The organism is Thauera sp. 63 (assembly GCF_000310165.2).
GTDB classification, from domain to species: Bacteria; Pseudomonadota; Gammaproteobacteria; order Burkholderiales; family Rhodocyclaceae; genus Thauera; species Thauera humireducens.
On sequence record NZ_AMXC01000021.1, the window covers coordinates 1 to 57221 of the forward strand.

Consider the following 57221-nt stretch of genomic DNA (forward strand, 5'->3'; position numbering starts at 1 on the left):
CGAAGGCCCGGCACCGGATGCCGGCTCGCTCCGCGCCGCCATCGCGCTGGTGCGTCGCGGCACGCTGCTGTGGCTGGCCGTCGCCGCCAGCCTTGCGCTGATCCTGCACTTCACGGGGCTGGCCCATGCTTGAGCACGGCGGCCGCCTGCGTCGCGCGGCGCAACGCTACGGCATTCCGCTGGACGACTGGCTCGACCTGTCGACCGGCATCAATCCGCATGCCTACCCTGCGCCGGCTATCCCGGCGTCGGCCTGGCACCGCCTCCCGGAAGAGGACGACGGCCTGGAGACCGCCGCCGCCGCCTATTACGGCAGCACCGCGCTGCTGCCCGTCGCCGGCTCGCAACCTGCAATCCAGTGCCTGCCCTCGGTGTTGCCCGGCGCACGTGTCAGCCTGCTGGCGCCGAGCTATGCGGAACATGCCCATGCCTGGCGCGAGCGCCAGCCTCGCTTCTTCACCGCCCACATCGACGCGGCGGAAGCAGCGGTGGACCACAGCGACATCGTCGTGCTGGTGCAGCCCAACAACCCGACCGGTGCCCATTTCGAGCGCGCCCGGCTGCTCGACTGGCACGCCCGGCTCGCTGCACGCGGAGGCTGGCTGGTGGTGGACGAAGCCTTCATCGACGACACGCCGGCGGCCAGCCTGGTTCCGCTCGCGGGCGCCGACGGGCTGGTGGTGTTGCGCTCGCTGGGCAAGTTCTTCGGCCTCGCCGGCGCGCGGGTCGGCTTCGTCTTCGGCCCCGAGGCCGTGCGCACGCGGCTGGAGGAACGGCTGGGCCCATGGACGATCGGCGGTCCGGCACGGCATGTGGCGCGCGTGGCCCTGAACGACACGGTCTGGCAGGCCGCCATGCGCGAGCAGCTGGCCAGCGAAGGCGAGCGCCTCATGCAGGTGCTGAGCGCTGTCGGACTCGGCGCTGCCACCGGACCCTCGCTGTTCAAATGGGTGCAGCGTGCCGACGCCGCACAGTTGCACGACGCGCTGGCGCGGCGCGGCCTCCTCGTCCGCCTGTTCGAGCAACCCGCTTCGCTGCGCTTCGGCCTGCCGGCGGGCGAAGCCGGCTGGGCACGGCTGGAGCAGGCCCTGGCGGAATGCCTCGGGACACCGCGAGACACGGGCGGGCAAGGCGTGCGACACCCGCCCCCGACAACCGAAATGGACTCCACGCAATGATCCGACCCTCACACCGCACCGGCACCGCCCGCAGCTTCGTTTTTTTCACCCTGTGCGTCGCGGCCGCCCTCTCACAACCAGCGCACGCCGCCATCGACCTCACCGACGACGCCGGCAACGCCGTGCGGCTCGAGACGCCGGCCAAGCGCATCGTCAGCCTCGCGCCGCACATCACCGAGCTGCTCTTCGCCGCCGGCGCGGGCCCGGCGGTCGTCGGCGTGGTGGCCTACAGCGACTACCCGCCCGAGGCGACGGCGCTGCCCCAGGTGGGCGGCTACACGAAGGTGGATCTCGAGGCGGTTGCCGCCCTGCGCCCCGACCTCGTCGTCGCCTGGCGCAGCGGCAACCGCGATACCCACCTCGACCGCCTGCGCGCACTGGGCATCCCGGTATTCATCAACGAGCCGCGCAGCCTGGACGACGTCGCCCGCAGCCTCGAACAGATCGGCCAGCTGGCGGGAACCGAAGGCGTGGCGAACGAGGCTGCGCAGACGTTTCGCGCGCGTCATGCGGCCCTGGCCACGCGCTACCGCAAGCGCCCGGCGGTGCGCACCTTCTACCAGATCTGGGACCGGCCGCTGATGACCGTCAACGACGAACACCTGATCGCCGACGTGATCCGCCTGTGCGGCGGACACAACGTCTTCGGCGGGCTCGGTACGCTGGCACCGACGGTTGGCGTGGAAGCGGTGCTGGCGGCCAACCCGGAGGCCATCGTCGCCAGCGGCATGGGCGTCGCCCGCCCGGAATGGCTGGATCAGTGGAAGCGCTGGCCCGACCTCAGGGCCAATGCCGGCGGCAACCTGTTCTTCATCCCGCCCGACATCCTGCAGCGCCACACGCCGCGCATCCTCGACGGCGCCACCCAGTTGTGCGAGCAACTCGAGACGGTGCGCGTGCGCCGCGGCGATGCGCCCGCACCGGCCGTGCAGTAGGACGACGCCCGCCGCCACACTCCGCAAGCCGGATGCAGCCCGTCGGCGGACGGGCCCGGCACGATTGATCAGTTTTCGTTAATATTCTGCGCACTCGCTCCACACTGCAGGAGATTGCGATGCGCACCCCCTCCCCGCCCTCCAACCCGCACCCCGCCGCGGCCACCGTCTCGCGCAGGCGCTTCCTGCAGATGGGGCTTGCCGGCGCGGCCGGCGTCGGCCTGGCTGCGAACTGGGCCGATCTGTCGGCCTTCGCCGCCGACCTGCACGACTTCATCCGCGGCCCGGCCGTGCCCGACATCGCGCCCCAGCGCCTGTCCGAGCACGTGTGGATGATCTGGTCCAAGGACGGTTTCCCCACCCCCGAAAACCAGGGGATGATGAGCAACATCACCTTCGTCGTGACGCAGAAGGGCGTGGTGATGCTGGACCCCGGCGGCTCGGTGCAGATCGGCGAGATGGCGCTGCGCATGATCCGCGCGGTCACCGACAAGCCGGTGGTGGCGATCTTCAACTCCCACTACCACGGTGACCACTGGCTCGCGAACCATGCCTTCGAGGACGCCTTCGGCAAGGACCTGCCGATCTACGCCCATCCGGTGACGAAGAAGGAGATCGAAGGCGTGCAGGGCAGCATGTGGCACAGCCTGATGGAACGGTGGACCAACCAGGCCACGGCCGGCACGCGCATCGTCGCCCCCAACCACACCGTGGAGCACGGCGCCACCTTCGACTACGGGGACGTCACGCTGCGCATCCACCATTACGGCGTCGCCCACACGCCCGGCGACATCTGCATCGAAGTCGTGCAGGACGCGCTCACCCACGTCGGCGATATCGCCATGGACCGTCGCATCGCCAACATGGACGACGGTTCCTACGTGGGCACCTTCCGCTTCTACGACGCGCTGGAGAAGAACGCTCCGTCGAAGATCTGGGTGCCGGGACACGGCCACGCCAGCGCCGAGGTGCTGAAGTGGAACCGCGCGTTGTTCGAAGGCATTTACGAGAACTGCGTTAAGGCCGTCGAGGACGGACGCGACATGGCGAGCGCACGCGCAGCCGTGCTGAAGGATCCGCGCGTCGCGGGCAAGGCGGCGGACACCGCCGGCTTCGACTCGAACATCGGCAAGTACGTCAGCCTCGCCTATCTCGAAGCCGAGAAGGAAGCCTTCTGAGCGCCGGCGGGACTCAGTCCTCGCGCACCATCTCGTAGCGCGCACGGCTGCGTCGCTGCCGGCGGTTCTCGCTTGCGGCATGCCACCAGGCGCAGTCGAACACCCAGGCCAGGCTCGGCAGCAGCGGTGCCAGATAGCGGTCCGCAGCCGATACGGCTTCGCCTTCCGGCACGCGGCAGCGCAGTCCGAGCGCGCTGAGGCGCTGATGCAGCGAAGGATGGAGGGCGAAGCGCTCGCCGCCGGCCTCTTCCAGTGCGACCGCATGCTCGGACACCGTGCGCGTGAAGCCGGCCTCCACGCCGAGCGCAAGATCGCGATAAGGCCGCAGCCGCGGACGGCGGCGCCGGGCGCCGTGCGCATCGACCTGGGGCCAGAAATCGCGTTCGAGGAAGCGCGCCTTGAGCCCCACCTCGACGAGCGCATCGCCCATCAGGCCGCGGCCAACGAGACTTGCCGCCAGCGCGTCGGCCTCGAACTCCTCGATCCGGGCGAGGCGGAGCATCGCGATGCAGTAGCGCTGCGTCATCCGCTCGAGCGGGATTTCCAGCCAGGGAAAGCGATCTGCGGCGCGGTCGACCGTGCGCATCCACCATGCCCGCAGATGCGCCCCGACGCCGCCCCAGCCCAGTCGCTGCGCGGACAGATGGGCCAGTTCATGCGCCAGGACCGCACCGAACTGCGCCGGCGACAGGCTGTGAGCCAGCGGAAGCCCGATCATCAGGCAAGTCTGCAGCGGCCCGACGCAGCCCCAACGCGGCCGCTGTGCGACGTGGGCGTTCATGTGGTCGGTGACGAACACCTGGCGCACCGGCTCGATCCCGAGGCGCACCGCCGTGTTGTCGAGCAGGGCGAACAGATCCTCGGCCGCGCGGCGTGGCAGGCGAATGCCCTCGGCCCGAGGCGGCGCATTCAGCAATATCCCGGCGAGCCCCCCGCTCGCGAGCCCTGCCAGCACGGCCAGCAGGCTCCACATACCGGCGGAGATGGGTATGCCCGCATTGATTGCGGCCCAGCTGCTGCCCAACGCGTGCAGGGTCAAGGTCGCGCTGGCGAGCGTGAGCACGCAGAGCAGGCCCAGACCGGCCGCGGCACCGAAGGTCAGGCGCCGGGCGAGTTTCGATCGCAGCGCGAAGAGCCTTCGGGGACGGACGGAGCGGGCCATGGTGACGCCTCATCAGCGAATTTGTAACTATACGTCAGTTAATGCAGCAGCCAACACAGGGCGCTGCCCGCGACGCCCCACCCCGAGCGGCATGCCATCGCGCGCTGCATTGCACAAAATGCTCGCTTCCCCCTTCGCAAGCCTCTATAGTGCCGGTTCGCCGCGAATTGACCGATCGATCGCGGCAGTTCCCCCAACGATCCGGCTGGCATCCTGCCGCGGATCTCTCCCGCCAGTCCGGATTGGTGTCGCCACGAAGCGCGACGGCCTGGCGCTGGAAACCACTGAATGAATTCCGAAGTCACTTTCGTCAGCCTCGGGCTGGCCGAACCCATCCTACGTGCCATCGGCGAAGCCGGTTACACCCACCCCACCCCCATCCAGGCGCAGGCCATCCCGCAGGTGCTCGCGGGCGGCGACCTGCTTGCCGCGGCCCAGACCGGCACCGGCAAGACCGCCGGCTTCACGCTGCCGCTGCTGCACATCCTGTCGCAGACTCATGCTCACCCGCATCCGCCGGGCCGTCCGCGCTGCCTGATCCTCACCCCGACGCGCGAGCTCGCCGCCCAGGTCGAGGAGTCGGTACAGACCTACGGCAAGCATCTGCCACTGAACTCGCTGGTGATGTTCGGCGGTGTCAACATCAACCCGCAGATCAGCGCGCTGAAGAAGCGCGTCGACATCCTCGTCGCCACCCCCGGCCGCCTGCTCGACCACGTCGGCCAGCGCACCCTGGACCTGTCCGGCGTCGAGATCCTGGTGCTGGACGAAGCCGACCGCATGCTCGACATGGGCTTCATCCGCGACATCCGCAAGGTGCTCGCCCTGCTGCCGAAGAAGCGCCAGAACCTGCTGTTCTCGGCGACCTTCTCCGACGAGATCCGCGAACTCGCCCACGGCCTGCTGCACAACCCGGGCACGGTCGAAGTGGCGCCGCGCAACACCACCGCCGAACGCGTCGACCAGGCCGTCTACATGGTCGGCCAGAAGCACAAGCGCGAACTGCTCGCCCACCTGATCAAGGAAAAGCAGTGGTTCCAGGCGCTGGTGTTCACCCGCACCAAGCACGGCGCCAACAAGCTGGCCGAGTACCTCAGCAAGCACGACATCCCGGCGGCGGCGATTCACGGCAACAAGAGCCAGGCGGCACGCACGCGCGCGCTGTCCCAGTTCAAGGACGGCTCGCTGCCGGTGCTGGTCGCGACCGACATCGCCGCGCGCGGCCTGGACATCGACCAGTTGCCGCAGGTGGTGAACTTCGAGCTGCCCAACGTGCCCGAAGACTACGTGCACCGCATCGGCCGCACCGGTCGCGCCGGGGCCGCAGGCAACGCGATCTCGCTGGTCGATAGCGAGGAAGCCAAGCTGCTGACCGCCATCGAGCGCCTGATCAAACGCCGCATCGACCGCGTCGTGGCCGAGGACTTCGTGCCCAGCGCCGGCGCCGAGGCCGCGCACGATGCCGACCACCAGCGCGAACCCCTGCCACGTCGCGGCGGCGGTCGCGCAGGCCAGGGCCGACCGAGTGAGCGGCCCGCGAACGGCGGACGCAACGCTGGCACCGGCAAGCCCGGCGGCCGCGCACTCCAACGCCCGCGCGGCGAGGCGGACGGCAATCGCGCCCCCGCGCAGCCCCAGCGCCGTGAGGTGGACGGCAACCGCATGTCGCCGTCCCGCCCCGAAGTCGACGGTAACCGTGGCGCGCAGCAGCGTCGCCCGGAAGCGGACGGCAACCGCCGCCCCGCCGCCAGCCACGCACCCCAGGGCCGTGACCGCCGCCCGGCGCCGCGCGCCGCGCTGTTCTCGGCCAAGCCGGGAGACGGCAACCGCTGACCTGGCCCGGCCCTTGCCCTGCTCAGCCGGGGCAAGGGCGTCATGCCGTACCTTGTCGACAGCCCCGCCCCGCGAACCACGGCGAGGGCGGCAACCGGCATCCAAGACCTCCACGCGCAGCCCCATACGCCTTAGTATGGAAAAAGCTATAATCCGGGCGATACCAGACCGATAAACCGCGCCCGGAGACAGCATGAGCACGCCGGAATCCCTGTACCAGCAAAAACGCATGACCGCCTCGGATGCGGTCGCCATGATCCGCGACGGCGACACCATCGTCGTACCCACCGGCGTTGGCGAACCGCCTGCGCTGTTGCATGCCCTGTCCGGCCGCCGTCACGCGCTGCGCGACGTGGCGGTGAGCCAGATCCTGCCGCTGCGCAAGTTCGCCTACCTCGATCCGGAAACCCGGGCCAACATCCGCCACGACGCCTACTTCTTCGGCGGCGCCACCCGTGCCGGTGGCCAGGCGGGCTGGGTGGATTTCGTCCCCGCCTACTTCTCCGAACTGCCGATGCTGATCGACCGCGGCCTGTCGCCCGCCGACGTCGTGGTGTCGATGGCCTCGTCGATGGACGAGCACGGCTACTTCAGCCTGTCGCTGGCGCCCGACTACACCATGGCCGCGATCCGCCGCGCGCGCGTCGTCCTGCTGGAAGTGAATCCGAACGTGCCTTTCGCCAACGGCGACTGCCACATCCACATCTCGCAGGTCGCCGGCCTGGTGGAAAGCGACGAGCCGCTGTTCGAAGTCGGCCTGCCGCAGATCGGCCCGGTGCAAGAGGCCATCGGCAAGTACGTCGCCGACCTCATCGACGACGGCGCCACGCTGCAGATCGGCTACGGCGGCATTCCGGACGCGGTGGTGATGCAGTTGCAGCACAAGCGCGACCTGGGCATCCACACCGAGATGATCGGCGACGGCATCCTGTCGCTGATCGAATCCGGCGCGGTCACCAACCGCCGCAAGACCTTCATGCCGGGCAAGACCATCGCCACCTTCGCGCTCGGCTCGAACCGCCTGTACCGCACGCTGCATCGCAATCCGGCGATCGAAATGCATCCGGTGGATTTCACCAACGATCCCTGGATCGCTGCGCGCAACGACAAGCTGTGCGCCATCAACGCCACGCTGCAGATCGACCTGATCGGCCAGTGCGGCTCGGAGAGCCTGGGCCACATCCCCTATTCGGGTACCGGCGGACAGGTGGATTTCGTGCGCGCCGCCAACCGCTCGAACGGCGGCAAGGCCTTCATCGTGCTGCCGTCGACGGCCAAGGACGGGACCGTGTCGCGCATCGCGCCGGTGCTGTCGCCGGGCACCCATGTCACCACCAGCAAGAACGACATCAACTACGTCGTCACCGAGTACGGTGTCGCCCAGCTGCGCGGCAAGACCGCCAAGCAGCGCGCCGAAGCACTGATCGGCATCGCCCACCCGGATTTCCGTGGCGAACTGCGCGAGGCGGCGAAGCGCCTGAACCTGGCCTGACGCCGCCGAGGGCATGCACCACCTTGGAGCAGGACGCGGGCCGCGCTAGAATCCGAGCCCCTTGTCCCGCTTCACCCGGCCACCTTCCTGACCGGGACATCTCGTGCCCTCCCTGCTTGACTGGCTGAAGACCTTCTGGCCGGCGCCGCTGCCGGTCAGCCTGCGCGAACGCACCTTGAGCGGGATCGGCGCGCTCCTCGGCCTGCTGGCCACGGAGATCGTGAGCCGCAGCGTCCTGGGCGCGTCCATCCCGTGGTTCGTCGCACCAATGGGTGCCTCGGCCGTGCTGCTGTTCGCCGTGCCCGCCAGCCCGCTCGCACAGCCCTGGTCCATCGTCGGCGGCAACCTGCTGTCGGCGCTGACCGGGGTCGCCTGCGCCCGCTGGATCGACGACCCGGCGCTGGCCGCGGCGCTCGCCGCCGGCCTCGCCATCGTCCTGATGTTCCAGCTCCGCTGCCTGCATCCGCCTGGCGGCGCGGTGGCGCTGACCGCCGTGATCGGGGGCCCGGAAGTTGAGGCGCTGGGCTTCGGGTTCGCGCTCGTGCCCGTCCTGCTCAACTCGCTGTTGCTGCTGTTGATCGCACTGCTGTTCAACGCCGCCATGCGCCGGCGCTACCCGCAGCGGATCGCGGAAAAGCCCGCAGCCCGCACCCACCACACCGCCGACCGGCCACCGAGCGACCGGCTGGGCGTTCGCCCCGACGACCTGCAGGCGGTGCTCGAGGAGCGCGGCGAGATGATCGACATCAGCCGCGCCGACCTCGAGGAGATCCTGCTCGCCGCCGAACGGCGCGCCTGGCGTCGGCGCTTCGGCGATCTGCGCTGCGCCGACGTGATGTCACGCGACGTCGTCACGATCACACCCGACGCCACGCTCGAGGTCGCCTGGTCGCAGCTCGCTCATCATCGCGTCGAGGCGCTGCCCGTGGTGCAGGCGGGCGAACGGCTGGTCGGCATCATCACCCTGCACGACTTCCTCATCGCGCAGGACATGCCGTGGCGGACGGTGGGCGAGGTGATGACGCAGGATGTGTTCTGCGCCAGCCCCGACCGGGCGATCGTCGAACTGGTCCCGGTCTTCTCGGACCGCGGCCTGCATCAGGTACCGATCGTCGAGGCGGACCGGCGCGTCGTCGGCATACTGACACAGTCCGATCTCGTCGCCGCGCTGTTCCAGGCGGGGCTCGACCAGGTGCTCGCGGGCCGCTAGCGCCACGGGCGCGTGCAGCCCGCAGGGGCCTCAGAGGATGACCGTGATCTCCTCGCGTCGCACCAGTTCGGCGCCAAAGTCGAGCGCATCCAGCGCCAGGGCGTCGCGCGCGGTGACGACGCCGAGCGGACGCTTGCTGGCATCCACCACCGGAACGTGGCGCACACCGTTTTCGTACATCAGGTGCAGGGCGTGGCCGAAGGGCCTGTCCTCGGTCAGCGTCTGCGGGTTGTGGGTCATGACGGCGCCGACCGTCGTGGTCTCGGGATCGAGACCTGCGGCCAGCACGCGGAAGGTGGCATCGCGCTCGGTGAAGATGCCGGTCAGCACACCGTGCTCGACGATCAGTGCGGCACTGCGCTCCTGCGCGTTCATGAGACGGGTGACGGCACTGACCGGCATATCGGCCGGTACGCAGACGAAGGGGCGGTCGGCAAGGATCTGGTGGATCGGACGGCTGGGCATGATCTGTCTCCTGATGCTTGTTGTGGAAAGGCACGAAAAGCCAAGCTTCAATCGTGCCAGCTTGAACGCACTTGCCGAAGATCGGAAAGTCGCGCCCAAGCCACTGTTTTATCGCATCTTTCTTTCAGCTCGATGACCATGCCGACGTGCTGCATCGCAGCATCCGGGGCTGCGCACGCACCCCCGCCGTGCATCCGCCCGCGGCGACGCCCCGCGCCGGTGCGTGGCCAGGCTCAGGCCGACGGCGGACGCTGCCCCATCGCCTCGCCCAGGCGCACCGGACGCGCCGCCGCCCAGTCGGACGCGAAACGCATCGTGCCCTTCGGGAACAGCATCACCACGGTGGAACCGAGCAGGAAGCGCCCCATCTCCTCGCCCTGGCACAACGCGACCTCGCCGGCCGCGTAGGCGTGCTTCTCGATGTCGGCCTGGCGCGGCGGATTGACCACGCCATGCCAGGTCGTCGCCATGCTGCCGACGATGGTGGCGCCGACCAGCACCATCACGAAGGGGCCGGCCGCCCCCTCGAACACGCATACCACGCGTTCGTTGCGCGCGAACAGGCCGGGCACGCCGCGCGCAGTGGCCGGATTCACCGAGAACAGTTCGCCGGGCACGTAGATCATCTGCGTCAGGCGGCCATCGCAGGGCATGTGGATGCGGTGGTAGTCGCGCGGGCTGAGGTAGAGGGTGGCGAACTCGCCATCCTCGAACTGCGCCGCCAGACTGCGGTCGCCGCCGATCAGCGTGGTGGTGGTGTAGAAGTGGCCCTTGGCCTGGAAGATCTGGTCGCGTTCGATCGGACCGAACTGGCTGATCGCGCCGTCGACGGGGCACAGGTAGTCGGCCTCGGCGAAGGGCCGTACGCCTTCGCGCAGCGGGCGGGTGAAGAATTCGTTGAAGGTCGGGTAGCTGGCGGGATCGGGATTCGCCGCTTCGTCCATGTTCACGCCATAGCGCTTGATGAACCAGCGGATCACTGCCGTCGTCGCTTTGCCGCCCCGCAGGCCGGCGAGCTTGCCGGCGAACTGGGTGAGCAGGCGCTTGGGAAGCGCGTATTGCAGGGCGACGGCTAGACGTTCGGACACGGCGTGATCCAGGGGAATTGAAGGCAGCGAATTATAGCGCCATCATCCCGACGCCCATGGTGGGAACGGCGCCCTTAGCGGCGCCGGCCCGGTGTCGGACGAGTCGTTCAGGCCAGCAGCAGCGAGGCAGCGATCGCCCACAGCATCAGCGCCACCAGGGCGTCCAGCACGCGCCATGCAATCGGTCGGGCGAACAGCGGCACGAGCAGGCGGGCGCCATAGCCGAGCGCCACGAACCACACGACCGACGCCGTGATCGCGCCCGCGGCGAACAGCGGGCGCAGGTCCTCGGCCTGCTGGCTGCCGACCGAGCCCAGCAGCACCACCGTGTCCAGATAGGCATGCGGGTTGAGCAGGCTGAAGCCGGCCGCCGCGAGCAGCGCCTGGCCGCGCGACATGCGCGCGTGTTCGGCAAAGTCCATCGCCCGGCCGCCACGCAATGCCGACCGCAGCGCACGTGCGCCGTACCACAGCAGGAAGGCCGCGCCGCCATAGCGCGCTGCCGCCATCAGGTCCGGGCTGGCGACGAACAGGCTGCCCAGGCCGGCAATGCCGAGCGTGATCAGCAGCATGTCGCACAGCGCCGACACGCTCACCGTCAGCAGGACATGCTCACCGCGCAGGCCCTGGCGCAGCACGTGGGCGTTCTGCGCCCCGATCGCCATGATCAGGCCCAGCGTCAGCAGGAATCCGTTGAAGTAGACGTGGCTCATGATGCATTCCGTTGTTGTTATGGTCGTCCGCCCGCAATGGCGGCACGACAGGCCGGCATGCTAGGCCCGGCGGCGTCGCGGATTAAGTAGAATCGATTTAATTCGATTCACTCCATTTTTCCTTATGATCGACCACCGCCTGATCGCCTTCGAGGCAGTCCTGCAGGAAGGCAGCTTCGAGCGCGCGGCGCGCCGCCTGGCGCTAACGCAATCGGCCATCTCGCAGCGGGTGAAGCTGCTCGAGGCCGAGCTTGGCCAGGTGCTGCTGGTGCGCAGCAAGCCGGTGCGGCCGACGCCGGCGGGTCGCCGCCTGCTGCCCTATCTGGCGCAGTTGCGCCTGATGGAGGCCGAGGCACGCCGTGCGCTCGCCCCGCGTCAGGCGCACGGCCCGCTGCGGCTGGCGGTCGGGGTCAATGCCGATTCGCTGGCGACCTGGTTCATCGACGCGGTGGCCGAGGTCGTGAGGGAGGAAGGCCTGGTGCTGGACTGCGTGGTCGACGACCAGGACCACACCCATGCGCTGCTGGCCGATGGCGAAGTGCTGGGCTGCGTGTCCACCCGCCCCGACCCGATCCGCGGCTGCACCGTCGAGCGCCTGGGCGTGATGCCCTACCTGTGCGCCGGCTCACCGGCCTTCCGTGCGCGCTGGTTTCCGCACGGTCTCACCCGCGGCGCGCTGGCGAAGGCGCCGGCCATCGTCTTCGGCCGCCACGACGACATGCACGACGCCTTCCTGCGCCGTCACTTCGGGTTGGACGCGGGCCAGTATCCGCACCACGTCGTGCCCTCGTCCGAGGGCTTCATGGCGTTCGCGGTCGCCGGGCTGGGCTACGGCTTCATTCCCGAGATCCAGGCGCGCGAACACCTGGCGCGCGGCGAACTGGTCAACCTGGCGCCGGAGCGCGAAGACGTGGTGCTGTACTGGCACCACTGGCAGGTGCAGTCGCCGGTGATGGCGCGGCTGGCAAAGGCCATCGGCGAGGCCGCAGGCCGGGCGCTCGAAGGCTGAGCACCGCGCCTGCGAGCGGCCCGCGTACGCTCAGGCGACGCCGAACAGCGCAGCGACCGCCGCCGGGTTCGACGGAAACCAGAAATGCACGTAGGACGCGGTGATCGACCCGAGGCGATACACCGCCTCGCCCTCGCTGCCGTCGGTGCCGTGCGCATGCAGCCAGGGCGCGAGTGGCGTCTCGGTCCTGGAGTAGTGGAAGGTGTGGCCGGTCATCCGCCCTTGCGGCAGGTCGACCGCCTGCATGCCCAGTGCGGCGAGCCGCTTCTGCATCACCGCGCGGCCGGGCAACAGGCCGCCGAAGGCGTGCTCGACACCCGCCTTGTCGACGATGCTCTGCAGCAGGCTCATCAGCCCGCCGCACTCGGCCAGCAGCGGCCTGCCCGCGACGACATGCGCGCGAAGGTCGTGCCAGAAGCGCGTGTTCGCGGCCAGCGTTTCGCCATGGAGTTCGGGGTAGCCGCCCGGCAGCCACACCGCGTCGCAAGCTGCAGGCAGGGTGTCACCGGCCAGCGGCGAAAAGAAGGCGAGCTCGGCACCCAGCGCCTGCAGCGTGTCGAGGTTGGCCGGGTAGATGAAGCCGTAGGCCGCATCGCGCGCGACCGCGACCCGCCTGCCGGCCAGCAGCGGCGGAATGACGGGCGCCGGCACGGCCGGAAACTCGACCGCGGGCGGCAGTTCGGCCGCCCCGGTGGCCTGGAGATGGTCGGCCAGACGGTCGAGGCGCTCGCCCAGGTCGGCGATCTCCTCGGCCTGCATCAGGCCCAGGTGGCGCTCGGGCAGCGCGGCGTCGGCATCGCGCATCACCGCGCCGAACCAGCGCATGCCGTCCGGCAGCGCGGCGCGCAACATGTCGGCATGGCGCGCGCTGCCGACGTGGTTGGCGAGAACGCCGGCGAACGGCAGGCCCGGCTGGTAGTGCGCGAGACCGTGGGCCACGGCGCCGAAGGTCTGCGCCATCGCCCGCGCATCGATCACCGCCATCACCGGGATGCCGAAACGGCGCGCGATGTCGGCCCCTGAGGGCGCACCGTCGTACAGGCCCATGACCCCCTCGATCAGGATCAGGTCGGACGCGCGCGCGGCCGCGTGCAGGCGCCAGGCGATGTCCTCCGCCCCGCACATGCCGAGGTCGACGTTATGCACCGGCGCGCCACTCGCCACCGCATGGATCTGCGGATCGAGGAAGTCCGGCCCGCACTTGAAGACCCGCACCCGGCGCCCGAGCCGGGTGTGCAGGCGTGCAAGCGCGGCGGTGATGGTGGTCTTGCCCTGGCCGGACGCCGGCGCGGCGATGAACAGCGCGGGGCAGCGCACCGCACTGATGGGCGGGTCGGACGAAATGTTCGCTTCGGGCACGGCTCAATCCTTGTTGTTCGAATGCACGACCGCACAGCCGGCATGCGGCAGCGGCGAGGACGGTGGTGGTTCGCCGGGCTGGAACCAGGTCAGGCGCGGATACAGACTGACGACGTCGCCCACCACGGTCAGCGCGGGCGGGCGGATACCTTGGCGCCGGACCTCGTCGACCAGCGTGGCGAGATCGCCCTTCGCCACGCGCTGCGCGTGCGTCGTGCCGCGCTCGATGACCGCCGCCGGCGTCGCCGCCGGTAGGCCGTGGGCAACGAGTTGGGCACAGATTTCCGCCAGACGCGAGATGCCCATGTAGATGACGAGCGTCTGGCCGCGGTGGGCGAGCAGCGACCAGTCGAGATCGAGCCCGCCGTCCTTCAGGAAGCCGGTGGTGAACACCACCGACTGCGCATGATCGCGGTGCGTGAGCGGAATGCCGGCATACGCTGCCACGCCCGCCGCCGCGGTCACGCCCGGCACCACCTCGACGGTGATGCCGGCCTCGAGCAGGTCCTCCATCTCCTCGCCGCCACGGCCGAAGATGAAGGGATCGCCGCCCTTAAGCCGCACCACGCGCTTGCCCGCCTGCGCCAGACGCACCAGCAGCGCGTTGATCTCGTCCTGCGGCAGCGCATGGTCGGCCGCCTTCTTGCCGACGTAGATGCGCTCGGCCGCGGCGGGCGCCAGGTCGATGATGGCGGGCGCGACGAGGTTGTCGAACACCACCACGTCCGCGCCCGCCACCAGCCGCGCACCGCGCAGCGTCAGCAATTCAGGATCGCCCGGCCCGGCACCGACCAGATAGACATGGCCGGGCAGCGGCCCGGGACGGAAGACGGACAGATCGGGCAGGCTCATGGACTCACCACTCCATGCCGGGCATCGCCTTGATACCCGCGGCAAAGGCGTGCTTGACCGGCGTCATGTCGGTAACGGTGTCGGCGGCCTCGACCAGTTCGGGCGGGGCGCCGCGGCCGGTGACGACGACGTGCTGCAGCGTCGGCCGCGCCAGCAGGTCGGCAACGACGGTGTCGACTTCAAGATAGCGGTACTTGAGCGCGATGTTGAGCTCGTCCAGCACCACCAGTCCGATCGACGGGTCCTGCAGCAGGCCGCGCGCGACATCCCAGGCCGCTTCGGCGGTGGCGACGTCGCGGGCGCGGTCCTGGGTTTCCCAGGTGAAGCCCTCGCCCATCACATGCCAGCTCACGCCCGGCTGATTGCGGAAGAAGGCCTCCTCGCCGGTGTCCGAGCGGCCCTTGATGAACTGCACCACGCCGACCTTCATGCCGTGGCCGAGCGCGCGCGCCACCAGGCCGAAGCCGGCGCTGGACTTGCCCTTGCCGTTGCCGGTGTTGACCAGCAGCACGCCGCGTTCGGCCTGGGCGGTGGCGATCTTCTCGTCCACCACCGCCTTCTTGCGCGCCATGCGTTCGTTGTGGCGGCTGTCGCGATCCTGTTCGCTCATTGCTGGGTGTGCTCCGCGAGTTGGGCCAGGCCGGTGAGCAGCGCCGGGCCGGGGTTGAAGAAGTGCCGCCCTTCGAGGCCGACGACGGGCACCGACACCAGGCCGAGTTCGGCACTGCAGGTCTCGGCGTTCTCGGGGGTGAGCGAGAACAGCAGCTCGGGCTTGAAGCGTTCGACTGCGGCAACGATACCCGGGATCTCCTCGCCGGGCCGCAGGTGGCGGATGCGCTCGGCCGTCTCCACCACCTCGAAGCCGGCGTGGGCGAAGGCGTCGCCCACCACATGGCCGCGGCCGAAGGAATATGGTTGGGCCGAGCAGGCCGAGATCACCAGCACGCGCTTGCCGCCCCCCTTCACCGCCGCCGCACGGGCGCGCCACTCGCGGGCATAGGCTGCGACCTTCGCCTTGCCGTCGGCCACGCCGGCCGCCTCGGCCAGGCGGGCGAGCATCGCCTCGGTCTGGGCCATCGAATCGAAGCCGTCGACCTGCAGGATGCGCGCCTCGGGCTCCAGCATGTCGAGCTGGGCCGGATCGGAGCCCTTCGAGATGACGACCAGGTCGGGGTTCAGCGCGGCGATGGCGCCGACATCCGGGTCCTTGACCCCGCCGGTGCGCGGCAGGTCGCGCTTGTCGTAGCGCGACACCCCGACGATACAGTCGCCGCGGCCAAGCCAGTCGAGCGCCTGGGTGATGTAGGGCGACTGGCTGACGATGCGCGGACAGTCCGCAGCCGCGGGCAGGGCAAGAACCAGCAACAGGCCACCCAGAAGGTGGCGAAGCGTGTGCTTCATGATGGGGATCTCAATCGGGAAGGAACAGGACGCGCCCTTCGCTCTCGAAGCGGCGCAAGGGATGGCCGAAGGCCTGGCTCAGCAGGTCTGCACGCAGCACGCTGTCGCGATCACCCGCTTTCACCCCGCCGCGGCCGTCGAGCAGGATGATGTGGTCGGCGTAGCGGGCGGCGAGATTGATGTCGTGCAGGACCATGACGACGCCGTGCCGTGTGTCGCCGCCACGGACGATGCTGCGGAAGAGCTCGAGCGTGGCGATCTGGTAATGCAGGTCGAGATGGTTGAGCGGTTCGTCGAGCAGGAAGAGCTGCGGCGACTGTACCAGCAAGGTGGCGATGGCGACGCGCTGGCGCTCGCCGCCGGACAGCGTCAGCACGTCGCGCGTCTCGAACCCCTGCAAACCGACATCGGCCAAGGCCCGGCGGGCGATCGCCTCGTCCTCGGTCGTCTCCCAGCCCCAGCGGCCCAGGTGAGGGTGACGGCCGATCAGCACCGTTTCCAGCACGCTGGCGCCGAAGTGATCGGGCTGTTGTTGCGGCAGCAGGCCGCGGAAGCGCGCCGCCTCCAGCGCCGACCAGGCGGCGTAGGGCAGGCCGCCCAGCCTCACCTGCCCCACCGAGGGCTCGCGCAGGCCGGCCAGGGTGTGCAGCAGGGTGGTCTTTCCCGCACCATTGGGGCCCAGCAGGGCAAGGCATTCGCCCGGTGCCAGGCTCAGGCTGAACTCGCAGCACAGCCAGCGCTCGCCCACCTGCAGGGCGAGGCGCTCGGCCTCCAGCAGCGGCACCGCATCGGTACGCGAAGCGCTCACCGCGGGTGCCTCGCGAGCAGGAACAGGAACACCGGCACGCCGATCAGCGCGGTGAGCACGCCGACCGGCAGTTGCTGCGGCGCGATCACGGTGCGCGCCGCCATGTCGGCCAGCGTCAGCAGGGTGCCGCCGGCCAGCGCGGCAGCGGGGATGAGCACGCGCTGGTCGTTGCCCAGCACCAGCCGCACGAGGTGGGGAATGATGAGGCCGACGAAGCCCACCGAGCCCACCAGCGTCACCGCGGTCGCGGTCAGCAGCGAGGCCAGCACGTACAGGCCCATGCGCAGCTTGCGCACGCTCACACCCAGCGCACGCGCGTTCAGCTCGCCGCGCGCGAGCACGTTCAGGTCGCGCGCGAAGGGCATCACCGCGGCCAGACCCAGCACCAGCACCACCAGCCCAGGCCAGGGCCGCGCCGCGCCACTGGCATCGCCCATCAGCCAGAACAGCATCGACTGCACCCGGGTATCGGGCGCCAGCGCCAGCATCAGCGTCACCGCCGCGCCGCATCCGGCGGCGACGATGACCCCGGTCAGCAGCAGCCGCGTCTGCGTCCAGCTGCCGTCGCCATGCGCCAGGCCGAACACCAGCAGCATCGCGGCGAGCGCGCCACCGAAGGCCAGCGTATCGACCCAGATCGAGGCCGCGCCGAGCGTGAGCGCCACCAGCGCCCCCACCGCCGCACCACCGGAGATGCCCAGGATGTAGGGATCGGCCAGCGGGTTGCGCAGCAGCACCTGCATCAGCGCACCCGCCGTGGCGAGCAGGCCGCCGCAGACGAAGGCGGCGAAGGCGCGGGGCAGGCGCAGCTCGCGCACGATGTCCGCCGCCATGCCCTCACTGCCGGTCAAGGCAGCGAATACTTCGGACAGGCCGATTGGCATGTCACCGGCCACCAGCGCCCATAGCAGTGCAAGCGCCGCCGCCGACAGCAGGCTGAGGGCGAGCAGGATGGGATGGTGGCGGCCGAGCAGCATCAGGGCCCGACCCCCGACGACACGGAGACGGTCGGTGGCAACGAGCATTGCGGCTTAGTGCATCGCGTAACGCACGGCCACGAAGGCGTTGGCCCCCTGGGTGCCGTAGTTCTGGGCAAGCTCGTAGTCCTTGTCGAGAAGGTTGTTGGCGCGCACTTCCACGCTCCAGTCCGGCGCCAGCGCGTAATGCACGTAGGCGTTCAGCAGGCCGTAGCCGCCCATGCGGTTGGCCGCGTTGTTCGGGATTCGATCATACCGCCGCCCCTGCGCGTTCCACTCCATCCCCCAGGTCCACGGCCCGGTAGCGCGCTCGATGCCGAGCGAGCCGCCGATGCGCGCACGACGGCCGAGCTCATCGCCGGTTTCCTCGTCTTCCGTGTCGAGGAAGTCGATGCTGGCCCGCACGCGGTAATCCCACAGCATCGTGCTGGCAGCCAACTCGACGCCCTGGATCGAGGCCTCCGCCACGTTGGCCGGCGCCCAGTCGCCCATCGGATCGGCCGGGTTCACCGGCGCCCACGCGATCAGGTTCTTAATGCGGTTGTTGAAGTAGGTCGCGCTGAGGCTGGTGCCGCCGCGCTCCCACACCAGGCCGGCCTCGCGGTTCAGCGCCTCCTCGGGCTTCAGGTTCGGGTTGCCGCTGAACGGGAAGTAGAGGTCGTTGAACGTGGGCGCCTTGAACGCCGTGCCGATGCTGGCACGCGCGCGCCACTCCGGCGTCAGCCGATAGCCGTAGGCCAGCGCACCGGTGGTCTTGCTGCCGAACTGCGAATCCTCGTCATGGCGGGCGTTGACCTGCAGGTGATGGCGATCGAACTGTCCGCTCCAGCCGAGCAGCACCGAATTGGTGTGCCGCTGTGTCTTGTCATAGTCGGCAGTCGAATCGACTTCCTGCTCGAGATACTCGTAGGCGGCCAGCAGCGAGCCGACGCCCAGGGCGATGTCGTGCTGCCAGGTGAACTGGCGCTGCGCGGTCTCGAACGTGGATTTGGCGTTGCGGTCCGAGTAGTTGTGCGACTCGTCCGCGCCGTAGCCGAAGCGCAAGGTGCTGGTCCAGTCTGCGGTGATCTGGTTGCGCATGTGCAGCCCCAGCGAGTCGGTGCGCTTGTCCAGATACGAGTTGAACACCTTGGCGTTGTCGTACCAGTTGCGCATGTCCGAATGCAGCACGGTCAGGCCGATCTCGTCGGCGTCGCGGAAACCGAGCGACACCGAGCCGCTGAAGTACTCGTTGCGGAAACCGTCGTCGTCGCGATCGCTGCCGCGCGTCGACTTCGGCTTGGCATCGATGCCGTCACTGCGTTCGCTGCCGGCGGACACGTTGTAGCGCAGCCGCTCGACCCCGCCCGCCAGCGTCGCACCCAGCGTGCGCGCACCGTCGGTGCCGACGCCGGCACGCACGCTGGGCTGGAAACCCTCGCGTCCCTTGCGCGTGAACACCTGGATCACGCCGCCGATCGCATCGGAACCGTAGAGCGCGCTCGCCGGGCCGCGCAGGATCTCGATGCGGTCGATCAGCTCGAGCGGCAGGTTCTCGAGCGTGGGCGAGCCGCTGGTCGCCGACCCCACGCGCACGCCATCGATCAGGAGCAGGGTGTGCCCCGAGTTGGCGCCGCGGAGGTACACGCTGCTGCTCGAGCCCGGACCGCCATTGCTCGCCACCTGTACGCCGGGACGGCTGGACAGCAGTTGCACCAGCGTGGCATTGCCGGCACGGGCGATCTCGTCGCGGTCGATCACGTCGACGCTGGCAAGCGCCTCGTCGGCCGTGATGGGCTGGCGGGTGGCGGTGACCACGACGTGGCCAAGCTGGGCATCGTCGGCCTGGGCCGGGACGAACGGGTAAGCGAGCGCGCACGCGGAAACCAGCGCGGAAAGGCGGATCTTCATTGTCGGAACTCCCTGCGCCATGGCGCGCGTCCCCGCACGTCATGGCAACTTCACATGGACGCACCGCGAGCAGGGGAGAACCGAAGAGAGCAAGACAAACCGCGCCCGTCGCCGCCACCCCGCGGCACATCCGCCATTTCGCGTTCCGGCCGGTCTCCGGGCTCGTGCGCTGCCCGGCCAGAGGCCGGACGGACGGGTCGCCTTCCCGGGAGAGATCCTCCCAGTGGCTGCGTGATCCGCCTTGCGCGCACTTACCGTTGCGGGGGCAGCACAGGCATTGCGGCCATCGAGCAGAGGATGGTCCGCGCACCTGTTTCCCGTTTAACCCTAGGCGAGAATCGCCCGTGGGCACCGATAACGCGCCGCCCCTTCCGGGGCAGTGGGGGCGGATGATACCGTACGGGCGAGTATCGTGCACTGCAATAAATGACAGTCCTCTTTCCGGACAGGAGCCATCAGAACAATGACATGCGAGCTGATCCTGGGCGGCGCGCGCTCGGGCAAGAGCCGCGAGGCCGAGCGCCGCGCGACCGAATCCGGGCTGGCGGTGACCGTGATTGCGACCGCCGAGGCGCTCGACGACGAGATGGCGGCACGCATCCGTCGCCATCAGGCGGACCGACCCGCAGGCTGGCGCACGGTGGAGACGCCGGTGGCGCTCGCCGACACGCTGCGGCGCGAGGCAGCCCCCGACCGCTGCCTGCTGGTCGACTGCCTGACGCTGTGGCTGAGCAACCTGCTGGCGGACGCCGAGAGCCTGCCGCCCGGCGCCGATGCCGAAGCCCTGCCGCTGTTCCGCGCGCAGCGCGACGCGCTGCTCGCGACCCTGCCGCGACTGCCCGGCCGCATCGTGCTGGTCGCCAACGAAGTCGGCCTCGGCCTGGTGCCGGAGCACCCGCTCGGCCGCCTGTTCCGCGACGAGGCCGGCCGGCTCAACCAGGCGGTCGCCGCGCTGTGCCCGCGTGTGGTGTTCGTCGCCGCCGGCCTGCCGCTGGTGCTGAAGCAGGACTAAACTCACTCCCCACCCAGCCGCGGCCCCGACGCCGCTCCACCGGAAACCTCGCGTCATGAACCTCGCCATCACCGCGCCCGACCAGGCGATTGCCACCGAGCTGCAACACAAGATCGACCGCAAGACCAAGCCGCTTGGCGCCCTCGGCCGGCTCGAGCCGCTGGCGCTGCAGATCGGCCTCGTGCAGCAGACGCTGACGCCCGAGTTGCGCCAGCCCCACATCGTCGTCTTCGCCGGCGACCACGGCGCGGCGCGGGCGGGCGTGTCGGCCTACCCGCAGGACGTGACCTGGCAGATGGTGGAGAACTTCCTGGCCGGCGGCGCCGCGATCAACGTCTTCAGCCGGCAGATGGGGCTGGGGCTGACCGTCGTCGATGCGGGGGTCAATCACGACTTCGGCAAGCGCGCCGGCCTCATCGACGCCAAGATCGCGCCGGGTACGGCGAACTACATCGAACAGCCGGCGATGAGCGCCGAACAGCGCGACGCCGCCCTGCAGCGCGGACGCGAGATCGCCCATGCGCTGGCAGACAACGGCTGCAACTGTGTCGGCTTCGGCGAGATGGGCATCGGCAACACCGCCTCGGCCTCGCTGCTGACGCACTGCCTGGTCGGTGCCGAGCACGGCGCCGACCTCTACACCGTGACCGGCCGCGGCACCGGACTGGACGACGCCGGCCTCATCCACAAGCGCGCCCTGCTCAAGCAGGCGCTGGAGCGCGGCGGCCGCCCGATCGATCCCCTGGCGGTGCTGGCCGAGTACGGCGGCCTCGAGATCGCCATGATGGCCGGCGCCATGCTCGGCGCCGCCGAGCGCAGGATGCTGGTCCTGATCGACGGCTTCATCGTCACCTCTGCACTGCTGGTCGCGCACGCCATCGACCCGAACGTGCTGCCCTACTGCGTGTTCGCTCATCGCTCGCAGGAACCCGGCCACGGCATCCAGCTCGACCACTTGGGAGTGGAGCCCCTGATGTCGCTGGACCTGCGCCTGGGCGAAGGCACCGGCGCCGTGCTGGCCTGGCCGCTGGTGCAATCGGCGGTGAGCTTCCTCAACGAGATGGCGAGCTTCGAGTCGGCCGGCGTCAGCGACCAGGGCTGACGCACACGGCATGCGCTACCAGCTCGAACTGTTCTTCACCGCGCTCGGCTTCTTCACCCGGCTGCCGGTGCCGGCCTGGGTGCCGTGGTCGCCCGAGCGGCTGAACCACGCGGCGCGCTTCTTCCCGCTGGTCGGCTGGGTGGTGGGCGCAACCGGCGCGGCAAGCTACGCGGCGTTCGCGCTGGTCCTGCCCGCCTCGCTGGCGGTGATCCTGTCGATGGCGGTGACGATCCGCCTCACCGGCGCCTTCCACGAAGACGGCTTCGCCGACACCTGCGACGGCCTCGGCGGCGGCTGGGACAAGGCGCAGGTGCTGGCGATCATGAAGGACTCGCGCATCGGCAGCTACGGCACCATCGGCATGGTACTGATGCTGATGGCGAAGGCGGCCGCGCTGGTCGAGCTCGCTCGTCTCGGCGCGACTGCCCCGCAGGGCACCGTGGCGGGCGTTGCCGCCGCACTGCTGGTTGCACACCCACTGTCACGCCTGGCGGCCACCAGCCTCATCCACCTGCTGCCCTACGTGCGCGAGGACGACAGCGCCAAGTCCAGGCCGCTCGCGCGCCGCCTGACGCCTGGCGAACTCACCGTCGCCGGCGCCTGCGGCCTGCTGCCACTCGCCCTGCTTGCACCTGTGGAGGCGCTGGGCGCATTGGTCGCGGTCATCGCCGTCACGGCCTGGGCCGCCCGCCTGTTCGTGCGCAGCCTGGGCGGCTACACCGGCGACCTGCTCGGCGCGACCCAGCAACTCGCCGAACTCGCAGCCTACCTCGGCCTGCTCGCCGCCGCGCGCATCGCGACGCTGGCCGCCGCATAGGACATCACTTCGTCATGGAACTGCACCTCATCCGCCATCCGCGACCCGCGATCGAGCCGGGGGTCTGCTACGGCCAACACGACATTGGCCTGGCCGAATCCGCCACCGAGGTCGCAGCGCGCCTGCGCCCGCTGCTGCCCGACCGCTTTGAGCTGCACGCCAGCCCGCTGATCCGAGCCCGGCTGCTCGCAGAGGAGTTCGGCACCCCGCACCTGGATGCGCGCCTGAAGGAGATTCACTTCGGCGAATGGGAAGGCCGCACCTTCAGCGCCATCGGCACCGCCATCGACGACTGGGCTGCCGACCCGCTCGGCTTCCGCGCGCCGGGCGGCGAATCCGCGCGCGAGATGACGACCCGCGTGCTGCACTGGCTCAGCGATCTGCAGCTTTCCGCACCGGACGAGCCGGTGGTGATCGTCGCCCACGGCGGCCCGCTGCGCGCCATCGCCGGCCACCTGCTCGGCCTGCCGCCCGAGCGCTGGCTGGGGCTGGACTTCGGCTGCGGGCAGGTGACGCGGCTGGACGTGGAGAACTGGGGCGTGGTGCTGCGGTGGTTCAACCGCTGAGCCGGGGCGCCTGACGGCCGGCCGCTTCGTGGGATAATCCGGCCGTTCCAAGGCTCACGGTCCGCCCATGCTTTCAGCGCTGCCCCAATTCGCCAACGCCCGCGTGCTCGTCGTGGGCGACCTCATGCTGGACCGCTACTGGCACGGCGCGACCGCGCGCATCTCGCCCGAGGCGCCGGTACCGGTGGTGCAGGTGCGCGATGACGAAGTGCGCGCAGGCGGCGCCGGCAACGTCGCACTCAACGCCGCGGTGCTCGGCTGCACGGCCCGCCTCGTCGGCCTCGTCGGCGAGGACGAAGCCGGGCGCCTGCTGGCCGAGCGCCTTGCCGCACGCGGCGTGGATTGCCGGCTCCAGATCGTCGCGGATGCGCCCACCATCACCAAGCTGCGCGTCATCAGCCGCCACCAGCAACTCATCCGCCTCGATTTCGAGGAACGCTTCGCCCTGCATCACGCGGCGCGCGTCACCGCGACCACGCACGATGCACTCGAGGGCGTGCAGGCGATGATCCTGTCGGACTACGCCAAGGGCACGCTGGGCGACCCTCAGGCCCTGATCCACCTGGCGCGCGAACGCGGCGTGCCGGTAATCGTCGACCCCAAGGGCCAGGATTTCGGCCGCTACCGCGGCGCCACGGTGGTCAAGCCCAACCTTGCCGAGTTCGAGGCGATCGTCGGTCCGTGCGCGGACGATGACGAACTGGTGGAACGCGGCAAACGGCTGTGCGCGGATCTCGAACTCGAAGCGCTGCTGATCACCCGCAGCGAGCGCGGCGTGACGCTGATCCAGCGCGGACAGCCCGCCTGGCACCTGCCTGCCCATGCGCGCGAAGTGTTCGACGTCACCGGCGCAGGCGACACGGTCTCGGCCACGCTGGGCTGCAGCCTCGCCGCCGGCCTGTCGCTGCGCGACGCCACCGCACTGGCCAACCTCGCGGCCAGCATCGTGGTCGGCAAGCTCGGTACGGCCACCGTGTCGGTGGATGAACTGCGCGCGGAACTGAACGCCCACGCCCCGCGCCCGCGCGGCCTGATCGAAGCCGCCGAGGCGCGCGACGCCATCGCCACCGCGCGCCGCCTGGGCGAACGCACCGTGGTGGCGGTCGGCCCCTTCGCCCCCTTCGACACACCGCGTCTCGCCTACCTCGAAGCGGCCGCCGCGCGTGGCGACCGGCTGCTGGCGCTGCCGCTTGCCGACGACGCCAGCGCCGGACTGCTGCCCGCACTGCGCATCGTCGACTGGGTGGTAGCGGCCCGGGACGCGGCGGAACTGCACGCCCTGCTGCAGACCCTGCAGCCCGACCTCATCGCCCTGCCGGCTGCCCACGCCGGGAACATCCCGCAGACGACCGCCGAAGTGGTCGTGCTGCCCGGCGGCTGATCCTTCGGGACGGACCGGCCGCCGGCATGCAGCGCCGCGCGCTCAGGCGCGGCCGATGCTGTAGTAGGTCCAGCCCTCGCTGCGCAGGCGCTCGGGGTGGTAGAGGTTGCGGCCATCGACGATGACCTTGGCGCGCAGGCGATTCTGGATCTCGTCGAAATCCGGCGCGCGGAACTGCTGCCATTCCGTACAGATCGCCAGCGCGTCGGCACCATCCAGCGCCGAATACTTGTCGGCGGCGAGGCTGAAGGCCGGCCCCTCGGGATAGATGCGGCGCGTCTCTTCCATCGCCACCGGGTCGAAGGCCTGCACCTTCGCGCCCGCCTGCCACAAGGCTTCGAGCAGCGTGCGGCTTGGCGCCTCGCGCATGTCGTCCGTGTTGGGCTTGAAGGACAGCCCCCACACCGCGATCGTCTTGCCGCGCAGCGCCTCCGGCCCGCCAAAATGCTTCGCCAGCTTGGCGAACAGCACCTGCTTCTGCCGATTGTTGACCGCCTCCACCGCCTTCAGCAGCGGCGCTTCGTAGCCGATCTGCTGCGCGGTACGCTCGAGCGCCTGCACGTCCTTCGGGAAGCAGCTCCCGCCGTAGCCGCAGCCCGGGTAGATGAAGTGGTAACCAATGCGCGGATCGGCGCCGATGCCCTTGCGCACCTCCTCGATGTCCGCCCCGAGGATCTCGGCCATGTTGGCCAGTTCGTTCATGAAGCTGATCTTGGTCGCCAGCATCGCGTTCGCGGCGTACTTGGTCAGCTCGGCGCTGCGCACGTCCATGAACATCGTGCGCTCATGGTTGCGGTTGAAGGGTTCGTAGAGCTCGCGCATCAGTTCGCGCGCGCGCGGCGAGACGGTGCCGATGACGATGCGGTCCGGCTTCAGGAAGTCGCCGACGGCCGCCCCTTCCTTGAGGAATTCCGGGTTGGAGACGACATCGAACGGCGCCTCCGCCTTGCGCTCGGCCAGCACCTGCTCGACGCGCGCGCGCACCCTGTCTGCCGTGCCCACCGGTACCGTCGACTTGTTGATGATGACGCGGTAGCCGTCCATGTTGCGCGCGATGCTCTCGGCCACCGACAGCACGTACTGCAGGTCGGCCGAGCCGTCCTCGTCCGGCGGCGTGCCAACGGCGATGAACTGGATCTCGGCATGCTTGACGGCCAGCGCGGTGTCGGTCGTGAAGCGCAGGCGGCCCTCGGCGACGTTGCGTTCGACGATCGCCTCGAGGCCGGGCTCCCAGATCGGCAGCACGCCGCGGTTGAGGTTGTCGATCTTGCGCTGATCGATGTCGATGCAGACGACGCTGTGCCCCACTTCCGCGAGGCAGGCGCCGGTGACGAGGCCGACATAGCCGGTACCGAAGATGGTGAGTTTCATGATGGGCGACGTAGGAAGAAGAAAACGGTTAGATTCATGACCCGGCGATGTTACCCGCCGATGTCCGGCAAGGGGCTCATTCGGGATCGAAACGGTAGCCAAAGATGCGGATGTCCGGTTCGAAATGGCGCGCCACCATCTCGGCCAGCTCGTCCGTGTAATAGCTGCGATAGTCCTTCTTGCGGTCGGTGGCCTGGCGCTTGTGCAGCAGCGCCGGCGGCTTCACGCCGATGCGACGGCAGGCCTCGTCGAAGTCGGCAGCCAGGTTCTCGTAGCGCCCCATGAAGTCGACCAGCACCTTGCCGTGCAGGTCGATCACGTAGTCGCTCTGCAGTTCGATGCTGGTATCGACGTGGAACTGGTAGGGTCGCTCCGGATCGAGCTTCCAGCGCATGAACTGGTCGAAGGTCTCGATATGGCTCATCAGGTGCGGTCGCTCGCGCCGGATGTGGTGGAAGGAGCTGACCTGCAGGTCCCACGGGTTGCGCACGAAGACGAACTTGAACAGCGTGTCGAAGGTCTCGGCCGGCAGCATCTCCTTGGCAGCGATGATCTTCGAGTGACGCGGAAACTTGATGCCGAGGCGATGACCCGACAGCGCCGACAGGCGCGAGCACAGGAACTGCACCGGGTACCACGGATCGCGCAGCCGCAGCGGACGCAGGGAATCGCGCACCGAGGTGCCGCCGGTCTTGGCAATGTGGACGAACAGGAAGTTGTACTTCAGCGACAAGAGCATTCAGGCATCTCCACAACCCGCAACCGGCGGGCCGAGCATTCACACCAGGCCGAGGGCCTCGAGATAGGCGGCCGCCGACGCATCGCGGTTGTAGGCCGCCACGGCGCCTTTCAACGCATCGGCCGGCAAGGGCGCATCGAGGGTACGCGCCATCGCGTCCCCCAGTGCATCGGCGTCGCCCACGGCCACCAGGGGGCCAAAACGACCGCCGGCCAGCACCTCGCGCGGGCCGCTCGGGCAGTCGGTCGCCACGCTCGGCGTACCCAGCGCCAGCGCCTCGGTCAGCACGTTGGGCGACCCCTCCCACGCCGAACTCAGCGCGAACAGGTCGGCGCGCGCCATCCACGCATACGGGTTGGGCGTGAAGCCCGGCAGCGCAACGTCCGCAGCCACGCCAAGTTCCGCGGCGAGCGCTTCCAGCCGGCCCCGGTGGCGGCCCTCGCCGAGGATCACGAGGCGCGCCGGGCGCTGACGCCGCAGGCGGGCGAAGGCGCGCACCAGAGTCGGGAAGTCCTTCTGCTCGGTGAGCCGGCCCGCGCCGAGGATCAAGGGTTGCGCGCGGTCGCCGAACCACGGGTGGTCGACCACCTGCGCCGCCTGCTCGGCCAGCCGCGGCGTCACCACCGGATTGCGGATCACCTGCAGGCGCTCGCGCGGCAGGCCGGTCAGGCGCATCGTGTCCTCGAGCACGCCCTCCGACACGCACACCACACGATCGACCGAGGTGTAGAGCAGCCGCATCGGCGCCACCCTCAGCCAGCGGGCAATGCCCGAACGCCCCTCGAGCGCAGCCGACAGGTTCGTGCCGAGCCGGCCGACGATGCGCACCGTGCTGCCGGCGAGGCGGCGCGCCATCACCGCCGCCCGGATCGCCCGGTCCTTGGCCGCCAGCAGCGCATCGGGCCGGTTCTCACGCAGGTAGCGCGCCAGCGGCCACACCGCCAGCCCGCTATGGCGCACGCCAAGGTCAATCAGGCGCACCCCGGGCGGCAACGTGCCGAGATGCGCGCTGTCGGCACGGATCGCCAGCAGGTCGACCTGCACGCCGCGTGCGGCGAACCCTTCGATCAGGTTCAGCACCATGCGCTCGACACCGCCCTCGCCAGAGAACGAGATGAACACCGCCAGACGACTCATTGGAACTCCCTGAAACCCAGCGCGGCAAGGTAGGCGCGGGCGCTGGATTCATCCGTGTAACCCTGCACCGCGGCGCGCGACGCCGCGGCGGAGGTCGGCGCGTCGAGTTGTCGCAGCAAGCCCGCCGCGAGCGCATCGACATCGCCCACCGGCACCAGCGGACCATGACGCCCCCCCTCCAGGACCTCGCGCGGCCCGCTCGGGCAGTCGCAGGCCACACTCGGCACGCCCAGCGCCAGCGCCTCGATCAGCACCACGGGCATCCCCTCCCAGCGCGAGGTCAGCGCGAACACGGCCGCACGCGACATCCACGCATAGGGGTTGGGGCAGAAGCCGGGCAGCGCCACGTCGGCCGACACGCCCAGTTCGACCGCCAGCTTCTCCAGCTCCCCGCGGCGGCGGCCTTCACCGAGAATGAGCAGGCGGCAGGGGCGCTGCGCACGCACGCGGGCGAAGGCACGCAACAGGGCGGCGAAATCCTTGCGCTCGGAAAGTTCGCCGACGCCGAGGATCAGCGGCGGCTCGCCGGCGCCCAGCCACGGATGCTCGACGGCCTCTGCCGCCTTGGCGGTCATCGCCGGGGTGATGATCGGGCTCGGGACGACGCGGATATGATCGCGTGCGAGCCCCGCATAGGCCGCGAGATCGTCGGCCACCCCGCGCGAGGGCACCAGCACGGCTTCGGCCGCCGGATACATCCAGCGCATCGACGTACGCTGCAGCCAACGCTCGAAGGCGCCGCGGCTCGCCAGATTGACCGAAACCGTCGTGCCGAGGCGCACCCCGACCCGCGTGGGCACATGCGCCACCCAGCGCGCGAACAAGGCCGCGCGGTTCACGCGGTCCTTGTCCGACAGCATCGCCTGCGGCCGCTCGCGGCGCAGGTAGCGGACCACGCCCGGGATTGCGGTGTTCACGTGACTCACGCCCAGCGGCAGGTGACGGACGCCGTCGGGCAGTTGATCGAACCGGGGTCCATGTCCGTCCACGCCGAGTACATCGACGCGCAGCCCCAGGCGTGCAATCGCCGGCACCAGATTGCGCAGCACGCGATCGACGCCGCTGTGGCCGGAGGTGGCCGCGAAGATGGCGAGATCGGTGCTCACGCGCGCGCCTCCCCACCCGCCAGCAGGCGCTGGAACAACGCGTGGTATCGCCGGGCGCAGGTCTCGACGGTGTATTCGCGCACGGCTTCGCTGCGCCGCTCGACGTCGCCGGGATGGTCCAGCGTCGCCGCCATCGCCGTGGCCAGGGCATCGACATCATCGACCGGCACCAGCGGCGCCACCTCGCCGCCGCGCAGAATCTCGCGCGGTCCGCTCGGGCAATCCGTCGCCACTACCGGCACGCCGATCGCCAGCGCCTCGGTCAGCGCATTCGGCGATCCCTCCCAGCGCGAGGAAAGGACGAACAGACCGGCGCGGGCAAGATAGCGGTAGGGATTCGCATCGAAGCCCGGCAAAGCGAAGTCCTCCGCAACGCCTAGCCGCGCCGCCTGCTCGGACAACTCTCGGCGCAAACGGCCCTCGCCAAGGATCATCAGGCGACACGGACGCCCGGCGCGGACGCGGGCAAACGCGGACAACAAGGTGTCAAAGCCCTTCTGCGTGCGCAACCCACCGACGGCCATTACCACCGGCGGTTGTCCGGGGGCAAACCAGGGATGGTCGAGGGCCTCGTCCGCATGTTGCCGCAGGGCCGGCGTGACGACCGGATTCCGGATCAGGTGCGTGCGTTCAGCCGGCAGGTGTGCAATGGCGGCAATGTCGCGTACGACGCCCTCTGAATTGCCAACCACCGCTGCCGCTGCGCCGTATGCGCCGCGGATCAAGCGGTAGGCGCGCCAGCGCTTGAGTACATTGCGCTGGGCAAGGCGCTCGGACACCGTCGTGCCCGGCCGCATCACGAGCTTGAACGGCACGCCCGACAGACGCCGGGCCAGCACCGCGGTCCGCCCCGCCTTGTCCTTGCCGCACAGCACGAAATCGGGACGGAACTGCTTGAGGTAGCGGCGCATGAAAGGCTGGATCTCGAACACGCCCGAGCGCCCCGACTCAACCAGGCGGACGCGCCGGTCGAGTTGATCCAGATAGGGCTCGTGCCGCGACCGCGTGACGAAATCGACCTCCACGCCCAGATCCGCGAGGCCACCCGCGAGATTCACCAGCATGCGCTCGACGCCGCCATCACCGAACGAGGGCATGAAAATAGTTAGGCGCATCCACGGGCTCCAGACGAAGGGCGAAAGTATACCGGAACCCTCCGCGCTCAGTTCATGCCGGCTCGGGCCACTCGGGCGTGCGGCTATAATCCCGCTTCTTTGTCCCTGCCCGTGGGCGTGATGCCGCCACAGATCATCTACCTTGCCCGAGGTCGCCCACAGCGGCCGCGGGCCAACCTGATCCAGACCCTGCATACCGTCGAGGCTCTCGGCGTGGCCGAAGCCAAGGTGCGCCTGTATGTCCCGCCGGTGCCGCGAGGGTTCGACATGGCAGACTTTCTGGCTGGCATGGGCATTCGCCACCCGATCGACATCCACCCCACCTGGATGCTGCACAGCCGCTGGAAGGGCTGGCCGCTGGCGCTCCTGCAGCGCCAGGCCCTGCGCCGCGCCGACGCGGTCTACACCCGCGTGCCCGATTTCTCGCTGCTGCTGGCCCGCGCCGGGATTGCGCACTTCCTGGAAGTCCACGACACGGCCAGCCTCTCGGCCGAAGGCCTGATCGCACCGCTCCTCGCCGCGCAGGCAAAGGGCCTGCTCAGGGGGCTGACGGTGATCACCGCTGCCGGTCGCGACGCCCTGGTCGATGCGGGTTTCGACCCGTCACGCATTGCGGTCCTGCCCAGCGGCGTGGATCTGGAGGCCTTTTCCCAGGTACCGCCGCCCACCGCCGACGACTTCACCAATCCCAGGCTCATGTACGTCGGTCGGATCAGCGCCGACCGCGGCCTGCCTTTGTTCGAACGAATCGCATCAGCGGGCTTCCCCCTCGTCCTCATCGGCCCGAGGGACGGCGCGGTCGAGTGCAGCGCAGCGAACCTCACGCTCGAGCCCGCCATCCCCCACGCCGCTGTCCCGTCTGCGCTCGCACGGGGCGCCATTGCGCTGATGCCCTACCAGGCAGACCTGCGCCACGCGGCAACGATCAGCCCGATCAAGCTCTTCGAGGCCATGGCCGCCGGGCGACTCGTCATCGCCTCCGACCTGCCACCGATCAGGGAAGTCGTCCGGCACGGCGAAAACGGCCTGCTGGTCACGGCTGACGATCCCGCGGCGTGGATTGCGGCTGTCCGCCGTGCCCAAGGCGACCCGGTCCACGCAGTGGCGATGGCCATGAAGGGCCGCAAAACCGCAGCGGAGTATGGCTGGAGCACGCGCGCCGGAAAGCTGCTCGACTTTCTCGAACGCGACAGCCGCAAGGCAGACGACCGATGACCCCGCTTGGACGTGTCAGCCTGGTCGGCTTGAGCCTTCTGGCTCTTTTCAGCACCTGGAGGACGGCACCCGCCTACCTCGGCATCGCCATGTGCGTGCCAGCGATGCTTGCGTCGATCTGGAACCGGCGCAGCAAGTTCCCCGATGGGGTAACCCTGGTCGTCATTGCACTCGCCCTGTGGCTCACCGGTCGATATGCACTCCAGGCATGGGCCGGCATCGGCACCGCCGGACTCGGCAACCCCGAGGACGACGTTCGGAGCTGGCTCTACATCCTGCTGTTCGCGCCGCTGGCAGCCCTGCCTGTGCAGAACCCCATGCATCGCGTCCGCATGCTCTGGCTTCTCGCCATGACCGGTTTTGCGCTCGGCGTCGGGACATTCCTCTTCGAGCATGGACTGGACGTCCTGTGGTCCGGGCGCCGTCTCGGCTTTCACCTCAACCGCCCTCTCGGGGCCGGTCTCTATGCGGGCTGTTTCGCCCTCGCGCTGTTGTTCACACTACGTCACTGGTGGCGCCGCAAGGAGGGCGGGACGCCCTGGCTGAAGCGAATTGCCGGTATCGGGCTCATCGTGCTGTTCGCTCAAGTGATGATCAGCGCTCAGAACCGCAGCACCTTCCTCGCTGCCATGTCGGTGCTCGTCTTCAGCGCGGGTTTCATTGCCATGCGCCGACTACGCCGCTCCCGAACAAGCGGCGCGAAGATCGCGACCCTTGCTGCAAGCTTTGTCGCCATACTCGTCTTCGGCCTGATGGCATCCAGTCTCGATGTAATCAAGAAGCGCTCGGCGATCGATCAGAACGCAATCTCGGCCATGATGATCGACGGGCTGGAAGAAGCGCCCATATCGTCAGCCACGATTCGCCTCAGACTATGGCAGTTCTCCATCGACCAGTTCGCGGACGCACCGCTGATCGGCCACGGTTTCGGGAGCCTCACGGCCGTAATCGACCGCGAGTTGCGCCCGCTCGGTGGGCTCGCGAAGGGAGAGCGCTATGACCACGTTCACAACGGATTCCTCCAGATGCTTTGGACGCAGGGCTTGGTCGGCTGCGTCCTCTGGAGCACTCTTTTGGGGATCTTGGTGCGCGACGCACTCCGGGCGGCGAAACAGCACCCTGAACGTCGTGCCCTCATCCCTGCGATGTGGGCATTGCTCGCATTCGCTGCAATCTGGTCATTCTTCGATTTCCGCCTGTCCCATCCTGACATGCGCTTCTTCACCATCCTGATGCTGCTGTCCCTGCGCCTGCTGGGCCGCTCGGACGACGCAACGCAAAACGTCTCGGCCGAGAACCGGCACCCATGAACCGTCTCCTCATTGTCCGCACCTCCGCCATCGGCGACGTCGTCTTCGCATCGCCCTTCGCTGCGGCGGTCAAGCGCACGTGGCCGCAAGCGCATGTGGCGTGGCTGGTCGAGCCGGGCATTCACGAGCTACTCGCGGCCGACCCCTGCATCGACGAGCTGATCCTGTGGCCGAAAGGCGAGTGGAAGCAGCTCTGGCAGGCGCGGAGGTTCGGAGAGCTGTTCCGACGCATCCGCGCATTCCACGCCCTGTTGCGGGCAAAGCGCTTCGACACCGCCATCGACATGCAGAGCCTGCTGAAGAGCGGCCTGCTGACCTGGCTCTCCGGCGCGCCGCGCCGCATCGGGCTCGGTTCGCGCGAGGGCAGCCAATGGCTGATGACCGAGCGCGTACCCAAGGGCGGCATCGCGCGCCGCATCGGTTCCGAGTACCGCTACCTGGCCGAACAGCTGGGCCTCGATGCCGGCGAGTTCCTGCCGCGGCTGTGTGTCGGCGACGATACCGAGGCGAAGGTGCAGGCGTTGATGGCGGCACACGGCCTGGCGCCGAAGCGGTTCGCCGTGTTTGCCCCCTTCACCACGCGACCGCAGAAGCACTGGTTCGAGGACGCCTGGCAGGCGCTGGCGCCAAAGGTGCGTGACGAACTGGGGCTCACGCCCGTCATCCTCGGCGGTCCGGCGGACCGCGAGGCCGCGGCGCGCATCGCCGGGAACACGCCCGGGGTGATCTCGCTGGCCGGCGCCACCCGCCTGCCCGAGGCGGCCGCGCTGATCCGCCATGCCGGCCTGCTGGTCGGCGTAGACACCGGACTCACCCACATGGGCACGGCCTTCGCCACCCCCACCGTTGCGCTGTTCGGCTCCACCCGCCCCTACCTCGACACCGGCCGCAGCAACGGCCGCGTGATCTGGCTCGGGCTGCCCTGTTCGCCCTGCCGCCGCCGCCCGACCTGCGACGGCGCCTTCACCTGCCTGCGCGACATCACCGCCGACCGGGTCATGGACGAAGCTCGCACCGTGCTCAGCGTGGAACACGCATCATGAAGGTGCTGCACGTCGAAGCCGGCCGCCACCTCTACGGCGGCGCCAAGCAGGTGCTCTACATCGTCGAGGGCCTGGCGCGGCGCGGCGTGGAGAACCTGCTCGCCTGCCCGACCGGCGCCCACATCGCAAGTGCCGCGGGCGCCCATGCCCGCGTGTTCGAGATGCCGATGAAGGGCGACGTCGACATCGGCCTTGTCTTCCGCCTGCGCCGCCTGATCGCCACCGAGCGCCCCGACCTCGTGCACATCCATAGCCGCCGCGGCGCAGACCTTTGGGGCGGGCTGGCGGCGCGGCTGGCCGGCGTACCCTGCGTGCTGTCGCGCCGTGTGGACAACCCCGAGGCACGCTGGGTGGTGGCGGCAAAATACCGGCTGTACGATCACGTGATCACCATCTCGGACGGGATCCGCGACGTGCTGCTCGCCGAGGGTCTCGCGCCCAACCGGGTGTCCTGCGTGCGCAGCGCGGTCGACCCGGCACCCTACCTGATCGACTACGACAAGGCCGGCTACCGGGCGCAACTCGGGCTGCCCGCCGATACCCTGCTCGTCGGCATCGTCGCACAGCTGATCGCGCGCAAGGGCCATCGCCACCTGCTCGCGGCGCTGAAGGACGTCCTGCCCCACCACCCCCACCTGCAGGTGCTGGTCTTCGGACGCGGCCCGCTCGAGGCGGAACTGCGCCAGGCCATCGTGGACCAGGGCCTCGCCGGCACGGTCCGCCTGATGGGCTTCGTCGACAACCTGCCCGACATCCTCGGCTGCCTCGACCTGCTGGCGCACCCGGCCGACATGGAAGGCCTGGGCGTGTCGCTGCTGCAGGCCTCGGCAGCGCGGGTGCCGATCATCGCGAGCCGGGCCGGTGGCATGCCCGAGGCCGTGCGCGATGGCGAGAACGGCCTCCTGATCCCGCCGGGCGACGTCCCGGCCCTGGCCGCGGCCATGAACCGCCTGCTCGGCGATGCAACCTTGCGCGCCTGCATGGGCGAGGCTGGCCGCACCCTGGTGCTGCGCGAGTTCTCGACCGAGGCGATGTGCGACGGCAACCTCACGATCTACCGCAAGGTCCTGGAGGAACACCGATGAAATCGCTGCACATGATCGGCAGCACCCACATGGGCGGCGCCGAGCGCTGGTTCACGCGCTTTCTCGCCGCCATGCTGCGCCAGGGCGAGGACGTCGAGGCCGCGGTGCGACGCGGGTCCGAACTCGCCCAGCATCACCTCGCCGGCATTCCGCATCACGAGCTGCCGTTCCGCACCGTCTGGGATCCGTTCTCGCGCCATGCCGTGTCGCGGCTCATCGCCCGCAGCGACGCGCCCATCGTGCAGACCTACATGGGTCGCGCCACCCGCCTCACCCATCTCAAGCGCGGCCGCGGCAAGGTCCATGTGTCCCGCCTTGGCGGCTACTACAAGCTCGCCCCCTTCCGCCACGCCCATGCCTGGATCGGCAACACCAAGGGCCTGTGCGACTGGATGATCCAGGGTGGCCTGCCCGCCGAGTGCGTGTTTCACATCACCAATTTCGCCGATCCGGCCCGTGCGGTGGCCGCGGACGAACTGCATGCCCTGCGCCAGCGCATCGGCGTGCAGCCCGAAGACTGGATCATGGTGACCGCCGGGCGGCTGATCGACGTCAAGGGACACCGCTACCTGGTCGACGCGCTCAGCCGCCTGCCCGCCGAGATCGACGGCCAGCGCCTGCGGCTGGTGGTCCTGGGCGACGGCGACCTGGCGGCGCCCCTTGCCGAACAGGCGCGCCAGGCGGGCGTGGCCGACCGCATCCTGTGGGCGGGCTGGCAGCATGATCCGGCGCCCTGGTTCCACGTCGCCGACATGGTGGTGTTCCCCTCGCGCGACGCCGAGACCCTGGGCAACGTCATCCTCGAAGCCTGGGCCTACGGCAAGCCGCTGGTCGCCAGCGCCTTCCGTGGGGCGCGCGAGATCACCCGGCCTGGCGAAGACGCCTGGGTTGTCCCGTGTGACGATGGCGCGGCGCTTGCGGCCGGCATCGAACACGTCATCCGCAACCCCGGCCTGCAACGACAGATGGTGGCGAACGGCCTCGCCCGCATCGAGCGCGACTTCTCCGAGGCCGCGGTGATCGCACAATACCGTGCGCTCTACGCCCATTTGCTCGACAATCGCTGACATGAGCAACGGCATCAACATCCTCATGTACCACCAGGTCGGCGAGTTCGCACCGATGAAGGCGCACCGCTCGACCTACTGCGACCATCGCCGCTTCGCCCGCCAGATGGCCTTTCTGGCGCGCTTCGGCTACACCGTGCTGTCGATGGACCAGGTGCTGGCCTGCCTGCGCGGCGAGGCGCCCGTCCCGCCCAAGGCGGTGGCGCTGACCTTCGACGACGGCTACGAGAACTTCTACGAGTACGCCTTCCCGGTGCTGAAACAGCACGGTTTCCCGGCGATGGTGTACCTGATCTCGGGGCTGCTCGGCCAGCCCTCGAGCTGGTTCGCCAAGGACGGCCGCGACACCCCGCCGCTGATGAGCGCCGAACGCGTGCGCCAGCTCCATCGCGAAGGCATCGACTTCGGCTCGCACTCGGCCACCCACGTCAAGCTGGCCGAACAGGACACGAGCCGCATCCGCGAGGAAGTCACCCGCTCCAAGCGCGAACTGGAAGACGTGCTCGGCGCCGCAGTCACGCATTTCTGCTACCCCTACGGCAGCCACGACATGCGTGCGGTCGAAGCCGTGGCCGAAGCCGGCTACCAGTGTGCAACCACCTGCGTGCGCGCGCCCGCCACGACCGACGACGACCCGCTGACCCTGCCACGCAAGGCCGTGTCCTGGGGCGACAACCTCATCGGCCTGTGGTGGCGCCTGCACATGAAGAACACGCCCAAGCAGGCACCGATCAGGCGGCCGGACAGCAGCTTCAGCGCCGCAGGCGGACGATAGACGAGCCGATCGTCCGTCCTCTCAGCCGGCCTGCTCCTCGCCCCCTACGGCCTGCAGCCGCGCATAAGGGCCGCCGCGAACAGACAGTTCGGCGTGCGTGCCGCGCTCGACGATGCGGCCGTTCTCCATCACCAGGATCTGGTCCGCCTTTTCGATCGTCGACAGCCGGTGCGCGATGACGATCGTGGTCCGCCCCACCATCAGGCGCTCGATCGCCGCCTGGATCAGGCGCTCGGACTCGGTATCCAGCGCCGAGGTCGCTTCGTCGAGGATCAGGATCGGCGCATTCTTCAGCAGCGCACGCGCAATCGCGAGCCGCTGCCGCTGGCCGCCGGAGAGCATCACACCGTTCTCGCCGATCTCGGTATCCAGCCCATTCGGCAGTCGGTCGATGAACTCCTTCGCCGCGGCGGCCTCCACCGCCGCCTCGATCGCCTCGCGCGGCGCGTCGGCCAGGTCACCGTAGGCGATGTTGTTGGCGACCGTATCGTTGAACAGCGTCACCTGCTGCGACACCAGCGCCACGTGGCGGCGCAAGTTGCGCAAGGTGTAGTCACGCACGTCCACGCCGTCGATGCGCAGTTCGCCGCAGTCGTGATCGTAGAAGCGGGTGAACAGGCTGGCGAGCGTGGACTTGCCGCTGCCCGAGCGGCCCACCAGCGCCACCATCTGCCCGGGTTGTACGTCGAATGAAAGCTCGTGCAGCACCTCGCGCTCCGTTCCCGGATAGCGGAACGACAGCCCGCGCACCTCGATGCGCCCCTCGACCCGCTCGCGCACGACGGTGCCACGGTCAAGCTCCGAAGGCTCATCGAGCTGCTCGAAGATGCTCTCCGCCCCTGCCACGCCACGCTGGATCTTGGAGCTCACCTCCGACAACTGGCGGATCGGCTTGGGCAGCATCGCCGCCGCGGTGATGTAGGCGACCAGGTCGCCCGCGCTCGCGTCACCGCGCAGCAACAGCACCAGGAACAGCACCACCGACATCGCCGAATAGATGACGACCTGCAGCATCGGCGTGTAGGTGGCGTTGGTCTTGCCCATGCGCAACTGCTTGCGCGTGTTGTTCTCACTGGCCTCGCGGAAACGGCGCGACTCGTAGTCCTCCCCGCCGAAGCTGCGCACCACCCTGTAGCCCTGGATGGTCTCCGACACCACATGGGTCACGTCGCCCATCGCACGCTGGATCTTCTTCGCCTGCTTGCGAAACTTGCGCGACGCCCGCGACACCAGCACGCTGATTACCGGCAGCACCGCCACCATCACCAGCGTCAGCTTCCAGTTCATCCAGATCAGGTAGCCGAACAGGAAGACGACGCTGAGCCCTTCGCGGATCACGATCTTGATCGCATCGGTCGCCGCCGCGGTCACCATCGTCACGTTGAAGGTGATGCGCGAGATCAGGTGCCCCGAGTTGTGGCGGTCGAAGTAATGGTTGGGCAGCCGCAGCATGCTGTCGAACAAGGCCAGGCGCAGGTCATGCACCAGCCCGAGCGACACCTTGCTCATGAAGTAATTGCCCAGGTAAGACCCCACCCCCTGCCAGATCGCGATCAGCACGATCATCACCGGCACGGCCTTCACCATGTCAATGCCATCGAGGAACGGCACACCGAGCTGCAGACCCTCCGTCGCCCCCCCCAGGCCATCGACGAAGTACTTCATCACCCCGGCCAGCATCGGCTGGGACGAGGCGAAGATCATGAAGCCGAGGATGCTGACCGCGAACGTGCCCACGTAGGGGCGCACGTAGCTTAGGAGGCGGAAGTAGATGCGCAGGCTGGAGGGGGGCGTTGCCTGAAGGGGTGTCATTGGAGCCTGAAGCGGTAAAGCCATCATGGGCGCGCTCGCCCGGGCCTGAAGCCCACGAGCGGCGCGCAGGGACGCACATGATAGCGCTGGAGACAGCGGGCCAGAACCCGCGCGGTTTTGGCGATTTGCGCACTATTACTTTTGTGCAGTTTATGTGTTTTGCTGCAGGTGCAATAATTTCGGCTTTCGGATAAAAGTTCCCCGCCCATGCAGACCACCCAGCCCTACGACGATGAGATCAGCCTCCTCGAACTCTGGAAGATCCTTGCCAAGAGGAAGGCGCTGATCATGGCCTGTTTCGTCCTCTGTCTGGCAGGGGGTGCGGCATTCGCGTTCCTCACATCGCCAGTTTATGAGGCGAGCGTCAAACTGAGGATTGGCCAGGTTCAGGGTAATGGAGGATTGCTCGAAAATGCAGAGGAACTCTCATCACGCATCCTCGCCCAATATGGCAAAGACGTCGCCACCGGCATTACGCGTTCACGGCCCTTCATTACCACTGCGAACGTCCAAAAGGGCGTCACGACTACGGTCCAGCTCACCGCCGAGGCCGACACCCCCGAAGACGCGGCACACCTACTCGACGACGTAGTCAAGGGTGTGCAAAAGGCCCACGCGGCCATGTTTGAAGACAACCTCAAACCCATCGTCGACCGGCTCAAGGGCCTCGACGAGCAGCAGACCGCGTTGCAGCAGCAATACTCGGACATCACCGCACTTGTCGAACATCTCAAGGAGCGCGACAGCGTCCAAGCCTCGCTAGTAATGATCGAGCGCGGCCCAATCACGACCGCTATCAACGCACTGGGCTCCGAGCGACTGCTCCTTGCACAGCAAGTTACTCCGCCGCAGACACGCCCCACCGAACTGATCGGCGAAATCACCGCGCCAGCCAAGCCATCCAAGCCAAAGAAGGCGCTGGTACTAGCCCTCGCCGCCGTGCTCGGAGTGATGGGCGGCGTCGTCCTCGCCTTTGTCGCAGAATTCATCTCAAACGCCAAGGCCCGAAGCTGAATCGGCTTGCCGGACAACGCATAACACCCGTATTTCGCACCCACAAGACAATCCAATGCACACCCTTTCGGATATCAAGCTGGCCGTCATCGGCCTCGGTTACGTCGGTCTGCCCCTCGCGGCCGAGTTCGGCAAGAAGCGCTCGGTGGTCGGTTTCGACATCAACCACAAGCGCATCGAAGCGCTCAAGGCCGGGCACGACTCGACGCTCGAAGTCTCCGACGAAGAGCTGCGCCAGGCGGCTAGCCTCACCTACAGCGCCAACCCGCTGGACCTCGCCGCCTGCAACGTCTTCATCGTCACCGTCCCGACGCCCATCGACGAACACAAGCGGCCGGACCTGACGCCGCTGATCAAGGCCTCGGAAACGATCGGAAAGATTCTGAAGAAGGGCGACATCGTCATCTATGAATCCACCGTCTACCCCGGCGCCACCGAGGAAGACTGCGTCCCGGTGCTCGAGCAACACTCCGGTTTGAAATTCAATGTCGACTTCTACGCCGGGTACAGCCCCGAGCGCATCAACCCCGGTGACAAGGAACACCGGGTTTCCACGATCAAGAAGGTCACATCGGGCTCCACCCCGGAGGTCGCAGATCTGGTTGATGCGCTGTATCGCGAGATCATCATCGCGGGCACCCACAAGGCGCCGAGCATCCGCGTCGCTGAGGCGGCGAAAGTAATCGAGAACACCCAGCGCGACCTGAACATTGCGTTGATGAACGAACTCTCGGTGCTTTTTGCCCGCCTGGATATCGACACGCTCGCCGTGCTTGAAGCGGCCGGCACGAAGTGGAACTTCCTGCCCTTCCGCCCGGGCCTGGTCGGCGGACACTGCATCGGTGTCGACCCCTATTACCTCACCGACAAGGCCGAGAAGGTCGGTTACATCCCGCAGGTCATCCTCGCTGGGCGCCGCATCAATGACAACATGGGACGCTACGTCGCACGCACCACAATCAAGAAGATGGTGCAGAACAAGATCGACCTTTCGAATGCCTCCGTCGGGGTGCTGGGTCTCACCTTCAAGGAGAACTGCCCAGACATTCGCAACAGCAAGGTCATCGACATCATTCGCGAGTTCCAGGAGTTCGGCATCCGCGTCGTCGCGACCGACCCTTATGCGGATCCAGAGGAACTGGCCCACGAATACCCTGGCGTCGACATCGGAACGATCGATGCCAACACCCCCGTCGACGCGCTGATCGTCGCGGTTGCCCACAATGAATACACAACCATGGATGCGAGAGCGATCAAGCAGCTTCTCAGGGGCGCAGCCCCCGTCGTAGCCGACGTGAAGAGCCTGTTCGACCTCGATCAACTCAAGCAAGCCGGCATTACCGCCTGGAGACTCTGACATGCATTTCGCCCCTCCGATCACCGACCGCAAGATCCGCTTCGCCCTCGTGGGCTGCGGCCGCATTGCGCAGAACCACTTTGCCGCAATAGAAAAGCACGCCGACCGCTGCGAACTCGTCGACGTCTGCGACATCAACCCCAGCGCACTTGCTGCCGCCATTGAGAAAACCGGCGCCCGCGGCCACGCCCGGTTGGCCGATTTGCTGGAAACGACCACCGCCGACTGCGTCATCCTTACCACTCCGAGCGGCCTGCACCCGGCGCAAGCCATCGAAGTGGCGGAAGCAGGCAAGCACGTGATGACCGAGAAGCCGATGGCCACCCGCTGGCAGGACGGCCTGAAGATGGTCGAAGCCTGTGACAAGGCGGGCGTCCGCCTCTTCGTCGTCAAACAGAATCGCCGCAACGCCACGTTGCAGCTGCTCAAGCGCGCCGTCGAGCAGAAGCGCTTCGGCAAGATCTACAGCGTCGCCGTCAACGTCTTCTGGACTCGTCCGCAGGACTACTACGACAGCGCCAAGTGGCGCGGCACCTGGGAATTCGACGGCGGCGCATTCATGAACCAGGCCAGCCACTACATCGACCTGCTCGACTGGCTCATCGGCCCGGTCGAATCCGTCATGGCCTACACCGGTACGCTGGCGCGCGACATCGAAGTGGAAGACTCGGGCGTCGCCGCGCTGCGGTGGCGCAGCGGCGCAATGGGTACGCTCAACGTCACCATGCTCACCTACCCCAAGAACCTCGAGGGCAGCATCACCATCCTCGGCGAAAAGGGCACGGTTCGCGTCGGCGGCGTGGCGGTAAACGAGATCCAGCACTGGGAGTTCGCCGAAACCCTACCCGAAGACACAGAGATCAAGCAGGCCAACTACGCCACCACCAGCGTGTATGGCTTTGGCCACCCGCTCTACTATGACAACGTTATCAACACGCTGCGTGGCGAAGCCGAGGCTGAGACCGACGGTCGCGAAGGCCTCAAGAGCCTGGAACTCCTGATCGCGATGTACCTGTCTGCACGCGACGGCAAGCGCGTCGCCCTGCCACTGGAATACTGATCCGTGCGTGTTGCCGTGGTCGGCGCCGGCATCGTGGGAGCCTGCACTGCATGGGCGCTCGTCCGCAAAGGCGGGGACGTGAGTCTGTTCGAGCGCAAGCACCCCATGACCGAAACCAGCCGGGCGTCGTCGAAACTGCTGCATGGCGGTCTTCGCTACCTCGAGGGCGGCCACCTCTGTCTCGTGCGCAAATCATTACAGGCCCGTGCGGTATGGCTTCAGCAGGCACCACACCTTTGTGAACCCCTGCAGTTGCTGCTGCCCGTGTACGCCGACGTCGGGCGCCCGCGTTGGATCGTCGGCATGGGCATCCGGCTCTACGATCTGCTGGCGCGGGGCAGCGGCTTTCCGAAGGGCCGATGGCTGTCGGCGGAGGAAGTTGCAACACTCCAGCCCGGGCTGCTCCGGAAGGGTTTGCAAGGCGCCTATGCCTTCTACGACGCACAGATGGATGACCAAGCCCTGGGCAACTGGGTCATCGAGCAATTCTGCGCCGCGGGCGGGACGCTGCGATGCGAGCATGAGATCGCTCAGATCGACGCCCTGAGCGGCTTCGACCGAATCGTCAATGCCGCGGGGCCATGGGCGCTCGATCTTCGCAGGACCCAGCCCGGCCCGCCGTCCTATGCACTGGACTGGGTGCGCGGCAGCCACATCGTGCTCGACCGCCCCTGCCCGGCAGCCATGTTGTTGCAGATCCCCGGCGAGAAGCGCATCTTCTTCGTGCTGCCCCGGCGGAATCAGACCCTCATCGGCACAACCGAGGTCCGCCAGCCTGGCCCCGACAACCCTGGCCCAAGCGAGAAGGAAATCGACTACCTCCTCGACGCACACAACCACTACCTGACGCCGGTTGCCCTACGCAGCGACATGGTCGAAGCGTTTTCAGGCGTCCGCCCGCTGCTACGCAGTGCAGACAACCCCTCGGACGCTACCCGGGAATGGGCCTTCGAACGCGTCGGCAAGGTACTCCATATTTACGGCGGCAAATGGACAACCGCCCAACTGCAGGGCGAGGAAGCCGCAACAAGGATTCTCCAATGACACAACCCAACTACACGGCACATCCTAGCGCCATCGTCGACGACGGCGCGCAGATCGGCGAAGGCTCGCGCGTCTGGCACTTCGCCCACGTCTGCGCCGGCGCCCGCATAGGCAAGGGCGTTTCGCTCGGCCAGAACGTCTTCGTCGGTAACAAGGTGGTTATCGGCGACAAGTGCAAGGTCCAGAACAACGTCTCGGTCTACGACAACGTCACCCTGGAAGAAGGCGTGTTCTGCGGCCCTAGCATGGTCTTCACGAACGTTTACAATCCGCGCTCGCTCATCGAGCGCAAGAGCGAATACCGCGACACCTTGGTCAAGCGCGGCGCCACCCTAGGCGCCAACTGCACCATCGTATGCGGCACCACCATCGGCGAATTCGCCTTCGTCGGCGCCGGCGCCGTCATCAACAAGGACGTCAAACCCTACGCCCTGATGGTCGGCGTGCCAGCCCGCCAGGTCGGCTGGATGAGCGAATACGGCGAACAGATCCCGCTGCCGGTGAAAGGCAAGGGCGAATACACCTGCCCGCACACCGGCCAACAATATCGACTCAACGACCAAATCCTGGAGCGCATCAGCAAATGAGCATCCCCTTTATCGACCTCAAGGCCCAGTACCGCGCACTGCAACCGCAGATCCAGGCCCGCATCAATGCGGTCCTGGAGCACGGCCAATACATCATGGGGCCGGAGGTTCGCGAACTCGAAGAGCGCCTCGAGGCCTACACCGGTGCAAAGCATTGCATCACCGTCGCCAGCGGCACCGAGGCCCTCCTGATCAGCCTGATGGCCTTGGGTATCGGCCCCGGAGACGAAGTCATCACCACCCCGTTCACCTTCGTGGCCACCGCAGAGGTCATCGTCCTGCTTGGTGCCAAGCCGGTCTTCGTCGACATCGAGCCCGACACCTGCAACATCGATGCGAACCTGATCGAAGCCGCAATCACCCCGCGCACCAAGGCCATCATGCCGGTCAGCCTTTACGGCCAGCCGGCAGATATGGATGAGATCAACGCCATCGCCGCGCGCCACGGCAATATCCCGGTGATCGAAGACGCCGCGCAGAGCTTCGGAGCCGAGTACAAGGAGCGCAAGAGCTGCAACCTGTCCTCCATCGGATGCACCAGCTTCTTCCCGAGCAAACCGCTGGGCTGTTATGGCGACGGCGGCGCGATCTTTACCAGCGACGACGCGATCGCACAGGCCTGCCGCGAGATCCGCGTTCACGGCCAGAGCAAGCGTTATGTGCACACCCGCGTCGGTGTCGGTGGGCGCATGGATACGCTGCAATGCGCGATCGTGCTCGCAAAGCTGGAGCGGTTCGATTGGGAAATCGCACGACGTATCGAGGTCGGCGCGCACTACAACCGAATTTTTGACGAAGCCGGAGTTCCCCGCGTCGTGCAACGACCAGACCGTACGTCCGTTTACGGTCAATACACTGTGCTGTGTGACCACCGTGACGCTGTGCAGCTGGCGTTTCAGCAAGCGGGGGTGCCGACGGCGGTACACTATCCTGTGCCGCTTAACGAACAGCCGGCTTACAAGCACCTGTGCTGCCCGGATTGCACACCGCTCGCCAAGGCAGCGGCAAAGCGCGTGATGAGCCTCCCGATGAGTGCCGATTTGAGTGACGCAGATGCTGCAAGCGTTTCCAGCCTGATCGCTAAAGCACTTTCCTCCTAGTTCACGATACGCCTCGATTTGACACAAACAGCCTGAAATTGCCTGTCAATTTTGATGAGCCGCCTTTATTCCTTGGGCGAGCACCAAGTCTAGCTTCATGCTAGTAGTGCCAATTGGCGATTTTGCGCTTGGTTCACGGTGTATATAGCGTGAAGGGATGACTGCAGTCGGCGCGGTATTCAAATTCGAACACCCCGGTATCTCGCATTCCTGAAGACCAGGAAAATAGGACAAGTAGATGTGCGGCGTATTTTGTTTTTTCAGCGGCAAAGAAGAGATTAATTCTGACAAGATTAACGCTGAAGGAATTCTCACCGCCTTGGCGCGTAGAGGCCCAGACGGGCATGGAGTCTTTGACGAGCTAGGCGTTTTCATGGCTCATACGCGACTATCGATTCTTGATCTACACGAACGTTCGAATCAGCCCTTTGTCGGAAATCGCTGGGTTTTGTCCTATAACGGTGAGATTTTCAACCATCAAGATCTACGGAGGGAGCTCGAGAAAGAGGGAGCGCGCTTTTCAACCAACTGCGATACGGAAGTGCTCTATCGGGCGATCGAGTACTGGGGTCCAAGAAAAGCGGTCTCTCGTCTCTGCGGCATGTTCGCCTTTGCCGCGTTCGACCGCATTGAGCGCCAATTATGGCTGGCGAGAGACCCCCTTGGCATAAAGCCGCTTTTTATTGTTCGCGGCGATGGCTATCTAGCCTGCGCATCTTGGTCGTCCGCCCTGCTCAATGGCGTGAAGGAGTCATGGCAGTTAGATCGAGAGGGTCTAGCGAGTTACTTCCAGTTAGGCGCGCCACAGGACGGTCTAACATTGGTTGAGGGCATTTCATCTCTTCCGAGCGGAGAACTGTGGCAGATCGACGCCAATCTCAAAGTCTGCGCCGACGTTTATTGGAGACCGGAACAGGGGCCGGAAGGATTTGAGACGGATGGCTTCGAAAGCCTTCTGCACAAGGTGGTCGGAGAACACCTTGCTGCCGATGTTCCCATGGCACTTCTGTTGAGCGGGGGAGTCGATTCAACGGCACTTGGTTGCTTTTTCCCCAAGGGTAGCGCGGCATTTCATCTCGACTCCCCAGAGATGCAGAATGCACGCGAGGCTTCCGAATTCTTGGGCTTCGATTTTTATTCAGAGAATAGCGACCTTGTAGATGATTGGGAGCCGTGGCTATTTGCATTCTCCGCCGCAACGGGGGGTGCATTCGCTGCCGTTCGGCAACCCTTACTAATGTCAAAAGCCATGGCAGCAGCGGGTTTCAAGGTTGGCTTGAGCGCAAATGGTGCAGATGAACTTTTTCTTGGCTATCCACGCACGCCCGCACCCGGTCTTGACCCTTTGGTGATAACAGGACTCCCGGCTTACGAGGGGGCGCCAGCTGAAACGTTTGCGGAGCAGGTAGCACATATCTTCGGCGACGATGCGAATTTCCTTTCCCCATCGGCATCAAGCGAAGAGGTTGAGTGTGAGCATGAAAAAATGATCTACAGATTGAAGCGTCGTCTCGAGGCGGCGGCCAACCAAGTGGGGGAGGCCGCCGCCTATCGACTCTTCGAGCTTCGCACCTATGTAGAGCAGGATCTAAATCCAACCCTTGATCATGCCTCGATGTACAACAGCCTTGAGGTACGCGTGCCCTTCCTCGACCATCGCTTGGTTAGCTACGTCCTGCGCGCGTCATCGAATGATCTCATCCATCCTGAATTGGGTCGAAAGGCGCCACTCAAACGAATTCTGCTGGAAAAGGGCGTTCCGGGTCGTATATGGAATCGCGCGAAGGTTGGTTTTTCACTACCAGCTTCGTCGATTGTTGCCGCACGCACTACAGGCCTGCGAAATCTGCGGGAACTGCTGGAAGACGGTTACGTGCGATTCTTTCCACGGAAAGGGCTCCTTGTCAGGGATTTTCAGAGAGTGCTTGCCGCTGCAACGGCTTTTGCTGCATGGAAGCGTGCTTGGATTGATACGGGGATTGTGAGGACGAAAGAGTAAACCATGTCTGATATTTCATTCTCGAAGGTACTAGTCGGCGGACCTCCTTCCAGTGGATCAACGCTCCTTTCGGTGATGTTGGACAGTCATCCGGAAGTGTTCTGCGGCCCGGAGACGAATATAGTCGCACATCCTGGGTTATGGAAAAGGAATGCAGACATCGGCAGCTTTCTCGATCTCCCTGGGACCCCCGTTCCTATAGAAAGTGGCTCGACTTGGGCCCGTCCGTCTTCAGCCGGACTAGCCTATCATCTGGTTGGCTTCTCCGAATTGAAAAGCGCAGCAACCCGGTTTAGCACTGCAACTCAACTTCTTGATTACGCACTTCAGCCTCGCATGTTGCTTGAAGGGAAGTCTGTTGCATGTGAGAAAAGCCCGCCCAACATCTATGCGACTCTACCTGCGTTGGAACTAGATCCGGATCTGAAGGCTATCATCTGCATTAGAAATGGCCCAGACGTCATACGGTCTCTGCTCCGCAGAAAGGCGGCAGTACCTGTTGCGGTCTTACGATGGTTATCCAAGATGAACCTCGCCGTTGCAGCGAGAGATCGTTATGGCGACCGAGCATTGATTGTTCGCTATGAGGATCTCACCTCGAATCCACTCTCGGTAGCCGAGGAGATCTGCGCCTTCCTCGGTGTACGTGGCGGAGAGTTTGCGGAGGCGATGGTAAATCGTCGGGCATCGAGACGAATTGGGGTCGATTCAAGCATCTCAGGCGAGATCGGCGCTGCAGCCGCTTGGCGTTTCAAACCGCACGAAAACATCTCCGCCCGAGTGGATGATGCAGACACTATTCCGCCTCAGGCCGCAGCATTGTTGAACGAATTGCGCTTGAAGCGGGAGGCTATGGAGGTCTTTGGCATGACGACGGAACCCATGGACGCTCATGCAGTAAGTCGCGCTCTCGGGTATGAGCCCAACTGGAAGCAGGGAGAAGGGGACGCACAGTATAAATTGACTCAATCAACTAATCGACTGATGCAGTTTTGCTTCGAGATCGCTGAGCCGAGAAAGGCAGTGAATGAGACGACGCCCTCTAAAGAACCGCGGCCTATTACATTTGCTGGCCGCATTCTTCGACGGCTGGGAATTCATTCGTCATCACGCTCTAAGTGATGCGTACGGGCCTGCTTTCGTCACCACCGACTGCGCACCCCGCTGCTGCACGAAGTAGGGTCCCGACATTGCGGCTAGTCCCGCTTGCCTGAGGGCGCCACGACCCGTCGTCTTTGCTCAGCAAAGTACGATTGAAGTCCCAGCACTGCCTGCATGTAATCACCTCCATTGGGGTCAGAAATCGTCATCAGCGACTTCAATCTTTTGCCCGTTCGGAGGTCAGCGAGTCAACGGTATTTTGCGTCGGAGGGCTCGCGATGAATTGCTTGGTTGCTTTTCCGGCTCTGAGTCGATCGGAGCTTCCCTAGGATGATTTTTTCAATGCCTTTTGGATAACTTAAATGGAGCGCGGAGTGAGGCTCGTCCGTCTTCAATCTGTATTGAATGTCCTTGGCTGGGCATGTAGACGAGCCCTGGGCGGGCGGTGGGTGAGGGTATGTTTTTTCATCCTTTTTTACCTGTCAGCACTGGCCATTCAGCTGGGGTGTTTCTTCGGTGCGGTTCGATATTTGGGCCTGATCCAGTCCAACAGCCCGATCACGCTAGGCGCGATTTCTTATTCGCCCCGAGACTCGATTGCGCTGCTGATTGTCGTTTCCGTGGGGTTGGCCTTCGGTTTTCTGATTTCGGCTGTATTCGCCAGAAATGCCCGCTCGATTGCACTCAGGATCTCGCTCGAATTTGAGGAGCGATGTCTGCGCGAGTTGCTCGATGCGCTGCCATTCCTTCCGTCAATTGGCGCTGACGTTCTGAAGCGTTTCAATGAAACGACGGCTGCAAATGCGCTGCTCGGCGAGGATTCCCTATCGGCAGGACGATGCATAAGAACCCTACTGACTGCGCTGTTTCCTGCCTGCATGATCATCGGCTGTTTGGGCGTTCTGCTGTGGCTGAACCTATGGCTCACCACCGGACTGGCAATCATCGCCGTGATTGCGCTAGTCGTTTTTGTTTCAGTCAACAGGCGTGGAGCATCCGTTTCCCATCGGTTCGGCGCAGAAAGGCGTCTAACCTCCCAACTTAGACAGAAGGTGGTTAGCGATCCCGCTCATGTGCAGAGCACTGAAGAGTATGAAATGGCCGCACGACGCCTCCGCACAGCGACGTCCGAGCGTGTCATGCTGGGAGAGAACTCTCGCTTCATCATGCAGTTGCTCGGAGCAATCGTCCTCCCTTTGATCGTCCTGGTTGAAGGTATTGGCAGCATTCGCGGAGAGGCGGATTTGGCCAGCCTGATCGTTTTCCTGCTCATCTCGCGCTTCGCGCTCAGTAGCTTCACGTCACTTGGGGGGCAATTGTCGGGGCTCAACTCGAGCATCGCCGGCACTCGAAGGATAATGACTTTTCTGGATGGCGCGGAGGCACTCACGTCGCCGTCTGCCAACGACTCGCCGCGAACGCTGAAGTATCGGGATCAGTCTGGAGCCTGTTGCGTCCACCCGCTGGACAGCACACCAGTCGCGATATTGGGTGAAGGTGCGTTTTCGCTCTGGAAGATGGTCCCTGTGATTAATTGCATAGAGGGATCTCCTGCGGTCAGATGGCCGCGGGAGGGAGAGGGGCTTCGCATCGAACCTTCCGTCGACGGGCTTGAGCGCGCTCGGACTTCCGGGCCTCACCCCTATGGGTGCTATATCTGGATCAATTGCGGAAGCAAGAAGGACATAGATGCACTCAGGATCACAGATGCAGAACTGATTGCGGTCCGTGCCGTGAGAGGAGGACTAGTCGGGGGATCCGTTGCCTCGATGCTTGAAGGCCATTTCCCGAAGTAAGGACAACGATGGAACCTAACGACGAGGGCGCATTTAGGGCAGCGGCGGGAGCTTCTATCAAGGCGCTCTAGCGAATATCGCATCTGTCTTAAAGATCGGTTGTGCTTGCCGGTTTCAATCACAGTTAACTCAGCCATGAAGGTGTCGGATGGAAGACGTTATGCATAGCGGTAATAATGGGCATGTCGTGATGCTCGTGAATAATCCTTGTGTGAATGACAGCCGTGTTATCAAGTCCGCGGAAGCGTTAGTCGCTGGGGGCTGGCGAGTAACCGTTGTTTGCCGCCATCACGAGACGCTGCCGTTGCACGAGGAACGGAAGGGGGTAACTTACCATCGTGTCAGATCGCTTCCAAAAAACGTCAAGGATCTGAAAACGCAGGTCGCTTCTCGCAGCGGGGGAAAGAAAGCGTTCGGTTCGGCCGCTAGAGTGATGCGGGCGCTCGGCGAGGACTTGACAAGTAGGGTGGATCAAGCCAGCTCGGCCTCTCGGGCGTTCGCAAAACGTACTTTTCCGTCCTTCCTGCTGTCGGTTTCGAAATATGCATACTCGAAGACGGTTCGTGCGAGTCGACGTGCTCGTGCTGCGTGGACGTCCGTATGTTCAAAGTCCGCCCGGACGATCCGACATGTTGGGACGCTCAAGAGCAAATTGAAAGGTGAGGCGAAGGTATTCAGAGGCACCGCGAAGAAACTCATCTTGCAGCCATTGAAGGCTGTCTATTGGTTCCACGAGATGGACGAGTTCGAGAGCGCAACGCTGCAACACATCCTGCAAATCAGGCCGGATGTCGTCCACTGTCATGATCTTTCCACCCTGCCGACGGGTGCCAGTGTGGCCGGTCGCATCGGCTGTGCGCTCATCTACGATTCGCATGAACTGGAAATGCATCGCAACGCGACGTACCCGGAGGCCGTCAAGCGCAAACGGCGTCGGCTCGAGGAGCGAAACATCGTAAAAGCGGACGTGGTGATCACGGTTTCGGAAAGCATTGCCGATCACCTGCGTGACGACTACCGTATCCCGAGACCGATTGTGGTATTGAATTCACCCGATTTCGAACACACGGATGAGGGTCATAAGACCCTCCGAACTGACCTTCATCTGGGCGAGGACGCTCCTCTCGCAGTATACGTCGGTAGTGTCACGATCAATCGAGGAATCGAGAATGTCGTACGCGCGCTTCCGTTCATGGAGGCTGTGCATTTTGCAACGGTAGGCCCACGCCGGAAGGAGACCGAGAAGTTGCTCATCGAGATCGCGGAGGAGCTCGGGGTTCGTGACCGGCTTCATCTCGTCGATCCAGTCCCGCCGAACGACGTGGTCGGCTACATCCGGTCGGCGGACGTGAGTGTGCTGCCCATCCAGAATGTCTGCCTGAGTTACTACTATTGCATGCCGAACAAGCTGCTCGAGAGCGTGTTCGCCGGAATCCCGGTGGCAGTTGCGAACCTGATCGAATTGCGCCGGTTTGTCGAGAAAACGGGTTGTGGTCTGGTGATGGACGAGACGGATCCGCGGTCGATTGCTGAGGCGGTTGCATCCGTGATTCCACGTCGAGGGGATTTTGTCGTAACTGGGGAGCGCCTCGATCAGCTGATTGCGGAATATAGCTGGGCGGCACAGGCCGAGCGCTTGCGCGGTGTCTATCGTGACCTTCGCCGACGGACTGCCCGGTGAGATTTAGTTCGAGTGTCTGGCGTGTGCTGTCATGAAGCAGGTGTGGATACTCAATCACTACGCACAAGTTCCGGGGGGGGTCGGCGGAACGCGCCATCACGCGTTGGCGCGAGTACTTTTAAAGCACGAATGGAGTGCATCGATTGTTGCGGCAAGCACTGACTACAGCACGGGAGCACAACGGCTATCAGCATCAGAGCCATTCCGTCTGGAGATGCATGACGGGGTCCCTTTCCTGTTTGTTCGTTGTCCGGTGTATGTCGGGAACGGGGCGGCGCGCATGCGAAACATGCTCGCATACTGCTTCGCTGTCTTACGCCGCGATACGCTCTCAAAGTTGCTGTCGCCGGACGTGATTGTCGGGTCAAGCGTCCATCCGTTTGCAGCGTTAGCTGCAGCGGTCTTGGCCGCAAGATATCAGGTTCCGTTTGTATTCGAGGTGCGCGACCTGTGGCCGCAGACGCTAATCGATATGGGGCGCCTGAAAGCGAAGGGATTTGTCGCCCGCGGGATGCACCTGCTGGAGCGATGGCTCTATCATCGGGCATCCAGAATCATCGTCTTGTTGCCGCATGCCAACGAGTACATAGAGCCGCTTGGAGTTCCACCAGAGAAAATCGTCTGGATCCCGAACGGGGTCGACCTTTCGGTGTTTCCACGCCCCCCAATCGCCAGCGAGGAAGGCTCTTTCACTCTGATGTATCTCGGAGCTCACGGACAGGCGAATTCGCTGGAGACACTATTGAAGGCGATGAGCCTGGTCCGGCAGCATCGTCTTCCGCGTGCGGTGAAGCTGCGGATGGTTGGTGACGGCGCGTCCAAGCCGGAGTTGATGCGTCTGGCAACCGAACTTGGCATCAGTGATGTCGTGTCGTTCGAGGATGCGGTGGCGAAGCGTGAGATTCCGAGAGTGGCCGCCGAGGCCGATGCCTTCGTGATCTGTCTTCGCGACCTGCCAAAACTCTACAGATATGGAATCAGCATGAACAAGCTGTTCGACTATCTTGCCGGGGCGCGGCCGATCCTGATCGCATCCGCGGCATCCAACAATCCGGTTGTCGAGGCGGGGGCTGGTCTGACCGTTCGACCTGATGATCCGGAAGCGCTCGCGGCTGGAATCGTCGAACTGGTTAACACACCGTCAGAGGTGCGTTGTCGCATGAGTGTGGCTGGACGCAATTATGTCGAGGCGCACCATGGCTTTGATCGACTCGGTGCCTGTCTTGCAGAGGTGTTGAATGGGGTGGTAGAGGAGCGCCATGGGCGGTCTTGAGTCGCGGTTTGTCATGATCGTAAAAAGAACGTTCGACCTGATCGTTTCCGCACTGGGGTTGGTCCTGCTGGCACCGATACTGGGCGGCCTCGCTTGGTTGGTTCGTCGCAATCTCGGATCCCCAGTCCTTTTTCGGCAAGTTCGTCCCGGTCGCCATGGCCGCCCATTCGAAATGGTCAAGTTTCGCACCATGCGCAATAATTGCGGCGTCGATGGCAAACCGCTGCCCGATGCCGAGCGTATGACACAATTCGGTGCTTGGTTGCGCTCATCCAGCCTGGATGAACTGCCCGAGCTTTGGAATGTGCTAAAGGGCGATATGAGCTTGGTGGGCCCTCGCCCCTTGCTCATGGAGTACCTCCCGCTCTATTCACCCGAGCAGGCACGCCGCCATGAGGTGCGCCCCGGCGTGACCGGCTGGGCGCAAATCAGCGGACGCAATGCGCTCAGCTGGGAGGAGCGGTTCGAGCTTGATGTTTGGTATGTAGACAACCACTCTCTACGCTTGGATCTCAAGATCCTGCTGCTGACGGTGCGAAAGGTGCTCATCAAGGAGGGTATCACCGCGTCCGGTGATGCCACGATGCCCAAATTTACGGGCTCTAACCAAGGTAGCAGTGAAGAATGAGCTCGGCCATTTATGGAATCTACGGTGCCAGTGGTTGCGGGCGTGGCGTGATGCCGCTCGCACGCGAGCAGTTGCTGCGCAAGGGAGTGCCCCACGACCGTCTCGTGTTTATCGATGACGCTTGTGGCGCCGAGGTTGTGAACGGTCAACGTGTGCTTTCCTATGAAGCATTTGTGACGACGGACGCCTCAGAGCGCTTCGTCGCACTGGCAATTTCGAATAGCGCAGTTCGGGAAAGGCTTGCCGCTCGATGTGCTGCAGACGACATCCTTTTTTGGTCAGTGAGTGCGGGCAATGTGGTGGTGATGGACAATGTGACGTTCGGGGAGGGGGCGATACTCAGCCCATTCGTGACTGTCACTTCAAATATCCGCATTGGCCGTCACTTTCATGCAAATCTTTACAGCTATGTGGAACACGATTGTGTGATCGGTGACTACGTGACCTTTGCACCAGGAGTGCGGTGTAACGGAAACGTTGTAATCGAGGATCACGCATATGTAGGCAGCGGTGCTGTGATCAGGCAGGGTAGTCCTCATCGCCCGCTGGTGATCGGCGCCGGTGCCGTTGTTGGAATGGGCGCGGTTGTGACCAGAGATGTACCGCCGGGCGCGACTGTCGTTGGGATTCCAGCGCGACTGATGAACAGGGGTTGAGTTGTGTTGAACACGCCGTTTTCCCCTTGGCCGAACTTTACCGAAGAGGAGGCCGACGCTGTTCGAAACGTGCTTCTTTCGAACAAGGTTAACTACTGGACCGGCGATGAGTGTCGTCAGTTCGAAATCGAGTTTGCCGCGTGGGTGGGGGTCAGGCATGCCGTTGCGCTGGCTAACGGTACGGTCGCTTTGGACGCAGCACTAATCGCAGCAGGCATCGGGCCGGGCGACGAGGTGATTGTCACGTCTCGGACGTTCCTCGCGTCGGTCTCGACGATCGTGAATGCGGGGGCGATCCCCATATTTGCCGATATCGATAGGAGGTCGCAGAACATCACCGCCGATACGATTCGTGCCGTGCTGACCCCCCGCACGCGAGCGGTGCTCTGCGTGCATCTTGCAGGATGGCCGTGCGACATGGACCCTATCATGGCGTTGGCGGAAGAAAAGGGACTCTTCGTCATCGAGGATTGTGCGCAGGCCCACGGCGCACGCTACAAGGGGCGGTCCGTCGGCTCGATAGGTCATATTGGCGCTTGGTCTTTCTGCCAGGACAAGATCATGACCACGGGGGGCGAGGGCGGCATGGTGACGACTAACGATCGCAACCTGTGGTCTCGGATGTGGTCGTTTAAAGATCATGGCAAGAGCTGGGATGCGGTGCACCGGCGGGACCACCCGCCCGGTTTTCGTTGGGTGCACGAGAGCTTCGGCACCAACTGGCGGATGATGGAAATGCAGGCGGCGATCGGGCGCATCCAATTGCGGCGGATGCCCGTCTGGCATGGGGAACGCCTCCGTAACGCGAACGCCATCTGGCAAGTCGCACGGTCGCTGCCGGGCTTGCGTGTGCCAGAAGTGCCAATGGATATCGAACATGCTGCGTACAAGTGCTATGTGTTCGTCGAGCCGTCGGCTTTGAAGCCCAACTGGAGCCGCGACCGCATCCTGAACGAGATCACCGCGCGTTCTGTGCCGTGCTATTCAGGATCCTGTTCGGAGGTGTATCTCGAGAAGGCCTTCGACGATACGGGCTGGCGACCGGAACAGCGACTGCCTGCTGCCCGTGAGTTGGGTGAAACAAGTTTGATGTTTCTGGTCCATCCGGGGCTCACGGAGCAGGAGATTGATCGCACCGGTTTCGCATTGAAGCAGGTTATGAGTTTGGCAGTGGCCTGACCGTTTCATGATTAATCGCACAACCAGAACTGCACTTGTTGTCTCTTTTGACCTGTTAGCCGTCATCATCGCTTGGGTGGGAGGATTCTGGATCCGGTTCAACTTTGAGGTTCCCGCCCATTACAGTAACAAGATGCTGGCCGGGCTCGGCGTACTTGTCTTGATCCAAACGCTAGCCTGTCGTTGGGCGGGGCTATATCGAGGCATGTGGATCTTTGCCAGCCTTCCGGATCTTAAGCGAGTCATCAAGGCTGTCGCGATCTCATGGGTAGGGCTGATTGCCATGATCGCGCTGGATCGATCCGGTGGTCCGGTGATTCCGCGCTCCATGATCGTTCTGTTTCCCCTTCTGTTGCTTGTGGTGATGGGCGGGGGACGCGCGGCTTGGCGCATGTGGAAGGAACATCGCGTTTATGGTGGATTGATGGCATTGGGCAAACCGGTCGTCGTCGTGGGTGCGGGGACTGGCGGTGCCATGCTCTTGCGTGAATTGGAGCGCAGCCCGGATTGGCGAGTAGTCGCAGTAGTTGACGATAACCCGGCCAAGTGGGGGCTAGAACTCTACGGGCGCACGGTGGCTGGGGCGATCGATCAGTTGCCAAAGATCCTGCAGGATTACAAGGCGCGTCATGTCATATTGGCCATGCCCTCCGCTGCTGCGGACTCGCTGAAGCGCGCCGCGGATCTGGCCGTGCGTGAGGGCGCCCACGTATTCACCGTGCCCGGCATCGAAGACCTGATGAGCGGCAAGGTCGCAATCAACGCGATGCGCCCGGTGGACATCGAGGATCTGCTCGGACGCGAGCCGGTGAAGATCGATTCCGCCCACGTCAATGGCATGATCGGCGCCAAGACCGTGTTGATCACGGGCGCCGGCGGCTCGATCGGCAGTGAGCTCTGTCGCCAACTCGCCCGCTTCGCACCGGCGCGGCTGGTGCTGGTGGAGGCGAGCGAGTTCGCGCTGTACAGCATCGAGCAGTGGTTCCGCGTTCACAGGCCCGAGACGACGATCCTGCCGCTGGCTGGCGATGTGAAGGACGCGGCGCGACTCGAGGAGATCTTCGCGACCTGGAAGCCGCAGCTCGTCTTCCACGCCGCTGCCTACAAGCATGTGCCGCTGATGGAAGTGGGCAACGCCTGGCAGGCGGTACGCAACAACGTGCTCGGCACACTGCTGGTGGCAGCGCACGCGCAGCGCCACGGCGCCGAGCGCTTCGTGCTGATCTCAACCGACAAGGCGGTGAACCCAACCAACGTGATGGGCGCCACCAAACGCCTCGCGGAGATGGCCTGCGAGGCACTGCACAGCTCGGGCAAGGGAAACACGCAGATGGAGATGGTGCGTTTCGGCAACGTTCTGGGCAGCACCGGCAGCGTGATCCCCAAGTTCGCGGAGCAGATCGCCCGCGGCGGGCCGGTGACGGTGACCCACCCCGAGATCAACCGCTACTTCATGTCCATCCCCGAGGCAGCGCAGCTGGTACTACAGGCTGCGGCCATGGGCCATGGCGGCGAGATCTTTGTCCTCGACATGGGCGAACCGGTGAAAATTGTCGACCTTGCGCGCAACATGATCCGACTGTCTGGCTATGCAGAAGACGAGATCCGCATCGAGTTCACCGGGTTGCGCCCGGGCGAAAAACTTTACGAGGAGTTGCTGACAGACACGGAAGAGACGCGCGAAACGCCGCACCCCAAGCTGCGCATCGCGCGCTCGCGTCCGGTGGCCGAGACCTTCCTGGACGAGTTGGGCACCTGGCTGTCGCAGGCGGGGCCGGTGAGCGATGATGAGGTGCGCGAGGGTCTGAAGCGCTGGGTGCCGGAGTATGAACCCGCGAGGCATTGACTGAGCGAGGCATCTGCAACTCGTGGTCTGACGTCAATTGCGCCTTACGCGTTGCAAAGGACCGTAAAAAGACTATATTCAGTCCCATCTAGTCTCCGGATTGCAGCCATGCGCTACTCAACACAAGTCAAACCCATAAGCTACCTCAAGGCCCATGCGGCCGAGGTGCTGGTTCAACTAGCCGAATGCCGGGAGCCCTTGGTGATCACCCAGAACGGTGAGGCTAAGGCGGTATTGCAGGACGTGGCAACGTTCGAGGAAACGCAAGAGACCTTGGCCCTTCTGAAGCTCTTGGCGCTGGGCAACCAGGAGGTCACGGCAGGCAAGGTCAGACCAGCGACCGAGGTCATTGCCCGCCTGCGCTCGAAGCGAGCCAGCGCGGAGTGAGGAAGTCGTCCTCCACGTTCGAGGTCTTGCTCACCGAAGGCGCCGAGCAGGACCTCGAGTCGATCTACGACTACATCGCCCAGTTCGACTGTGCAGCGAGCGCTGACTACGTACTCGACCAGCTTGGCAGCGTCATCGAAAGCTTGGCGACGTTTCCAGAGCGCGGCAGCTATCCCAAGGAGTTGCTCGCGCTCGGCATCACGGAGTACCGACAGACGTCGTTCAAGCCGTACCGGGTGATCTACCGCGTCATAGCCAGGCAGGTGATGATCTACGTGATCGCCGATGGCCGGCGCGACATGCAGACGGT

52 protein-coding genes and 1 riboswitch (1 of these 53 running past the window's edge) are annotated in these 57221 nt (G+C 65.7%); of the genes, 35 read left to right on the plus strand and 17 right to left on the minus strand.

The annotated features are described in order from the left end of the window. Positions 1–125: 125 nt before the first annotated feature. From cobD to C664_RS14985, 3 genes are all read left to right on the plus strand, one after another. Positions 126–1178, plus strand: a complete 1053-nt coding sequence (gene cobD / locus C664_RS14975) for a threonine-phosphate decarboxylase CobD (RefSeq protein ID WP_004263153.1) — start codon at positions 126–128, stop codon at positions 1176–1178. Further along, on the plus strand, positions 1175–2113 hold the full coding sequence (locus tag C664_RS14980; protein ID WP_004263155.1) for a cobalamin-binding protein: 939 nt from the start codon (positions 1175–1177) through the stop codon (positions 2111–2113). Before cobD ends, C664_RS14980 begins: the two co-directional genes overlap by 4 nt. A 119-nt stretch (positions 2114–2232) precedes the next feature. Beyond that, a complete protein-coding gene (locus tag C664_RS14985) occupies positions 2233–3291 on the plus strand; it encodes an MBL fold metallo-hydrolase (RefSeq protein ID WP_004263158.1) in 1059 nt (352 codons plus the stop codon). Positions 3292–3304: 13 nt separating this feature from the next. Here the strand turns inward: C664_RS14985 and C664_RS14990 are convergent, their stop codons facing one another. After that, entirely contained in the window at positions 3305–4453 is a 1149-nt protein-coding gene (locus C664_RS14990) for a M48 family metallopeptidase (protein ID WP_004263161.1), read from the minus strand. A gap of 288 nt (positions 4454–4741) precedes the next feature. Between C664_RS14990 and C664_RS14995 the strand changes: the two genes are divergently transcribed. The 3 genes from C664_RS14995 to C664_RS15005 all read left to right on the plus strand — a co-directional run bounded on the left by C664_RS14995 (position 4742) and on the right by C664_RS15005 (position 8988). Next, a complete protein-coding gene (locus C664_RS14995) occupies positions 4742–6286 on the plus strand; it encodes a DEAD/DEAH box helicase (protein ID WP_004263165.1) in 1545 nt (514 codons plus the stop codon). A gap of 193 nt (positions 6287–6479) precedes the next feature. Next, on the plus strand, positions 6480–7778 hold the full coding sequence (locus C664_RS15000) for an acetyl-CoA hydrolase/transferase family protein (RefSeq protein ID WP_004263169.1): 1299 nt from the start codon (positions 6480–6482) through the stop codon (positions 7776–7778). Positions 7779–7881: 103 nt separating this feature from the next. Next, positions 7882–8988: an HPP family protein gene (locus C664_RS15005; protein ID WP_004263173.1), complete on the plus strand. Its 1107-nt coding sequence runs from the start codon at positions 7882–7884 to the stop codon at positions 8986–8988. Between the two features lie 30 nt (positions 8989–9018). On the opposite strand, the gene C664_RS15010 is transcribed toward C664_RS15005, so the two are convergent. The 3 genes from C664_RS15010 to C664_RS15020 form a co-directional block, all read right to left on the minus strand. Continuing rightward, complete coding sequence (locus C664_RS15010) at positions 9019–9453, minus strand: CBS domain-containing protein (RefSeq protein WP_004263175.1); 435 nt, start codon at positions 9451–9453, stop codon at positions 9019–9021. A 233-nt stretch (positions 9454–9686) separates the two neighbouring features. Continuing rightward, positions 9687–10541 (minus strand): archaetidylserine decarboxylase, encoded by an 855-nt coding sequence (asd, locus tag C664_RS15015; protein ID WP_004263179.1) that lies wholly within the window; start codon positions 10539–10541, stop codon positions 9687–9689. A gap of 107 nt (positions 10542–10648) precedes the next feature. Then, on the minus strand, positions 10649–11254 hold the full coding sequence (locus C664_RS15020; protein WP_004263181.1) for a LysE/ArgO family amino acid transporter: 606 nt from the start codon (positions 11252–11254) through the stop codon (positions 10649–10651). Between the two features lie 124 nt (positions 11255–11378). Between C664_RS15020 and C664_RS15025 the strand changes: the two genes are divergently transcribed. Then, entirely contained in the window at positions 11379–12263 is an 885-nt protein-coding gene (locus C664_RS15025) for a LysR family transcriptional regulator ArgP (protein WP_004263185.1), read from the plus strand. Between the two features lie 30 nt (positions 12264–12293). On the opposite strand, the gene C664_RS15030 is transcribed toward C664_RS15025, so the two are convergent. The 7 genes from C664_RS15030 to C664_RS15060 are packed head-to-tail and all read right to left on the minus strand — an operon-like array spanning position 12294 to position 19550. Continuing rightward, the gene (locus tag C664_RS15030; protein WP_004263189.1) at positions 12294–13622 is read right to left on the minus strand and encodes a cobyrinate a,c-diamide synthase; all 1329 of its coding nucleotides are present in this window, start codon (positions 13620–13622) and stop codon (positions 12294–12296) included. 3 nt (positions 13623–13625) lie between these two features. Further along, complete coding sequence (gene cobA, locus C664_RS15035) at positions 13626–14474, minus strand: uroporphyrinogen-III C-methyltransferase (RefSeq protein ID WP_004263192.1); 849 nt, start codon at positions 14472–14474, stop codon at positions 13626–13628. A gap of 4 nt (positions 14475–14478) precedes the next feature. Beyond that, positions 14479–15084 (minus strand): cob(I)yrinic acid a,c-diamide adenosyltransferase, encoded by a 606-nt coding sequence (gene cobO, locus C664_RS15040; RefSeq protein WP_004263196.1) that lies wholly within the window; start codon positions 15082–15084, stop codon positions 14479–14481. Further along, a complete protein-coding gene (locus tag C664_RS15045) occupies positions 15081–15875 on the minus strand; it encodes an ABC transporter substrate-binding protein (RefSeq protein WP_004263199.1) in 795 nt (264 codons plus the stop codon). Before C664_RS15045 ends, cobO begins: the two co-directional genes overlap by 4 nt. A 10-nt stretch (positions 15876–15885) precedes the next feature. Beyond that, positions 15886–16683, minus strand: coding sequence for an ABC transporter ATP-binding protein (locus tag C664_RS15050; RefSeq protein ID WP_004263202.1), 798 nt, complete (start codon positions 16681–16683; stop codon positions 15886–15888). Beyond that, entirely contained in the window at positions 16680–17660 is a 981-nt protein-coding gene (locus C664_RS15055) for a FecCD family ABC transporter permease (protein ID WP_038012043.1), read from the minus strand. Before C664_RS15055 ends, C664_RS15050 begins: the two co-directional genes overlap by 4 nt. Positions 17661–17714: 54 nt before the next feature. After that, positions 17715–19550, minus strand: coding sequence for a TonB-dependent receptor domain-containing protein (locus tag C664_RS15060; protein ID WP_004263206.1), 1836 nt, complete (start codon positions 19548–19550; stop codon positions 17715–17717). Positions 19551–19681: 131 nt separating this feature from the next. After that, a riboswitch (cobalamin riboswitch) is annotated at positions 19682–19921 on the minus strand. A gap of 92 nt (positions 19922–20013) precedes the next feature. Between C664_RS15060 and cobU the strand changes: the two genes are divergently transcribed. The 5 genes from cobU (at position 20014) to rfaE1 (ending at position 24428) form a co-directional block, all read left to right on the plus strand. After that, a complete protein-coding gene (cobU, locus tag C664_RS15065) occupies positions 20014–20562 on the plus strand; it encodes a bifunctional adenosylcobinamide kinase/adenosylcobinamide-phosphate guanylyltransferase (RefSeq protein ID WP_004263208.1) in 549 nt (182 codons plus the stop codon). Positions 20563–20617: 55 nt separating this feature from the next. Then, entirely contained in the window at positions 20618–21664 is a 1047-nt protein-coding gene (gene cobT, locus C664_RS15070) for a nicotinate-nucleotide--dimethylbenzimidazole phosphoribosyltransferase (protein WP_004263210.1), read from the plus strand. 10 nt (positions 21665–21674) lie between these two features. After that, entirely contained in the window at positions 21675–22481 is an 807-nt protein-coding gene (locus C664_RS15075) for an adenosylcobinamide-GDP ribazoletransferase (RefSeq protein WP_004263212.1), read from the plus strand. A 14-nt stretch (positions 22482–22495) separates the two neighbouring features. Then, positions 22496–23047 carry an alpha-ribazole phosphatase family protein gene (gene cobC / locus C664_RS15080; protein WP_004263215.1) on the plus strand — a complete coding sequence of 184 codons (552 nt, stop codon included), beginning with the start codon at positions 22496–22498 and terminating at the stop codon, positions 23045–23047. Between the two features lie 67 nt (positions 23048–23114). Continuing rightward, positions 23115–24428, plus strand: coding sequence for a D-glycero-beta-D-manno-heptose-7-phosphate kinase (gene rfaE1 / locus C664_RS15085; RefSeq protein WP_004263217.1), 1314 nt, complete (start codon positions 23115–23117; stop codon positions 24426–24428). Between the two features lie 42 nt (positions 24429–24470). Here rfaE1 and C664_RS15090 read toward each other — a convergent pair whose 3' ends face one another. From C664_RS15090 to C664_RS15110, 5 genes are all read right to left on the minus strand, one after another. Continuing rightward, positions 24471–25799, minus strand: coding sequence for a UDP-glucose dehydrogenase family protein (locus C664_RS15090; protein ID WP_004263220.1), 1329 nt, complete (start codon positions 25797–25799; stop codon positions 24471–24473). A 76-nt stretch (positions 25800–25875) separates the two neighbouring features. After that, positions 25876–26538, minus strand: a complete 663-nt coding sequence (locus tag C664_RS15095) for a sulfotransferase family 2 domain-containing protein (RefSeq protein WP_004263223.1) — start codon at positions 26536–26538, stop codon at positions 25876–25878. Between the two features lie 39 nt (positions 26539–26577). Further along, entirely contained in the window at positions 26578–27675 is a 1098-nt protein-coding gene (locus C664_RS15100; protein WP_004263225.1) for a glycosyltransferase, read from the minus strand. Beyond that, a complete protein-coding gene (locus C664_RS15105; protein ID WP_004263227.1) occupies positions 27672–28781 on the minus strand; it encodes a glycosyltransferase in 1110 nt (369 codons plus the stop codon). Before C664_RS15105 ends, C664_RS15100 begins: the two co-directional genes overlap by 4 nt. Beyond that, on the minus strand, positions 28778–29896 hold the full coding sequence (locus C664_RS15110; protein ID WP_051019153.1) for a glycosyltransferase: 1119 nt from the start codon (positions 29894–29896) through the stop codon (positions 28778–28780). The genes C664_RS15105 and C664_RS15110 overlap by 4 nt, the downstream gene beginning before the upstream one ends. 120 nt (positions 29897–30016) lie before the next feature. On the opposite strand from C664_RS15110, the gene C664_RS15115 reads away from it, so the two are divergent. The 6 genes from C664_RS15115 to C664_RS15140 are packed head-to-tail and all read left to right on the plus strand — an operon-like array spanning position 30017 to position 36391. Beyond that, positions 30017–31111, plus strand: coding sequence for a glycosyltransferase (locus C664_RS15115; protein WP_038012032.1), 1095 nt, complete (start codon positions 30017–30019; stop codon positions 31109–31111). Continuing rightward, positions 31108–32421 (plus strand): O-antigen ligase family protein, encoded by a 1314-nt coding sequence (locus C664_RS15120; RefSeq protein ID WP_004263240.1) that lies wholly within the window; start codon positions 31108–31110, stop codon positions 32419–32421. Before C664_RS15115 ends, C664_RS15120 begins: the two co-directional genes overlap by 4 nt. Next, complete coding sequence (locus C664_RS15125) at positions 32418–33464, plus strand: glycosyltransferase family 9 protein (RefSeq protein ID WP_004263243.1); 1047 nt, start codon at positions 32418–32420, stop codon at positions 33462–33464. The genes C664_RS15120 and C664_RS15125 overlap by 4 nt, the downstream gene beginning before the upstream one ends. Next, positions 33461–34549, plus strand: a complete 1089-nt coding sequence (locus C664_RS15130; RefSeq protein ID WP_004263247.1) for a glycosyltransferase — start codon at positions 33461–33463, stop codon at positions 34547–34549. Before C664_RS15125 ends, C664_RS15130 begins: the two co-directional genes overlap by 4 nt. After that, entirely contained in the window at positions 34546–35616 is a 1071-nt protein-coding gene (locus C664_RS15135; protein ID WP_004263251.1) for a glycosyltransferase, read from the plus strand. Before C664_RS15130 ends, C664_RS15135 begins: the two co-directional genes overlap by 4 nt. Position 35617: 1 nt before the next feature. Beyond that, positions 35618–36391: a polysaccharide deacetylase family protein gene (locus C664_RS15140; protein ID WP_004263254.1), complete on the plus strand. Its 774-nt coding sequence runs from the start codon at positions 35618–35620 to the stop codon at positions 36389–36391. 21 nt (positions 36392–36412) lie between these two features. On the opposite strand, the gene msbA is transcribed toward C664_RS15140, so the two are convergent. Further along, the gene (gene msbA / locus C664_RS15145; protein WP_004263259.1) at positions 36413–38203 is read right to left on the minus strand and encodes a lipid A export permease/ATP-binding protein MsbA; all 1791 of its coding nucleotides are present in this window, start codon (positions 38201–38203) and stop codon (positions 36413–36415) included. A 207-nt stretch (positions 38204–38410) separates the two neighbouring features. On the opposite strand from msbA, the gene C664_RS15150 reads away from it, so the two are divergent. From C664_RS15150 to C664_RS15220, 17 genes are all read left to right on the plus strand, one after another. Continuing rightward, positions 38411–39217: a Wzz/FepE/Etk N-terminal domain-containing protein gene (locus C664_RS15150; RefSeq protein ID WP_004263260.1), complete on the plus strand. Its 807-nt coding sequence runs from the start codon at positions 38411–38413 to the stop codon at positions 39215–39217. Positions 39218–39272: 55 nt separating this feature from the next. Then, complete coding sequence (locus C664_RS15155) at positions 39273–40574, plus strand: nucleotide sugar dehydrogenase (RefSeq protein ID WP_004263261.1); 1302 nt, start codon at positions 39273–39275, stop codon at positions 40572–40574. A 1-nt stretch (position 40575) separates the two neighbouring features. Beyond that, positions 40576–41634 carry a Gfo/Idh/MocA family protein gene (locus C664_RS15160; protein WP_004263262.1) on the plus strand — a complete coding sequence of 353 codons (1059 nt, stop codon included), beginning with the start codon at positions 40576–40578 and terminating at the stop codon, positions 41632–41634. 3 nt (positions 41635–41637) lie between these two features. After that, the gene (locus C664_RS15165; protein ID WP_004263263.1) at positions 41638–42678 is read left to right on the plus strand and encodes an FAD-dependent oxidoreductase; all 1041 of its coding nucleotides are present in this window, start codon (positions 41638–41640) and stop codon (positions 42676–42678) included. Beyond that, complete coding sequence (locus tag C664_RS15170; RefSeq protein WP_004263264.1) at positions 42675–43265, plus strand: acyltransferase; 591 nt, start codon at positions 42675–42677, stop codon at positions 43263–43265. Before C664_RS15165 ends, C664_RS15170 begins: the two co-directional genes overlap by 4 nt. Then, positions 43262–44365, plus strand: coding sequence for a DegT/DnrJ/EryC1/StrS family aminotransferase (locus C664_RS15175; protein ID WP_004263266.1), 1104 nt, complete (start codon positions 43262–43264; stop codon positions 44363–44365). Before C664_RS15170 ends, C664_RS15175 begins: the two co-directional genes overlap by 4 nt. Positions 44366–44603: 238 nt before the next feature. Further along, entirely contained in the window at positions 44604–46364 is a 1761-nt protein-coding gene (asnB, locus tag C664_RS15180) for an asparagine synthase (glutamine-hydrolyzing) (RefSeq protein ID WP_083483104.1), read from the plus strand. A 3-nt stretch (positions 46365–46367) separates the two neighbouring features. Beyond that, positions 46368–47486 (plus strand): sulfotransferase family protein, encoded by a 1119-nt coding sequence (locus C664_RS20385; protein WP_083483105.1) that lies wholly within the window; start codon positions 46368–46370, stop codon positions 47484–47486. A 341-nt stretch (positions 47487–47827) separates the two neighbouring features. Next, positions 47828–49261 carry a hypothetical protein gene (locus C664_RS15185; RefSeq protein WP_157354181.1) on the plus strand — a complete coding sequence of 478 codons (1434 nt, stop codon included), beginning with the start codon at positions 47828–47830 and terminating at the stop codon, positions 49259–49261. Between the two features lie 148 nt (positions 49262–49409). After that, the gene (locus tag C664_RS15190) at positions 49410–50942 is read left to right on the plus strand and encodes a glycosyltransferase family 4 protein (protein ID WP_038012035.1); all 1533 of its coding nucleotides are present in this window, start codon (positions 49410–49412) and stop codon (positions 50940–50942) included. Positions 50943–50973: 31 nt separating this feature from the next. Further along, entirely contained in the window at positions 50974–52215 is a 1242-nt protein-coding gene (locus tag C664_RS15195) for a glycosyltransferase family 4 protein (protein ID WP_038012037.1), read from the plus strand. Beyond that, complete coding sequence (locus tag C664_RS15200; protein WP_004263278.1) at positions 52202–52843, plus strand: sugar transferase; 642 nt, start codon at positions 52202–52204, stop codon at positions 52841–52843. The genes C664_RS15195 and C664_RS15200 overlap by 14 nt, the downstream gene beginning before the upstream one ends. After that, positions 52840–53499: a NeuD/PglB/VioB family sugar acetyltransferase gene (locus C664_RS20390; protein WP_004263281.1), complete on the plus strand. Its 660-nt coding sequence runs from the start codon at positions 52840–52842 to the stop codon at positions 53497–53499. Before C664_RS15200 ends, C664_RS20390 begins: the two co-directional genes overlap by 4 nt. A gap of 3 nt (positions 53500–53502) precedes the next feature. Then, on the plus strand, positions 53503–54678 hold the full coding sequence (locus C664_RS15205) for a DegT/DnrJ/EryC1/StrS family aminotransferase (protein ID WP_004263284.1): 1176 nt from the start codon (positions 53503–53505) through the stop codon (positions 54676–54678). Between the two features lie 7 nt (positions 54679–54685). Then, a complete protein-coding gene (locus C664_RS15210; protein ID WP_038012038.1) occupies positions 54686–56524 on the plus strand; it encodes a polysaccharide biosynthesis protein in 1839 nt (612 codons plus the stop codon). A gap of 108 nt (positions 56525–56632) precedes the next feature. After that, positions 56633–56911, plus strand: coding sequence for a type II toxin-antitoxin system Phd/YefM family antitoxin (locus tag C664_RS15215; protein ID WP_004263288.1), 279 nt, complete (start codon positions 56633–56635; stop codon positions 56909–56911). Then, positions 56908–57221 carry the 5' portion of a type II toxin-antitoxin system RelE/ParE family toxin gene (locus C664_RS15220; RefSeq protein ID WP_004263290.1) on the plus strand. It continues 40 nt past the right edge of the window, so 314 of the gene's 354 nt are visible here — the first part of the coding sequence; it begins with the start codon at positions 56908–56910; its stop codon lies off the right edge, out of view. The genes C664_RS15215 and C664_RS15220 overlap by 4 nt, the downstream gene beginning before the upstream one ends.

What these genes read in the sequence shown, in the direction of transcription:
- C664_RS15125 (WP_004263243.1), top strand. Translation starts at nt 32,418, where the DNA reads ATGAACCGTCTCCTCATTGTCCGCACCTCCGCCATCGGCGACGTCGTC.
- C664_RS15000 (WP_004263169.1), top strand. Translation starts at nt 6,480, where the DNA reads ATGAGCACGCCGGAATCCCTGTACCAGCAAAAACGCATGACCGCCTCG.
- C664_RS15135 (WP_004263251.1), top strand. Translation starts at nt 34,546, where the DNA reads ATGAAATCGCTGCACATGATCGGCAGCACCCACATGGGCGGCGCCGAG.
- C664_RS14980 (WP_004263155.1), top strand. Translation starts at nt 1,175, where the DNA reads ATGATCCGACCCTCACACCGCACCGGCACCGCCCGCAGCTTCGTTTTT.
- cobA (WP_004263192.1), bottom strand. Translation starts at nt 14,474, where the DNA reads ATGAGCCTGCCCGATCTGTCCGTCTTCCGTCCCGGGCCGCTGCCCGGC.
- C664_RS15095 (WP_004263223.1), bottom strand. Translation starts at nt 26,538, where the DNA reads ATGCTCTTGTCGCTGAAGTACAACTTCCTGTTCGTCCACATTGCCAAG.
- C664_RS15160 (WP_004263262.1), top strand. Translation starts at nt 40,576, where the DNA reads ATGCATTTCGCCCCTCCGATCACCGACCGCAAGATCCGCTTCGCCCTC.
- C664_RS15170 (WP_004263264.1), top strand. Translation starts at nt 42,675, where the DNA reads ATGACACAACCCAACTACACGGCACATCCTAGCGCCATCGTCGACGAC.
- C664_RS15130 (WP_004263247.1), top strand. Translation starts at nt 33,461, where the DNA reads ATGAAGGTGCTGCACGTCGAAGCCGGCCGCCACCTCTACGGCGGCGCC.
- C664_RS20385 (WP_083483105.1), top strand. Translation starts at nt 46,368, where the DNA reads ATGTCTGATATTTCATTCTCGAAGGTACTAGTCGGCGGACCTCCTTCC.
- C664_RS15150 (WP_004263260.1), top strand. Translation starts at nt 38,411, where the DNA reads ATGCAGACCACCCAGCCCTACGACGATGAGATCAGCCTCCTCGAACTC.
- cobD (WP_004263153.1), top strand. Translation starts at nt 126, where the DNA reads ATGCTTGAGCACGGCGGCCGCCTGCGTCGCGCGGCGCAACGCTACGGC.
- C664_RS15210 (WP_038012038.1), top strand. Translation starts at nt 54,686, where the DNA reads ATGATTAATCGCACAACCAGAACTGCACTTGTTGTCTCTTTTGACCTG.
- C664_RS14985 (WP_004263158.1), top strand. Translation starts at nt 2,233, where the DNA reads ATGCGCACCCCCTCCCCGCCCTCCAACCCGCACCCCGCCGCGGCCACC.
- C664_RS15185 (WP_157354181.1), top strand. Translation starts at nt 47,828, where the DNA reads ATGGAGCGCGGAGTGAGGCTCGTCCGTCTTCAATCTGTATTGAATGTC.
- C664_RS15020 (WP_004263181.1), bottom strand. Translation starts at nt 11,254, where the DNA reads ATGAGCCACGTCTACTTCAACGGATTCCTGCTGACGCTGGGCCTGATC.
- C664_RS15025 (WP_004263185.1), top strand. Translation starts at nt 11,379, where the DNA reads ATGATCGACCACCGCCTGATCGCCTTCGAGGCAGTCCTGCAGGAAGGC.
- C664_RS15060 (WP_004263206.1), bottom strand. Translation starts at nt 19,550, where the DNA reads ATGAAGATCCGCCTTTCCGCGCTGGTTTCCGCGTGCGCGCTCGCTTAC.
- C664_RS15175 (WP_004263266.1), top strand. Translation starts at nt 43,262, where the DNA reads ATGAGCATCCCCTTTATCGACCTCAAGGCCCAGTACCGCGCACTGCAA.
- C664_RS15115 (WP_038012032.1), top strand. Translation starts at nt 30,017, where the DNA reads ATGCCGCCACAGATCATCTACCTTGCCCGAGGTCGCCCACAGCGGCCG.
- C664_RS15200 (WP_004263278.1), top strand. Translation starts at nt 52,202, where the DNA reads ATGGGCGGTCTTGAGTCGCGGTTTGTCATGATCGTAAAAAGAACGTTC.
- C664_RS15110 (WP_051019153.1), bottom strand. Translation starts at nt 29,896, where the DNA reads ATGCGCCTAACTATTTTCATGCCCTCGTTCGGTGATGGCGGCGTCGAG.
- C664_RS15090 (WP_004263220.1), bottom strand. Translation starts at nt 25,799, where the DNA reads ATGAAACTCACCATCTTCGGTACCGGCTATGTCGGCCTCGTCACCGGC.
- C664_RS15045 (WP_004263199.1), bottom strand. Translation starts at nt 15,875, where the DNA reads ATGAAGCACACGCTTCGCCACCTTCTGGGTGGCCTGTTGCTGGTTCTT.
- C664_RS15155 (WP_004263261.1), top strand. Translation starts at nt 39,273, where the DNA reads ATGCACACCCTTTCGGATATCAAGCTGGCCGTCATCGGCCTCGGTTAC.
- C664_RS15010 (WP_004263175.1), bottom strand. Translation starts at nt 9,453, where the DNA reads ATGCCCAGCCGTCCGATCCACCAGATCCTTGCCGACCGCCCCTTCGTC.
- C664_RS14995 (WP_004263165.1), top strand. Translation starts at nt 4,742, where the DNA reads ATGAATTCCGAAGTCACTTTCGTCAGCCTCGGGCTGGCCGAACCCATC.
- C664_RS15195 (WP_038012037.1), top strand. Translation starts at nt 50,974, where the DNA reads ATGAAGCAGGTGTGGATACTCAATCACTACGCACAAGTTCCGGGGGGG.
- cobU (WP_004263208.1), top strand. Translation starts at nt 20,014, where the DNA reads ATGACATGCGAGCTGATCCTGGGCGGCGCGCGCTCGGGCAAGAGCCGC.
- C664_RS20390 (WP_004263281.1), top strand. Translation starts at nt 52,840, where the DNA reads ATGAGCTCGGCCATTTATGGAATCTACGGTGCCAGTGGTTGCGGGCGT.
- C664_RS15120 (WP_004263240.1), top strand. Translation starts at nt 31,108, where the DNA reads ATGACCCCGCTTGGACGTGTCAGCCTGGTCGGCTTGAGCCTTCTGGCT.
- C664_RS15190 (WP_038012035.1), top strand. Translation starts at nt 49,410, where the DNA reads ATGGAAGACGTTATGCATAGCGGTAATAATGGGCATGTCGTGATGCTC.
- msbA (WP_004263259.1), bottom strand. Translation starts at nt 38,203, where the DNA reads ATGACACCCCTTCAGGCAACGCCCCCCTCCAGCCTGCGCATCTACTTC.
- asnB (WP_083483104.1), top strand. Translation starts at nt 44,604, where the DNA reads ATGTGCGGCGTATTTTGTTTTTTCAGCGGCAAAGAAGAGATTAATTCT.
- C664_RS15055 (WP_038012043.1), bottom strand. Translation starts at nt 17,660, where the DNA reads ATGCTGCTCGGCCGCCACCATCCCATCCTGCTCGCCCTCAGCCTGCTG.
- C664_RS14990 (WP_004263161.1), bottom strand. Translation starts at nt 4,453, where the DNA reads ATGGCCCGCTCCGTCCGTCCCCGAAGGCTCTTCGCGCTGCGATCGAAA.
- C664_RS15140 (WP_004263254.1), top strand. Translation starts at nt 35,618, where the DNA reads ATGAGCAACGGCATCAACATCCTCATGTACCACCAGGTCGGCGAGTTC.
- C664_RS15100 (WP_004263225.1), bottom strand. Translation starts at nt 27,675, where the DNA reads ATGAGTCGTCTGGCGGTGTTCATCTCGTTCTCTGGCGAGGGCGGTGTC.
- C664_RS15075 (WP_004263212.1), top strand. Translation starts at nt 21,675, where the DNA reads ATGCGCTACCAGCTCGAACTGTTCTTCACCGCGCTCGGCTTCTTCACC.
- cobC (WP_004263215.1), top strand. Translation starts at nt 22,496, where the DNA reads ATGGAACTGCACCTCATCCGCCATCCGCGACCCGCGATCGAGCCGGGG.
- cobO (WP_004263196.1), bottom strand. Translation starts at nt 15,084, where the DNA reads ATGAGCGAACAGGATCGCGACAGCCGCCACAACGAACGCATGGCGCGC.
- rfaE1 (WP_004263217.1), top strand. Translation starts at nt 23,115, where the DNA reads ATGCTTTCAGCGCTGCCCCAATTCGCCAACGCCCGCGTGCTCGTCGTG.
- cobT (WP_004263210.1), top strand. Translation starts at nt 20,618, where the DNA reads ATGAACCTCGCCATCACCGCGCCCGACCAGGCGATTGCCACCGAGCTG.
- C664_RS15215 (WP_004263288.1), top strand. Translation starts at nt 56,633, where the DNA reads ATGCGCTACTCAACACAAGTCAAACCCATAAGCTACCTCAAGGCCCAT.